Here is a 45,350-nt window from a genome sequence, read left to right on the forward strand (position 1 = left end):
CGCTCCGGACCGCTCACAGTCCCGCCTCCGCCCTGACCTCGGCGACCAGGCCCGGGAGCACGGCGAGGAAGCGGCGGACGTCGTCGGCGGTGACTCCACTGTGGAGCGAAACGCGCACGTTACCGTGGGTGAGCACGCCCATCGCGGACAGTACGTGCGATGGCTGCAGGGTGTCCGACGTGCACGCCGAGCCGGAGGAGACCGCGAACCCGGCGCGGTCGAGGGCGTGCAGCAGCACCTCGCCGTCGACGTAGAGGCACGAGAACGTCACGATGTGCGGCAGTCGCTCGTCCGGCTCGCCGACGACCTCCACGTCGGGCACGGTCGCGGCCACCGTGCGGCGGATCTCGTCGACGAGGGCTCGCTGGCGTACCGACTCGAAACGGGCCTCCTCGGCGACGGCCCGCAGCGAAGCCGCGGCGGCGACCACCGCGGGCACGTCCGTGGTGCCCTCGTCCCAGGGCGACTCCCACCGGGTGCCCTTGCGGACCGCGAGCAGGCCGACGCCGGCCGGGCCGCCCCACTTGCGGGCGCTGCCGGCCAGCAGTGACCAGCCCGCGGGCAGCGGCGCGCGGCCGATCGACTGGGCGGCGTCGACCAGCAGCGGCACCCCGGCCGCGGCGCACAGCCCGGCCGCCGCGGCGACCGGCTGCACCGTGCCCACCTCATGATTCGCGCTTTGTACCGCGGCCAGGGCCACTTCCGGCGAATCCAGCGCGGATTCCAGCGCGGTCAGGTCCACGACGCCGGTGCGCGACACCGGCACGGACACGGCGTCGTCCCCGGCGGCCTTGATGACCGCGGAGTGCTCGACCGCGGTGTGCACCACGAGCCGGCGCTCGCGGGAGCGGCGCACGCCGGCCACGGCGCGCCGGACCGCGTCGGTCCCACCGGCGGTGAAGTGCAGCTCGTCAGGGCGCACCCCGAGCACCCCGGCGGCCGACTCGCGAGCCGCGTCGAGCAGCTGCCGGGCCCGCCGCGAGGGCGTGTAGAGCCGGCCCGGGTCGGCCCAGCCATCATCGGCGGCGGCCAGAAACGCTTGGCGCGCAACGGAATGCGGGGGAGCGGCAGTAGCCGAATCGAGGTAGACGCCCACCCCCGCAAGGCTATCGCGACCCGGACACGTCGACCCCAAGCCGGGCGGACCACACATGGTCGAGTACGCTCGCCAGCGTTGGTGAGGCTTGCCGTGCGAAGTTACCTCAAGGTGACTCCCCGGCGCTGCTAAGGAGGCAGGAGCAGGTGGTCTCAAGAGGTTTGAGCCCCGCGCGCGCCATCGGGCTCGCCGTCTCGGCCGTCGGGGTGACGACCCTGCTCGCAGGTTGCTCCATCGGGGACACGTTCAACGGCTTCGGCTGGCCGAAGGGCATCACCGAGCAGAGCGACCGGATGTACGACCTGTGGATCGGGTCGGTCGTCGCGGCGTTCGCCGTCGGTATCTTCGTCTGGGGCCTGATCTTCTGGTGCGTGGTGCGCTACCGGAAGCGGGGCGACGAGCTGCCGCCGCAGACGCGCTACAACATGCCGTTCGAAATCCTTTACACGGTGGCGCCGTTCGTCGTCATCGCCGTGTTGTTCTTCTACACCGCGATCATTCAGACCGACGTCGATCGGATCTCGAAGAACCCGGACGTCACCGTCGAGGTGATCGCCTCCAAGTGGAACTGGCAGTTCGTCTACACGGACACCAAGGGCCCTGACGGCACGGCGATCAACACCGTCGGCGCGGACGACTACATCCCGGTCCTGGTGCTCCCCGCGGGCAAGACGGTCCAGTTCAACGAGATCTCGAGGGACGTCATCCACTCGTTCTGGGTGCCGGAAATCCTGTTCAAGCGGGACGTCATCCCGGGCGTGGAGAACAAGTTCCAGATCAAGCTCAAGGACAACGCCGCGGGTGCCTATGTGGGCCGTTGCGCCGAGTTGTGCGGCACGTATCACTCGATGATGAACTTCGAGGTGCGGGTCGTGACGCCGGAGCAGTACTCCCAGTACCTGTCGCTGCGCACGGCGGGCAAGAGCACCCCTGAGGCGCTCGCCTCGCTGGGCTTCCCGAACCAGGGCTACGCGACGACGACCCACCCGTTCGACACTGACCGCACCAAGCGGTCCTCGAGCTGAGAGGCGAACGGCGATGAAGGCAGAGAACCGTCTCTTCTTCGTGCTGGCGTTGTTCCTGTTCGGCATGGCCGGGCTGTATGCCTGGTGGACCAACGTGGCGCCGCTGGAGCAGTCCGGGCACCAGGGCATCGAGTGGATCGGCGTCGTGGCACTGGTCCTGGCCGGCCTGCTGCTGACGATGATCGGTGCCGCGCTGTGGATCATCGCGCAGCGCATCGAGCCGCGCCCGGAGGACCGCCCCGATGCGGAGATCGCCGAGGGCGCGGGTGACCTGGGCTTCTTCAGCCCTGGCAGCTACTGGCCGGTCGGCCTGGCGTTCGCGGCGCTGATCGCGAGCCTGGGCCTCGCATTCGGCCAGTGGTGGCTGGTCGCGATCGGCCTGATCTCGGTGGTGTTCTCGACGTGCGGGCTGATGTTCGAGTACTACACCGGCACCCGGCGCGGCGCCGAACACTGAGCTCGTCCTGCTGAAAAGGGGCCCCGCGAGGGGCCCCTTTTTCATGCCCGGGCGTCGGTGGCGACGCCGCTCGCGATGACGGAGCTTCAGGCGGCCCGGCGCGCGGTCCGGCGCAGCAGCACCCGCGGGCGCCGGTCCATGAGCAGGATCACCGCAGCGATCGCGATCTCCGCGCCGCAGGCCGGGCAGGCCCGGTCGGGGCGGCTCGCCCGGGGTTGATCGGCGCGGACCGGCGGATCGAGGGTCCGCACCCGGGCGCAGGTGTCACAGAGCAGCTCCATGCCGCCACCGTGTCATCGCCGCGCCACGCCGCCGCGGACTCGGGCCCGCGTGTCTGATCACGTTCTGGCGGTCACTTCTTGGCGGCGACCGTCGGCGACGGTGAGCCGGGCGTGGTCCGTGGCGGCAGGAAGGCCTCGTCGCTCACGCTCGGGGTGGTGTGCTGCAGGATCAGCTCCGTCGTCAGGCCCGCGTCCGAGGTGCCCTGGAAGTAGGCGAGCAGCCCGGCAGGGTTGACGCACGCGATCTCGGTGCGGATCCCGGTCGCGGTGACCGACACGCACTGCGCCTCGCCGCGCTTGGAGACCCCGGCGCGCACCCCCTGCCCCCGCGCGATGGTCGCGAGCCGGCCCAGGGCGGCCTCGGGGGCCATGAATTCGCCCCCGAACGCCACGCTGATGGCCTTGGCCGCGGTGGGGGACATGGTGTCCGCCCCCGGGCTCTCCTGGCACGTCACGGGCGGCTGAGCGGGTGCACCCGGCTTGCGCCCCTTGGTGGGTGACGGGGCCGGGCCGGTGACGCACAGGAAGGTGCCGTCCGGCGTCAAGATGTACGTCACGCCCGCGCCGTGGTACGCCCGGCGCGGCGCCGACTGCGAAACGGTCACGACCGCCCCGGACGGGGTGGCGTAATGCAGCGTCGCGTCCGAGCCGAGGCCGAGCACGAGCCGGGACGCGAGCGATTCGACCATCTCCAGCGCCTGGTTGACGGGTTCCGTCCGCTGCTGGACCGGCGCGCCGCACGACGTCGCCACCATGCCGACGAAGCCGAGCGCCAGCGCGCCGGCCACGACGGCGGAGATCAGCGCCTTCTTGAGGTTGTTGCGCGGCAGTTCGGCCATGCCTGGACCAACGCCGCTCGCCGCCGTCGGTTATGCGGCGGTTTGCCGAACAACAGTCGTTTCGTAGGCGTCACGCGGGCTTGAACGCCGCCCAGCGCTCGACCAGGGCCGTCGCCGCACCCGAGTCCACGGCCGCGGCGGCGCGCTCGATGCCGGCCTTGAGCTGCCCGTGCAGGTCCTGCAGGACCAGCCCTTCCCGCGCGGCGATCGCGGCGGCCGCGTTGAGCAGCACCGCGTCGCGCACCGGTCCGCCCTCGCCGGCGAACATCCGCCGCGCGACGTCGGCGTTGTGCGCTGGGTCGCCGCCGCGCAGGTCGCCCGGCGCCGAGCGGGCCAGGCCCAGGTCGGCGCTGTCGACGACGAGCTCGGTGACCGTGTTGCCGGTCGCCGCCCACACCCGGGTCGGCGCTGCGGTGGTGAACTCGTCGAGGCCGTCCTCGCCGCGCACCACCAGCACCGAGTAGCCCCGGCCGGCCATCACGGCGGCCACGACGGGCGCCATGCGCGGGTCGAAGCAGCCGATGGTGGCCGCGGTGGGCTGGGCCGGGTTGGTCAGCGGGCCGAGGAAGTTGAACACCGTGGGCACGCCCATCTCGCGGCGCGGGCCGCCGGCGTGGCGCATGCCGGCGTGGAACCGCGCGGCGAAACAGAAGGCGATGCCCACCTCGGCCACGCTGCGGGCGACGTCCTCGGGGCCCAGGTCGATGGTGACCCCGAACCGCTCGAGCAGGTCGGCGGCGCCGGTGGAGGAGGACGCGGCCCGGTTGCCGTGCTTGACCACGGGGACGCCCGCGGCCGCCGTGACGACCGCGGCCATGGTGGAGATGTTCACGGTGTTGGCGCGGTCACCGCCGGTGCCGACGATGTCGACCGCGGCGTCGCGCAGCTCGTCGGAGATCGGGACGCGGGTCGCGAGGGCCAGCATCGTCTCGGCGCACCCGGCGACCTCGGCCGGAGTCTCGCCCTTGGCGCGCAGCGCGATGACGAACGCGGCCGTCTGCGCGGGCGTGGCCGATCCGGAGAAGATCTCGCGCATCGCCCAGCTCGTGTCCTCGGTGGACAGGTTCTCCCCGCGCAGCAGGGCGGTGAGCAGCGTCGGCCAGGTGCGGTCGCCCATGGCGGCCTCCAGAGGTGTCCTAACGTACCGGCGGATGGACTTACTGGCGGATGGCGGGGTATGCGCGGAGCAGGGCGGAGACGGTCTCGCCGGTGGTGACGGGGTCGAGCGGATACATGATCGTGCCCTCGACACGGGCGTAGGAAGCCAGCCAGCGGTCCGCGGCGCGGGCGATGGCGAGCACGACCGGCGGCGCGTCGGAGATCTCGTCCTTGAGCTGCCGGGCGATGCCCAGGCCGCCGCCGGGGGTGGCCTCGCCGTCGAGCACCAGCAGGTCGATGTCTGTGTCGTCGACGAGCTTGACGACCTCGGCGTAGGTCGAGGCGTCGACGAACCTCACCGTCAGGTCGGCCGCCGGGCGGGTGCCGATGGCCAGCCGCATGCGGTCGCGGACCTCGGCGTCGTCGCTGTACAGCAGGACAATGTGCTCGCTCATGTGCGTGCTGCTCCTCGTGTGACGTCTGCCTCCGGGATCGTACCGTCCTTGGGAATCGGCGTTTCGCCGCCGTCAGGCGATATGAGGATTCCGGTACGGGCAGTCCACTCCGCCTCCTCGCGCCGCGTCCGCTCCTCGCGGTCCAGCCGGCGGTCCAGCCGCCGGGCCTCCCGGTCCGACTGGCGCATCCACTGCACCACCAGTACCGCCAGCATCGTCACCGAGACGAACTCGCCGCCGGCCCACAGGATCCCGCCCGCGACGACCTGGTCGGCGGCGGGGTCGGCCCAGCTCAGGTGCAGCGACGGATACCAGTCCCCGCCGAGCAGCGTCTTGCTCTGCATGATGGTCAGCCCGAGCACCGTGTGGAACGGCGTGGACAGGAACATCAGCAGCGCGCGGGCCGGATAGGGCCACCGCCCGGGCAGCGGGTCGAGGCCGACCAGCGGCCAGAAGAACAGGCAGCCGACCGCGATGAAGTGCGCGTGCGTGAGCTCGTGGATCCACGCGTGGCGCATGGTCAGGCCGTAGATGCCAGTGAAATAGAGCACGAACGGCGTCACCACGAAGAAGCCGAACGCCACCAGGGGAAACGCCAGGATTCGCGCCGGGCGCGAGTGCACGACGGCCAGCAGCGCCTTGCGGCCGCCGACGGGCAGCGTGCGCAGCGCGAGCGTCACCGGCGCGCCCAGGGCCAGGAAGATCGGCGCGATCATGGACAGGATCATGTGCTGGATCATGTGCACCGACAGCAGCGTCGTGTCGTACTGCTCGATCCCGGTCATGGTGACCGCGGCGATCGCGCCCAGGCCGGGGACCAGGAACAACACCGTGCGCGCGACGGGCCAGTCGTCGCCGCGCCGGCGCAGCTTCACCACGCCGGCCAGATAGAGCCCAGCGGCGGCGAGCAACACGAGCGTCAGCCACGACGCGTGGAACGAGCCGAGCAGCGTCGCGGCCGACACGGGACCGGGTTCACCTGCGGATTCGAGTGCGCGGAACACGGAACCAGACTATGCCGTCGTACGAATCGTCCGTGTCTAGGTGGACCCCGCGCAAACCTGGCGATGATCGGAGGCAATAATGGCGTCGTGACTGCGGCCCCAACGATTGCCAAGAGCCAGATCCACTCACTGACCAGGCCCAACATGGTCAGTGTCGGGACGATCGTGTGGCTCTCCAGCGAACTGATGTTCTTCGCGGCGCTGTTCGCGATGTACTTCTCCATCCGCGCTGCCGCGCCGGAGCTCTGGGAGAAGCACACCGAGGTGCTGAACATCCCCTATGCCCTGACGTTCACGATCATCCTCGTGCTCTCGTCCATCACCTGCCAGATCGGCGTGTTCCGCGCCGAGCGCGGTGACGTGCACGGGCTGCGGCGCTGGTTCGCCCTGACGTTCGTCATGGGCCTGATCTTCGTGCTCGGGCAGGCGAACGAGTACCGCACGCTGGTCAGCGAGGGCATCAAGATCAACGGTGATGGTTACGGCTCGATGTTCTACCTGACCACCGGGTTCCACGGCCTGCACGTCGCCGGCGGCCTCATCGCCTTCATCATCTATCTGATCCGCACGACCATGGGCCGCTTCACCCCCGCCCAGGCGACCGCGGCGATCGTCGTGTCCTACTACTGGCACTTCGTCGACGTCGTCTGGATCGCGCTGTTCGCGATGATCTACTTCCTGCAGTAGCAGGCTCGGGCCGCGCGTCACGCTCCGGACCACTCCTCCAGGACCACTACCGAGACGGCACATAGGTGATGACGACAAAGGTGAGGCCATGACTTCTGAGCAGAGCAAGCGGCCGCTTGCCCGGCTGGTGCCGGGTGGTGCGCGCGCGGCCCGGGGCAAGCTTCGCCGGCGGCTTTCGGCGGCCGTGCGTCTGATCGCCGCGCTCACGCTGGTCGGCGGCCTCTACAGCGCATACGCCCCCGGCGTCGGCCGCGCCGAGGAGGCCACACCGGCCCTGTCGGAGCAGGCGAAGCGCGGCAAGGAGCTGTATCAGACCAGCTGCATCACCTGCCACGGCACCAATGCGCAGGGCGTGCAGGACCGCGGTCCCAGCCTGATCGGCGTTGGCTCCGCCGCGGTCGAGTTCCAGGTCAACACGGGTCGTATGCCGCTGGCCCGCCAGGAGGCGCAGGCGGAGCGCAAGGCGCCGGCGCTCAGCCCGGCCCAGGCCGCCGACCTCGGCGCGTACATCCAGGAGCTGGGCGGTGGCCCGCAGCTTCCGAGCGCGTCGAGCCTCGACGCGGACGTGAAGAAGGCCCAGACCGACCCGAAGACCCTCGCGCACGGCGGCGAGCTGTACCGGGTCAACTGCTCGTCGTGCCACGCGTTCTCCACCGGCGGCGGCGCGCTGTCCTCCGGCAAGTTCGCCCCGACGCTGGAGCACTCGACCAACCGCGACATCTACGCCGCGATGCTGACCGGTCCGCAGAACATGCCGGTGTTCGGCAACAACCAGTTGAGCCCGGATGACAAGGCCGCGATCATCGCCTACGTCCAGACCCTCAACAAGAACTCGTCGACAAGCCCCGGTGGCTGGAGCCTCGGCCGGTACGGCCCGGTCCCCGAGGGGCTCGTCATCTTCCTCGTCGGGATCGCGGCGCTCGTGTTCGCCACGCTGTGGATTGCAGGGAAGTCATGACCACCCACACCGCTGCTGAGGGTCACTCCTCTGCTGAGGAGCCGTTCGACGCGAGCGACCCCAGCCTCACCCGGTTCGACCTCGTCAAGGAGGGCGCCCGCCGGGACGGCGTCGAGATCGTGCACTACGCGCCGCGGTTCCCGGTCCCGGGCACCAAGGCCGAGAAGCGCATCGAGCGTTTGCTCGCGCTGCTGTTCCTGCTCACCGGCCTCCTGGGGACCGCGTTCGTGGTCGCCTACATCGCGTGGCCGTGGCACTACGGCCACGGCGACGAGACGTACCAGAACCTGTACCCCTATTACACCCCGGTGCTCGGCGCGACGCTCGGCCTCGCGCTGCTGACCCTGGGCCTGGGCATCGTCGTCTGGTCGAAGAAGCTTCTGCCCGAGGAGGTCTCGGTCCAGTCGCGCCACGACGGCCCGTCGGACCGCACCGAGCAGCGGCTCACCGCGGCCACCATCGTCAACATGGGCGACGAGCTGGGCCTCAAGCGCCGCCGCTTCGTCGGCCTGGCATTCCTGGCCGGCGCCGCCCCGCTGGGCGCGGCCGCCGGCGCGGTGCTGGTCGGCGGGCTGCTCAAGGCGCCGACGCAGAACGGCGAGAACGTGTTCTTCACCACCGGGTGGGACCCGAAGAAGAACGACGGCAAGCCGGTTCGCCTCACCCACGAGGACGGCACCCCGATCCGCCCGGCCGATGTCAGTGTCGGCGGTCAGATCACCGTCTTCCCCGGTATCCCGCACGGCGCGAGCAACAAGTACGCCGACTCGCCCACCCTGCTGATCCACCTGCGTGAGCCGGACGCGTTGCTCACGAAGAAGAACGCCGATCCGGTCAACGTCGGCTCGCAGTGGCAGAACTACGTCGCGTACTCGAAGATCTGCACCCACGCGGGCTGCCCGGCCAGCCTGTACGAGCAGCAGACCAACCGCCTGCTGTGCCCCTGTCACCAGTCGCAGTTCCAGATCACCGACAACGCGCGGCCGGTCTTCGGCCCCGCGAGCCGGTCGCTTCCACAGCTGCCGATCACGGTCGACGATGAGGGATACTTCGTAGCGGTCTCCGACTACAAGGTTGCGGTCGGACCGGCCTTCTGGGAGCGGCCATGAAACGGCGCAAGATCGACGTCCGGGCACTCCCGGCCAAGTCCGCCCAGGCGCTCGACGAGCGCTTCCAGGCGGCGACGCCGCTGCGGCGGCTGATGAACAAGGTCTTCCCGGACCACTGGTCGTTCCTGCTGGGTGAGATCGCGCTCTACTCGTTCATCGTGCTGCTGCTCAGCGGCATCTTCCTCACGCTGTTCTTCGACCCGTCGATGCGCGAGGTGGTGTACGAGGGCAGCTACACCCCGCTGCGCGGCGTGGAGATGTCGCAGGCGTACAACACCGCGCTGCACATCTCGTTCGACGTGCGCGGCGGTCTCTTCGTGCGGCAGATGCACCACTGGTCGGCGCTGCTGTTCATGGCCGCGATCGTGGTGCACATGTTCCGGGTGTTCTTCACCGGCGCGTTCCGCAAGCCGCGTGAGGCCAACTGGATCATCGGCGTGCTGCTGTTCTGGATGGGCTTCCTGGGTGGCTTCGGCGGCTACTCGCTGCCCGACGACGGGCTGTCCGGCACCGGCCTGCGCATCGCGAGCGCCATCATGCTGTCGATCCCGATCGTCGGTACCTGGGTGACCACCTCGCTGTTCGGCGGCGAGTTCCCGGGTGAGGTCATCCTCGACCGGCTGTACATCCTGCACGTCCTGCTGGTCCCGGGTGCGCTGCTCGCGCTCATCAGCGTCCACATGGGCCTGCTGGTGAAGCAGAAGCACACCCAGTGGCCCGGCCCCGGCCGCACCAACGAGAACGTGGTCGGCGTGCGGATGTTCCCGGGCTTCGCGGCCAAGGCCGGCGGCTTCTTCATGGTCGTGTTCGCCATGCTCGCCTTGCTGGCCGGCCTCTTCCAGATCAACCCGATCTGGCTGTTCGGCCCGTACAAGGCCGCGGTCGTTTCGGCGGCGAGCCAGCCGGACTGGTATGTCATGTTCCTCGACGGCTCGACCCGTCTCTTCCCGGCCTGGGAGATCCGGTTCGGCCTGTTCGGCTGGGGCGATGGTTACACCATCCCGGCGATCTTCTGGCCGACGGTGGTGCTACCCGGCATCCTCACGATGCTGCCGATCTTCTATCCGTTCATCGAGGCGCGGTTCAGCAAGGACAAGGCCGTGCACAACCTGCTGCAGCGCCCGCGGGACAACCCGACGCGTACCGGGCTGGGTGCCATGGCGATCGCGTTCTACGTGGTGCTGCTGGTCTCCGGCGGCAACGACGTGCTGGCGGACAAGTTCCACATCAGCCTCAACGCGATGACCTGGGCGGGCCGCATCGGCATGCTGATCCTGCCGCCGCTGGCGTACTACTGCGCCTACCGCCTGGCGCTGGGCCTGCAGCAGCACGACCGCGAGGTGCTGGCGCACGGCATCGAGACCGGCATCATCCGGCGCATGCCGGACGGCCGCTTCGTCGAGGTCCACCAGCCGCTGCCGTCGCCGGACGGCCACGCGGTGGAGGGCGACGGGCACCACGGCCTGGAGTACGCGGGCTGGGTCGTACCGAAGAAGATGAACCGCATCGGCGCCCTGGCCCCGACGGTGAAGGGCTTCTTCTACCCGATCGAGAAGGCGGCCCCGGCCGAGAAGCCGGTGCCGCGCCAGGTCGCAGAGGCCGACCGCGAGGAGATCACCTCGGGCCGCTGAGCCCACCGCGCGACGCCCACGCACGACGTCGAACGGCCCCCGGCACCACGCCGGGGGCCGTTCGGTGTTTCACGGCAGGGACGCGGCCCAGTCGGCCACGCGGCGGGCCAGGGCGGTGCCCTGCTTGGCCCAGCGGAAGTGGTCGATCGGCGGACCCGGTGCATAGTGCTCGCGGGTCACCGGGGCGGCGGAGAGCTTCTCCAGCAGCTGGGAGACCGTGTCGGGCGGCGTGTACGCGTCGCCGGCCATGTCGACGGCCAGCACCGGGGTCGTCACCCTCGCCAGGGCGGACTCCAGGTCCGTGCCGTGCAGCGCCGGGTAGCGGCCCGTGCGCGCGGTGTGCGCCCAGTCCCGGATCACCCCGCGCGCCTGGCGGCCGCCGAAGCCCCAACCCGGCCACACGCGCAACAGTGCGGCGGTCGCGGCGAGCGTCTGGGTCTGCAGCAGCACCGGCAGGCGACGGCCGGCCGGATACCGGCGCCAGTACGGCACGCCGACCGCCAGCAGCGCGAGCCCGGCCACGTCCGAGGCGGGCTCCGCGGCGAGGTGCAGCGCGCACGCCTGGCCACCGAGGGAGTGCCCGACGAGGATCGTGCGGCGCCCGGCGCGGCGCGGCTTGAGGTGGGTCAGCACGGCGTCCACGTCGTCGGTCAGGTCGGCCAGGCCGTATGCCGAGGCCCGCGACGGCGGCGGCGCGCTCGCCCCGGTGCCGCGCAGGTCGGCGACGACCACGGCCATGCCCGCGGCGACCAGGTCGGCGGCGAACGCGCGGTAGTAGCGAGCCGGCACCCCCATCGCCGGCCACAGCACCGCGAGCGTCGGCGCGTCCTCGGCCGGCGCATACACGTGCAGGGCGATCCGGTCCGTCCCGCGTCGCACCGTCTCCAGCGTCGCATCCATGCTCGTAGGGTAGGGCCAGGAGGTTACCCACGGGTACGACTGGTTCGGCCGCCGCATGTGAGAAAGGTGGGGCGGTGCCGCCCCACCTTTCGGCGGTGGACTCAGGCGGCCAGCAACTCGGCGATCTGCACGGCGTTGAGCGCCGCGCCCTTGCGCAGGTTGTCGTTGGAGACGAACAGCGCCAGGCCGTTGTCGACCGTCTCGTCGACACGGATGCGCCCGACGTACGACGGGTCGGCGCCCGCCGCCTGCAGCGGCGTCGGGATGTCGCTGAGCACCACGCCGGGCGCGGCGGCCAGCAGCTCGGTGGCGCGCTCGACGCCGACCGGGCGGGCGAAGCGCAGGTTGAGCTGCAGCGAGTGGCCGGTGAAGACGGGCACGCGCACGCAGGTGCCGGACACCTTGAGCCCGGGGATCTCGAGGATCTTCCGGCTCTCGTTGCGTAGCTTCTGCTCCTCGTCGGTCTCGAAGGAACCGTCGTCGACGATCGAGCCGGCCAGCGGCAGCACGTTGAACGCGATCGGGCGGGCGAAGTTCTTCGGCTCCGGGAACTCGACCGCCGAGCCGTCGAGGGCCAGTGCGGCGCCGCCGTCGGCGACCTTGCGCACCTGCTCGTCGAGCTCGGCGACGCCGGCCAGCCCGGCGCCGGAGACGGCCTGGTAGGTGGCGGCCACCATGGCGACCAGCTCGGCCTCGTCGTGCAGCGGGCGCACGACCGGCATCGCGGCCATCGTGGTGCAGTTGGGGTTCGCGATGATCCCCTTCGGCCGGTGCGCCGCGGCGTGCGGGTTGACCTCGGCGACGACCAGCGGCACCTCCGGGTCCATCCGCCACGCGGAGGAGTTGTCGATCACGACCGCGCCGGCGGCGGCCACCTTCGGGGCGAGCTCCTTCGACGTGCCCTTGCCGGCCGAGAACAGCACGATGTCGAGCCCGGCGTAGTCCGCGGTCGCCGCGTCCTCCACCGTGACCTGTGTGTCCTGCCAGTCGATGGGCCGCCCGGCTGAGCGGGCGGACGCGAACAGTCGCAACTCGTCTACCGGGAACCGCCGTTCGGCCAGGATGTGGCGCATGACGCTGCCGACCTGCCCGGTGGCCCCTACGATGCCGATCCTCATGGCCGCGAGGGTACCGGGTGCGGACCGCGCATTCGATGCGATTTGCCGCACTCCCGGCGTCGCAACCAGGGCAAACGGTCCCTTCTTACGGCCCCGCCGAACCCTCGCTGCACGCCTTCTCGCCACGCGAGGGAAAAACCGCGGGATTTAATCAGCGTCCGGCAGGCCGATCGCGAACGCTTCCTCCAGATCGTGGCGGGAGTACGCCTGGAACGCGATGTGCGTGTCGGTCTCCACAACGCCGGGCACCTTCGAGATCCGGTTGGCGATCACCTCGGCGATGTCCTCGAACTGCCGCACCCGCACGATCGCGATCAGGTCGGTGTCGCCGGCGACGGAATACACCTCGCTGACACCGTCGAGGTTGGCGATGTTCTCGGCCACCTCCGGGATCGAGTCGGTGGCGCAGTCGATGAGGACGATCGCGGTGATCACCGGCGGTGCTCCTTCCAGCGGGTGGCACCCGCCATGCTAATGCGCGGCGACGGTCAGCCCCCGGCCGACCCGGATCCCGTCGGTGAGCGCCTCGCCCGCCGCCACGACGCCGCCCGGCCACACCACCCCGCGGGTGACCGACCCGGCCACGACGGCGCCCGAGCCGATCACGGCCCGCTCCAGCGCCCCGCTGACCTCGGCGTCCGGTGCCACGAGGCTGCCACCGCCGGCCGCGTGCAGGTTGGCCCGCAGGTAGTCCGCCGGGGTGCCGGTGTCCAGGTAGATGCCCTGGTACCGCATCACGCGCAGCCGGCCCTGGCGCTCGGCGGGGCGCCAGGCCAGGCGTACCAGATCGGATGGCTCCGGCTCCAGAGGGGCGACCAGGTCCCACGGCAGCAGCGAGAACCCGGCGAAGCGGTGGGTGCCGAACTCGTCCGGCGGCCCGGGCACGCCGAGCAGCCGCACCTCGTGCCCGTCCCAGCCGTCGAGCAGGGCGGCGATGTCCGCCCCCGGCTCCTCGTCCGAGGCCAGGTAGGCGTCGGCGTTGCCCACGAGCACGCCCCGGCCGCCGATCCAGTCCCGCAGCAGGCCCAGCCCGCCCGCCGTACCGAGCGGGTCGCCCGGCTCCACGGAGAGGTGCGCGCGCTCACCGACGTGCTCGACGACCAGGTGGCCGAGGTAGCAGGCGTTCACGGCGACGCTGTGCGGCCGGTCGAAGCCGAGCGCCCGCACGCGGGCCAGGGCCCGGTCCAGCAGCGCCACGTTGCCGACCGGGCACAGCGCCTTCGGCAGGTGCTCGGTGAGCGGCCGCAGGCGGCGCCCCTCGCCGGCCGCGAGCACGACGGCGCAGACGTCCGCGTTCACGCCTCCAGGACTTCCGGGTAGTCGCGGTATGGGCCGATGCCGTAGTGGGCGAGCAGCTTCGACGTGGACACCGTCAGCGGCGGCAGGTTGTCCAGCTGGTGCCAGGCGGCCTCGAGGACCTCGGCGGCGTCGACGGCGAGCTCGACGCCCGGCTCGACCTCGGTCTCGAACACCACGTCGACCCACTGGCCGTGGGTGTGCACGATCGCGTTGGGCATGGCGGGGCGCATCCGCTCGGGCGGCACCCGGACGCCGGTCTCCTCGCCGAGCTCGCGGGCCGCGCACTGCACGGGGGTCTCGCCGCGGTCCATCAGCCCGGCCGGGAGCGACCAGCCCGCGCCGGGCGGCTGGCGCAGCAGGAGGATCCGGGTCAGCTGCGGGTCGCGGACGATCGCGACGGCGCCGATCGTGTACGTCGGCTGGAAGGTCCGCACGATCCGCCGCCGCCAGCGGCCCGGCAGCCGATAGAACGAGCTGTAGGCCAGCCCGCGCACGCGACCACGGAAGTCGGTCATCCAGCTAGGCTAATGAGCTATCGCGGGGAGTGGTCGACCAGGGCGATCAATTCAGCCACAACCTCGTCCGCGGTGCGGGCGTGGTCGGCGACGGCGACGAGCAGCGTCTCCAGGTCGGGGTAGCTCAGCCGCGTCGCGAGGCGCACCAGCGGCAGGTCGCTGGCCAGGCCGCGGCCCTGCTGGCGCAGCGCGAGGCCGATCGCGAGGCGGCCCAGCCGGACCTTGTTGGCGACCGTGATGGCGGGCACCTCGTGCGCCTCGAACCAGCGGCTGATGTGCAGCCGGGCGTGGGGGGTGCGGACGAAGTCGAGCCACTCCGGGGACGGCCCGCGCGCCGGTGCGTCGGCGTCGAAGTCGAACTCGTCGCGCTGCCCGGCGCGGGTGATGATCTCGACGGTGTCGCCGTCGGCGAGCGGTGACGACACGGCGGTCAGGCGGCCGTTGACCCGGGCGCCGATACATCGGTTGCCGACGTCGGCGCCGAGGATGTACGCCAGGTCGACCGGCGTCGCGTCGCAGGGCAGCAGCACCGGCCGCCCGCCGCCGGCCGTCAGCACCAGGATCTGGTCCTCGGCGAGGTCGCAGCGCAGCGACGCGATGAACTGCGCCGGGTCGGACGCCGCGGCCTCCCAGTCCAGCAGCCGGCGCAGCCAGTCCAGCTGCTCGGCCTTGGTCGCCGGGCCGAAGCGGGCGGCTGCGGAAGGGTAACGGAAGTTCGCCACGATGCCGTACTCCGCCGACTGGTGCATCTCGACGGTGCGGATGAGCACCTCGAGCGAGCGCCCCTCCGGCCCGAGGACCGTAGTGTGCAGCGACCTGTAGTTGTTGTTCTTCGGCGTGGCGATGAAGTCCTTGAACCGTCCGGGCACCGGGCGCCACTTGCCGTGCACGGCGCCGAGCGCCGCGTAGCAGTCGGTGTCGGGCCCGTCGACGACGATCACCACGCGTGGCAGGTCGTGCGGCTCGGCGTAGTCGCCGTCGACGGTGTCCTTCCAGATCGAGTACAGGTGCCGGGGCCTGGGCGACACCGTGGCGTCGAGGCCGTACCTCTTCAGGTCGGTGCCCACGGTCGAGATGATCTTGTCGAGGTAGCCGTCCCAGCCGACCCGCTGCCGCACGTAGTCGGCGACGACCGCGTAGCCGCTGGGGGAGACCGCGCGCAGCACCCAGTCCTCGAGCTCCCGCTTGAGCGCCTGGATGCCGAGCCGCTCGCACAGCGGGATCAAAACCTCGCGGGTGGCGGTGGCGATGCGCACCCGGCTCTTCACCGACCGCGCATCGATCGTGCGCATGTTGTGCAGCCGGTCCGCGAGCTTGATGACCAGCACCCGCACGTCACGCCCGGCGGCGACGATCATCTTGCGGATCGTCTCGGCCTCGGCGTCGGCGCCGTAGAACATCTTGTCGAACTTCGTCACGCCGTCGACCAGCAGCGCGACCTCGCCGCCGAAGTCCCGCTCCAGCGCGCCGAGGGTGTAGTCGGTGTCCTCGACGGTGTCGTGCAGCAGCGACGCGACCAGGGTCGTGGTGTCCATGCCGAGGTCGGCCAGGATCTCGGTGACCTCGATCGGGTGCGTGATGAACGGCTCGCCGCTCTTGCGCATCTGCCCGCGGTGCATCCGCTCGGCGGTCGCATACGCCCGGCGCAGCAGCGCGATGTCCGCCGCGGGGTGGATCTGCCGGTGTGTGCGCAGGATCGGCGCCATCGGGTCGTCGCTGGACTGCCACGGGAACATGGCCCGCAGCCGCGAGCCGATGATGGCCGTGTACGTCGACGTCGGGTCCCCTGGTACGGCCCCGCCCACGAGCGCCGAGTAGCTCGGCGGCGGCGGTACCTCGGGCGAGTCGTCGGTGGGGGGCGCGATGAGCTTCTGCCGGGGAGCCGCGTATCGGTCGTCGAGCTGCGGCTCACGCGTCTTGGGCCGCGGCAGCGCGTTCCGCTTCTTGGCGGCCGGCTCGGGCTGCGTGGTCTGCTCGCGCTGTTTGCTGTGCTCAGCCTGCTTGCTCTGGCGGGGTTGTCCGCCCGGGCCGGTCGCTTCACGGCCGGGCTCGTCGCGGCGGGTGGTGCTTCGCGCGCCGCGGTCGTGCCGTTCCTGCTGGTTGCCCCGCTGCTCGCTCTGGTGCGTGTCGCGGGGCTTGTCGTGCGGCCCGGCCTGGGGCTTGGTCTGGGGCTCGGCCTGGGGCTCGCCGGCGGCCGGGTGTTCGTCGATGACGGCGTGTCCGTCGGCGGCCGCGTGATCGCGGGTGATCGGGTGCTCGTGGGTGGCCGTGTCCATCTGTCCCGGCGGCACGTCTCCCGGGTCACCCACACCCGGCGCGCTGTCGTCGCCGCTCGGGCGCGGCCGCGTCTCGATCGCGCGGCCGTTGGCGGGCCAGTCGGACCCCCGGCGCGCCGCGGACCGCTCCTGGGCGGTCCGGTCCGCGTCCGCCTTCTCGCCTCGCACCGCCTCGGTCCGGGACGCCTCCGTCCGCCTTACACGGTCGGGGCGCGATCCGTGCTCGTTCGCCGCGTGCTCGCTCGGCGTCCGGTCGCTCGGGACCCGGTCGTTCACGGCCCGGTCGGTCGCGGCGCGGTCCGCGGGTGCCCGGTCGTTCGGGGCTCGGTCGCTCGCGGCCCGGTCGTTCACGGGGCGGTCGGGTGCGGCGCGGTCTGCGCCTGCCCGGTCGTTCGGGGTGTGGTCTACGGGTGCCCGCTCGGGTTGCGGGGCGGGGTCGTTGAGCGCCCTGTCGTGCTGGTGGCCGCGGTCGTCCGCGGCCGGCTCGGTCCGGAGGCCCTGGTCCGCCGGTGCGCGGTCCGCGGTGCCCGGCGGGGCGGGGCGCCGGCGCGCCGGAGCCTCAGGGGCGTTGATGGCCGCGGTCGGCAGGCCCTTGGGCCCGAGGAACATCTCGCCGGCCCGGAGCGCGCCCCCGGTCCCGCCGGCCCCTGCGGTGGCGCTCGGACCGCCCGCGGCGCCGATCGCCCCGAAACCACCGGCGCCGCCCGCGCCGAACGCGGTCGTGCTCCCTGGGGGAGTCGTGCTTCCCGGGGGACTGATCGCGAATCCGCCGGTCCCCAGAGGGTCGACCCGGATCGTCAGCGGGCCGAGGGCCGCGACCGTCCCGTCGTCGGCTTGCAGGGCATCGTGGCTGGTCGCGGGCGAGGCGAACGCCTGGGCCGGGCCGACACGAAAATTCGGCAACTGCGTGGGGTTGCCGTCTGACGCCGCTGGGTCCACCATGTACTCGCTGTGCGTCGCGTTCTGGCCCGAACACGGTCCGTATGGGGCGCCGTGAACGCTGGGATTGTGAATTTCGGGATCGGGTTCGTCGCCCGATCCTCGCTGTGGATCCGCACCAGTGGAAGGGTCGGAAGCGTCAGAGACATCCGGGCCGCCGAGCAGATCGGGGCCGTTCAGCACGCCGGGCCCAACGGGGCCGTGCTGAGGGCTTTGGTCATGCTGCTGGCCGGGACCGTGCTGGGCGAACGATCCGTGCTGCGGGCCATGCCCCTCGCGCACCGGGCCTGACGCGGGAGTGGGGCCCGCGCCGAAGGGCGCGCCGGACTGCAGACCGGGCTCCATGCGGCACCTCCTCACCGACGGGCCGGGCGGGCCGGGGTTTGGGTAGGTTCCAGCCTAGTTTCCTCTCGCGCATCCGATCGGTCATTTGAGTATGTGCGATCGTCCGATGTGCTACCCGTCCAAGTCATTTTGAACCGCGGCCGCGGCCTCCGCGCGGGCCAGGAACGGCCGCCACCGGGCGGCGCCGGCGGCCGGGTATGACCAGCCCACGTCGGTTTTGACCAAGCGGGTCTCGGGCCGCTCGAGCCACGCGAGGATGCGCTCGGTCTCCTCCGGTGTGGCGCGCGGCGTCGGGCCCGGGCCGGGTGCCACGGTCTCCGCTGTGGCTAAGACCACATCCACTGTCGGCTGTGGATGCGCCCTCGGGGGTGAAACGCCCGCCGCGGCGAGCCGCCCGTGTCGCACCACCGCGATCTCCCAGCCCCCGGCCGCGGCCGGGCGGGCGGCGATCAGCTCGGGCAGCGCGGACAGCGACGCGAGGCGCTGCATCCGGATCGCGGTGCGCAGGAACGCGATGAGCCGCCCCCGGATCGCCGCGGCGTCCTCGTAGCGCTCCGCGGCGGCGAGCGTCTCGATCCGGGCCATCAGCCCGCGCACCACCGGGCTCGGGTCCCCGGTGGTCGCCGTCCGGAACGGGGCCGCGGCCGCCGCCTCGTAGTCCTCGACGGAGATGCGGTGCTCGCACGGTGCCGGGCAACGGCCGAGCTCGGCCAGCGCGCACGCCGGCGTGGGCGTGCGCGGCGACAGCTTGTGGGTGCACTGCCGGATCGGCAGCGCGTCGTAGACGCCGGCCGCGGCGAGCTCGGCGCCGCGCCGCGAGCCGAACGGCCCGAGGTAGGCGGCGCCGTCGGCTTGCAGCTCGCGCACCAGGGACAGGCGCGGATAGGCCTCGGCGGTGAGCTTGAGCCACAGCACGCGCTCGGGGAACTTCGAGCGGCGGTTGTACGGCGGCTTGTGCGCCGCGATCAGCCGCAGCTCACGAACCTCGGCCTCCAGCGAGTGCGAGCACGGGATCGCCTCGACCCGCTCGGCGGCGTTGAGCATCTCGTCGATGCGGGCGCGCTTCTCCGCGGCGGTGAAGTAGCTGCGCACCCTGGTCGCGATCGAGGAACTCGTCCCGATATACAGCGGCCGGTCCTGGTGCCCACGGAACACGTAGACCCCCGGGGCGTCGGGCAGCCCCTCGGCGAGGTGCCGCTTGCGCCGCTGGGCCGGGCTGACCGCTTTGACGAACTCGATCGTGTCGCCGACGGTGTGCACCTTGAGGCTGCCGAGCCGGGCGAACAGGCCGTGCAGCACGTCCACGGTGGCGCGCGCGTCGTCGAGCGCGCGGTGGACCGGCTGGGTCGTCGCCCGGAAGTGCCGGGCCAGGGTCGACAGCTTGTGGTTGGGCACCTCGCCGGCGATGAGCGCGCGCCGGGCGATGGCGGCGGTGTCGAGCACGATCGGCTTGGGCCACGGGTAGCCGTGCCGGGCGCAGGCCGCCTTCAGAAAGCCGGTGTCATAGGGCGCGTTGTGCGCGACCCAGACGGCGCCCCGGGCGAACTCGAGGAAGCTGGGCAGGACCGTGTCGAGCTTCGGCGCCTCGACCAGCATCATCTCGGTGATGCCGGTGAGCACCGTGATGAACGCCGGGAGCCGCTCCTCGGGGTTGACGAGCGTGCCGAACTCGCCCAGGACCTCGCCACCGCGGACCTTGACCGCGCCGATCTCGGTGATGCCGCCGCCGTCGGGCGCGCCGCCGGTCGTCTCCAGGTCGACCACGACGAACGTGGTCGAGAAGAGCGTCGCGGCGCGCGGGTCGTCAAACAGCGCGTCCAGCGTTTCCTGGTGAAAGTCGGGCACGGCCGCACACTACGGCCCGGGTGTGACAAGAAATCGTCAGCGCGGCGGGAAGCGCAGCTCGAAGCGCACGTCGGGCGAGCTAACGATCACGGACGTGTCCATGACGGTGGCGCCGTGCGCGCGCAGGATGCCGGCGACCGCCCGCGGTACCGGCTCGTCGGCCTCCCGGAGCCCGGCGAGGTCGGTGTGCCACTCGGGCCGGATGGTGCCACCGGCGTGACCGATCTCGATCGTGGGCACCGGTGTGCCCAGCACCCGCGCCGCGATCCGCCCGCCGGCCGGGGCGACCTTCAGCGCGCTGAAGATCACGTAGTCGAGGGCGCGGGCGAGCTTGACCGGGTCCGCGTGCACGTAGGCCGGGTCGGTGAGGCCCAGCGTGATCGCGATGTCGCGCATGTCGGCGATCCCGCGCAGCTCGTGGATGCGGGCCTCGGTCAGGTACGACAGGTCCACCGAGCGCGGCTCCAGCTCTGCGCCCGGTCCGGCTCGATGAGGCTTCGCGCTGACCGACCCGGACCAGGCGTCGGTGACCACCAGCAGGCGCAGCTCCAGCAGCTGCGTCACCTGCCGCGCCAGGGCCCGCAGCGCGCGCATCTGGTCGAGGTCGAGCCGGTGCGGGGCGTGGTCGACCACGCACAGCGTGCCGAGCGCGGCGCCGCCGGTGGTCAGCAGCGGCGCGCCGGCGTAGAAGCGGATGCCGTCGTCGGCGCGCACATACGGGTTGTCGGCGAAGCGCGCGTCGGCGGTGGCGTCGGGCACGACCATCAGGTCACGGCCCATGATCGCGTGAGCGCAGAACGCCACCTCGCGCGGCGTCTCGTCGGCGTCGATGTCGCCGATCTTGGCCTTGAACCACTGCCGCTCGGCGTCGACGAGCGTGACGAGCGAGATCGGCGCGCCGCAGATCTCGCTGGCGATCCGGACGATGTCGTCGAAATCGGCCTCCGGCGGCGTGTCCAGGACGGCCATCGCGCGCAGGGCGGAGAGTCGATCCGCCTCGTTCTGGGGTACCGGTGTCGCCATCCCAGCCTCCCAAGCCGTACACCCAATCAGGTGAAATAAGGATATGTCAGCTTTTAGTCTTTGGAGGTAGGGCGGCGTTCCGGGCGTTCCGGGGCACCATCCCGGGCGAATGTGGTCGACAATGCGACACTGGAGTGATGTCTGCGCACGACGCTCCCGACGACCTCGAGGCCGAGGTCTCGGTCGAGGCTGCGCAGACGCCCGACGACCAGGAGCCGATCCTGCCCGAGGTGGTCCGGCAGCGGGTGATCTCGCTGGCCGCGGGTGCCATGACCGGCCTGCCGCTGGAGGAGCTACCCATGCCACTGCGGCGGGTGGCGAAGTTCGCCCCGAACCGCCGTGCGCGCCTGGGCGGGCCCGTGATCGCGATGCAGCTCTCCGGCGACCCGCTCCTGCGCCAGCGGCTCGCCACCCGGGTCGTCAACGAGGCCGGTGACCTGGGAGCCGCCATCTTGGAGGGCGCCGCGCCGGCCGCCGCCGACCCGGTCGAGGTGGCGGCGCTGGCCTACCTCGCCCGCCCCGATGGCTGGCGGGTGCTGGTCACCGACGCCACGCAGACCCTGCGCGCCGAGGCCGAGGGCGCCATCGCCTCCGAGCGCTTCCGCGACGTGGAGCAGCGCCTCGTCCGGGCCGAGCACGACCGGGCCGTGGCCCGTGTCGAGGCCGACAAGCTGCGCGACGAGCTGGCGCGGCTGCGCGACGAGACCGCCGGCCTGCGCGAGGAGGTGCGCTCGCTGAGCAAGGTGCTGCGCGAGTCGCAGGCGAAGGAGCGCAAGGCCGTCGACATGCTCGCGGCCGAGAAGGGCCGGGCGGCGCGGTCCAACGCCGACCACGACGCGGAGCTGCGCCGGCTGCGGGCCAAGCTGGCCGAGGCCGAGACCGCCGCGGGCGCGCAGCGGCAGAGCGCCAAGGACGCCCGGGCCGTCGACGACGCGCGGCTGTGGCTGCTGCTGGAGACCATCGGCCAGGCGGCGGTCGGGCTGCGCCGCGAGCTGGCCCTCGACCCGACCGACAAGCTCCCCGCCGACTTCGTCGCCGACACCGCCGCCGACCGGCCCGAGAACGCCTCCGGCGCCGGCTCGGCCCGCGCGCTGGACGCCGACGACCCGGCCCGCCTCGACCAGCTGCTGAGCCTGCCCAAGGCGCACATGATCGTGGACGGCTACAACGTGACCAAGAAGGGATACGCGGAGATCTCGCTCGAGCAGCAGCGTAACCGGCTGATCGCCGGCGTGGGCGGGCTGGTGGCGCAGACGCGGGCCGAGGTCACGGTCGTCTTCGACGGCGCCGAGCGGGTGCACGGGCTGCCGCCGGCGCCGCGTGGGGTGCGCGTGCTGTTCTCCAAGAAGGGTGAGACCGCCGACGAGCTCATCCGCCGCCTGGTGCGTGCCGAGCCGCCGGGCCGCCCGATCGTGGTGATCTCCTCCGACAAGGAGGTCATCGACGGGGTGCGCCGCCACGGGGCGTACCCGCTGTCCTCAGACACGCTGCTGCGCCGCCTGTCACGGTCCTGACCTGGGCTTTCCCATTTTTGTCGTACCCCGCCGTTACCGTTAGTGCTATCGGGTTCACCGATGGATCGGTATTGGAGGAGTGATGCTCGTCGACTGCGAAAGCTGCTCGGTGCGCGGCACCGCCTGCAGCGGTTGCATGGTGACCCTGCTGCTCGGCACCCCACCGTATGCCCAGTCCGGCCCGACGGGGCTCCGCGCCGCCCGACCCGGACCAGGCGCGTTTCACCAGCTCGGCGCCGAGGAGGCGCGCGCCGTCGAGGTCCTCGAGCTGGCCGGGTTCGAGGTCACCGTGCTGGAGCCCACCCACTTCGAGGCCGTGCCCGTCGCCCCTGTCCCCGCACCTCGGCGCCGTCGCGGGCGCGCCGCATAGGCTGACGCCATGACCCCTCGTTTCTGGGCCATGATCACACTCATCGCGCTGATCGTCGCGGCGGCCGTCGTCGCGCTGCTGCGGGTCCCGTGGGCGGCGCCGCCAGCGCCGCGGGCCGACCAGATCGCCGCGCTCGACTCGCTGCCGCGCGACGCCGTCGCCCAGGGGCGCGCCTTCCGCGCCGCGCTGCGGCCCGGCACCTACCTGTCGCTGGGGCTGGGCCTGGTCGTCGCGCTGCTGCTCGGCCTGACCCCCGCCGGCTCCTGGATCGTCGAGCAGGCCGGCCGCCCGTTCGGCGGCCACTGGCTGGCCAGGGCCCTGCTCGGCGGATTCGCCGTCACCCTCGTCGGCGAGATCGTCTCCCTGCCGCTGGCGGCGTGGCGGCAGTCCATCCTGCGCAGCTACGGGCTGTCCACCCAGGGCTGGGGCGGCTGGAGCGTCGACCTGCTGAAGGGCTACGCCATCGGGGCCGTCATCGGCGCCATCGTGCTCGTCGGCTTCTTCACCATCACCCATTTCGCCCCGCGCTGGTGGTGGGCGTGGGCGGCGGCCGGCGCCGCGGCGCTCGCCATCCTGTTCAGCTTCGTCTTCCCGGTGCTGGTGGAGCCGGTCTTCAACAAGTTCACCCCGATGCCCGCGGGCGAGCAGCGCACCCAGCTGATGGAGATGGCCGCCCGCGACGGCGTGCCGGTCCGCGACGTGCTCATCGCCGACGCGTCCCGGCGCACGAGGTCCGTCAACGCCTACGTGTCGGGCCTGGGCCCGACCCGCCGCATCGTCGTCTACGACACCCTGCTCGAGAAGGCCCCGCCGGCCGAGGTGGAGGCCGTGGTCGCCCACGAGCTGGGCCACGCCAAGGACGGCGACGTGCTGACCGGCACCCTGCTCGGCGCGCTGGGCGCGGCCGCTGCGGTCTGCGCGCTGTACCTGCTGGGCTCGTGGTCCGCCCTGCTCCGCCTGGCCCGCGTCGACTCGATCGCCGAGCCCCGCGCCATAGCCCTGTTGCTGGCCGTGGCCACGGTCGCGGGCCTCTTCGCGGGCCCGGTGCAGTCGCTGGTCTCGCGGCGCGTCGAGGCCCGCGCCGACGAACACGCGTTACGGCTGACGCGCGACCCGGCCGAGTTCGAGGCCATGCAAGGCCGCCTGGCCCTCGTCAACCTGGGCGATCCAGACCCCAACCCGGTGGAACAGTTCCTGTTCGGCTCCCACCCGACCGCCGTGGAGCGCATGGCCGCCGCCCGGGCCTGGGCCCGCGCTCACCGCTGACCCCGCCGTGCCGTCCGCGCCGCGCCATCCCTGCCATGGCGCTTCCGCGCGGGCGCGACCTGGCTCGGACGCCGCCGTGGGCGGCACGCGATCATCTGCTGGAATGGGGCGGTGCAGGCGGACACGCGGGTGTGTTTTCTCGGGGACTCCTTCGTGGCCGGAGTCGGTGATCCGCGCTGCCTGGGGTGGGTCGGGCGGGTTGCCGCGCGTAGTCATGAGCGCGGGGCGCCGATCACCGCGTACAACCTGGGGATCCGGCGGGACACCTCACGCGACGTGCTGGCGCGGTGGCGTGCCGAGTGCGCGCCGGGGTAGGGGAACAGGACGCGGCGAGGGGGCGAGCACCGCGGACGGTTCGCGCTCCCGGACGGCCCGGCGGTGGTGGTCCGTCCAGTCAGGGGCGCAGAGTTCACCACGCAGCCGTTCGAGCCGGTGATCCGGCCGCCGGAGGCAGGCCGGTGCCGCGCGAAGCGCGGCATGGGGGGTGCGGGGTGGGAACCCCCCGCCGCGCCCGCGCCGAAGGCGCGCGCCAGCCAGTGACTGCGTGCGCCGGCCGGTGACTGTGTAGCGTTCCGTGGATGGGCGCGTCGCTGCTGATCACCAATGATTTTCCGCCGCGGCCGGGGGGCATCCAGCAGTTCGTGCACAACCTGGCCGTCCGCCAGCCGCGCGACGAGGTGGTCGTGTACGCCTCGACGTCGGAGGGCGCGGACAAGTTCGACGCCGAGCAGCCGTTCGAGGTGGTGCGGGAGTCCACCGGCATGCTGCTGCCCACGCCGGCGGTCGCGCGCCGGGCCGCGCAGATCGCGCGCAGCCGCGGGTGCGATCGGGTCTGGTTCGGCGCCGCGGCGCCGCTCGGGCTGCTCGCGGATGGGCTGCGCCGCCGGGCGGGGGTGGAGCGGGTCGTCGCGCTCACGCACGGGCACGAGGTCGGCTGGGCCGCGCTACCCGGCGCCCGGGCGCTGCTGCGGCGCATCGCGCGGGGGGCCGACGTCGTGACGTACCTGGGGGAGTACACCCGGAGCCGGCTGGCCCGGGCGATCGGCGGGCTGACCGTGCTGGAGCGGCTCGCGCCGGGCGTCGATGTGGACGCGTACACGCCGCGCGTGGACGGCTCCGGGGTGCGCGCCCGTTACGGGCTGACGGGGCGGCCGGTGGTGGTGTGCGTGTCCCGGCTGGTGCCGCGCAAGGGGCAGGACGTGCTCATCCGCGCGCTGCCGAAGGTGCGGCGGGCGGTCCCGGACGCGGCCCTGCTGATCGTGAGCGGCGGGCCCTATCAGCCGACGCTGCAACGGCTGGCCCGCGAGCAGGGGGTCGCCGGCGACGTCGTGTTCACCGGGTCGGTGTCCTGGGCCGAGCTGCCCGCGCACTACGCGGCCGGGGACGTGTTCGCCATGCCGTGCCGCACCCGCCGGCGCGGGCTGGACGTCGAGGGGCTGGGCATCGTGTACCTCGAGGCCTCCGCCACCGGCCTGCCCGTCCTCGCCGGCGACTCCGGTGGCGCCCCGGACGCGGTCCGGGAGGGCGAGACCGGGTTCGTGGTGCCGGGGCGCGACGTCGACGCCGTCGCCGACCGGCTGATCGACCTGCTGCGCGACCGTGACCTGGCCGCCCGAATGGGAGCGGCCGGGCGCGCGTGGGTCGAATCCGAGTGGCGCTGGGAGACGCAGGCGGCCCGGCTGCATACGCTGCTCGCCCCGCGATAGCCGACCAGCGGATGACAATGCGACAGAACGGGTGAACCCGATCGGGGACTGGCGCGGCCGGTCTGGCTCGGCGGCTTCACATGGGCCGACCCAGACCGGGCGCCGTCCGTGCGATTCGGGGGATCAGCGGCGCGGCGTCAGAAGCTCGGGGCGTCGGGCGCCTCGAGCAGACCTAGGCGCAGCGCCGTCATGAGGGCCTGGGCGCGGTTGGCGGCGCCGAGCTTCTCGTAGAGCTTCGAGATGTGGGTCTTCGCCGTGGACTCCGAGACGAACAGCTGCTTGGCGATGCCGGCCACGCTCATGCCGTCAGCGAGCAGGCGCAGGACCTGGCCCTCGCGGGGAGACAGCTGCGGGCCGCTCGGGGCCAGGCGGCGCTTCATCGCCTCGGCCAGGTCGGCCGCGGTGAAGGCGCTGGGGGCCGAGGCGGCGTGCCGGGCCGCGGCCACCACCTCGTCGGCGGGCGCGGTCTTCGGCACGAAGGCCGAGGCGCCGGCTTCGAGAGCGCCGAAGAGCTGATCGTCGCCGGCGTACATGGTCAGCACGACGATGCCCATGCTGTTGCTGGTCTTGCGTAGGGCGCGAGTGGCCTCCAGGCCGCTGCCGTCGGGTAGGCGGAGGTCCATGATCACGACGTCGGGCTGCAGTGCGCCGGCCTGGCGGATCGCCTCGGCGGCCGTGGCGGCCTCGCCCACCACCTCGAACTGGCGGTCGCGCTCGAACGCGTGCCGCAGTCCTCGGCGAATGAGATCGTGGTCGTCGACGAGCAGCACTTTCGTGCGAGTCGTCGGCGTCGCGGTAGTCGACATTCCCGGTGCTCTCTCCCTCTGGGTGCCTTCACGCTACCGCGCACGCGGCGCGGTTCCGAGCACAACCGCCACTGTGGTTCCGTTCGGCACACGTGGCGTGATCTCCAACCGGCCCCGGATACGCTCCGCCCTCTCCGCCATGATCGCAAGACCATAGCGTCCATCAGGGCGGTTCTCACCGATGCCGCTGCCATCGTCGGAGATTTCTACCTGCGCGAAAGGTGGATCGACCGCGCACGTTACCCAAAGATTCTCCGCGCCGGCATGTTTGCGGGCGTTCGTGATAGCTTCCTGGGCGATGCGCAGCAATTCCGCCTCGACGGCGGCGGGCAGCCGGGCGGTGGACTCGTCGAGCGACAGGTGGACGCGAAGGCCCGCCGAGGCGCCGACGGTACGCGCGTAGTCGGCGATCGCGGCGGTCAGCCCGCCATACCGGTCGACCTCGCTACGCAGCTCGAACAGCGACAGCCGCAGCTCGGTGATGACCCGGGTGACCTCGGCCCGCAGGACCCGCAGCTCCTCCTCGGCGGCCTCGACGTCGGGCAGCGTGGCGACGGCGTTGTCGATGCCGTAGCCGACCATGACGAGCTCCTGGGCGACGCCGTCGTGGATCTCGCGGGCCAGCCGCTGCCGCTCCTCTGTGGTGGCCAGGGAGCGCACCTCGTCGAAGAGCAGCGCGGCCTCCAGGCGCAGCGCGGCCGCGCCGGTGACCGACTGGACCTTGACGACCAGTGACGGCGGATACGCCCCGGCGCCGTCGCTCTCCAGCACGATCAGCCCGACGGTGCGCACGCCGGCGATCAGCGGCACCACCATCGAGGAGATGCTCTGCCCGCCGGTCACCGAGCGGGCCTGGGAGCGGCCGGAGACGACCGGCTGCTGTGTTGCCCAGGCGTCGGCGACGGCACTCTCGGTGTCCAGCGCGGTCTCCCAGTCCAGCCGCTCGACGCCGGCCTGGGCCAGCACCACGAGCCGGCCGCCGCCGCTGCCGGACAGCACGGCGCCGCGGGTGGCGGGGACCATCGCGCGGACCTCGTCGAGCAGGTGCTCGGCGAGCCCGCCCGGGTCGAGCGTCGCGCCCGGCAGCTGCCGGGCCACGCTGCGCAACTGGGTGAGCAGCCGGGTCGCCTCGGCGTAGGGCTGCGGGGCGTCGTCGGGGCGGCGGGCCAGCAGGATCCGCTGCAGGATCGTGGCCTGGAACGCGGCGACGCCGGCGATCACCAGCCACTGGAAACCCGCGGTCAGGTACTCCCGCTCGTCGAGCCGGCCCGCGACCGCCCCGCCGGCGACCAGCAGCGCCGCCGAAGCGATCAGGTACGCGCCCGCGATCCGGCGCCCCTCGCAGAGCGCGGCGGCGACGATCGGCACCGGGAGGTACACCAGCAGGGCCCCGGCGTCCCCGTTGAGCGTCGAGGCGGCGAAGGCGGTGACCAGCACCTCGGCGGTGCGGCCCAGCCGGGCCACCTGGTGCCCCGGGGGCGCGGCCGTCGCGATGACCGCGGCGGCGACCAGCAGCGCGAGCCAGGCCAGCTCGGCGCCGCGCACGCCGTCGCTGAGCAGCAGCACCGCGGCGAGGGCGAGCATGAGCCCGCGCACGGCGATCACGGCCTGCTGCGGGAGTGTGCCCGGGGTCGGGGCGGTCGGAGCACGGTCGTCGGGGCCCGCGGGGCGCGCGGGCGTGTCCGGCAGGTCCGTCAACAGCGATCCCTTCACTTCGTCAGCGCTTGTAGATCGCGGCGATGTCGCCCGCGTACTCCTTCATCACGACGTTCCGCTTCACCTTCAAGGACGGGGTCAGCTCCCCGGTCGCCTCGGTGAAGTCGCGCGGCAGGATGCGGAAGACCCTGATCGACTCGGCCTTCGAAACCGCCTGGTTGGCCTCGTCGATCGCCTTCTGGATCTCCGCGCGCAACTTCTCGTCGTCGACGAGGTCCTCGATGTCGGCGTCCTCGGGCTTGCCGTTGTCGCGCTTCCAGGTCGGCAGGGCGTCGGGGTCGATGGTGACCAGCGCGGCGATGAACGGCTCCCGGTCGCCGATGACCATGCACTGGCTGATCAGCGCGTGTGCCCGGACCCGGTCCTCCAGCACGGCCGGAGCCACGTTCTTGCCGTTGGCGGTGACGATGATCTCCTTCTTGCGGCCGGTGATGCGCAGGAAGCCGTCGTCGTCGAGCTCGCCGAGGTCGCCGGTGTGGAACCAGCCGTCGGCGTCGATCGCCTCGGCGGTGGCCTCGGGGTTGTTCCAGTACCCCTGGAACACGATGTCGCCCTGGACCAGGATCTCGCCGTCGTCGTCGATGCGGATCGTGACGCCGGGCAGCGGCCGGCCGACGGTGCCGATCCGCACGCCGGTGTCGCGGTTGGCGTTGGTGGCCGGGGACGTCTCGGTCAGCCCGTACCCCTCGTAGATGGTCACGCCGATGCCGCGGTAGAAGTGCGCCAGGCGCTCGCCGAGCGGGGCGCCGCCGGAGATCGCGCGGGTGCACTGCCCGCCGAGCGCGGCGCGGAGCTTGCTGTACACCAGCCGGTCGAACAGCGCGTGCTGCGCCCTGAGGATCAGGCCGGGCGAGGGCGACGCGCTGTAGTCGATCGCCACGCGCTCGGCCCGGTCGAAGATCGCCCCCTTGCCGTCGGCCTGCGCGCGCTGCTTGGCGGTGTTGTAGACCTTCTCGAACACGCGAGGCACGGACAGTACGAACGTCGGCTGGAAGCTTTTCAGCAGGTCGGCCAGGTTTTTCGTGTCGGCCGTGTGCCCGAGTGTGGCCCGCGCCTGGACCACGCCGATCTGGATGAGCCGGGCGAAGGAGTGCGCCAGGGGCAGGAAGAGCAGGGTGCGGGCGCCCTCGTTGAACAGCGAGCGCAGATCGGGGATGGCGTTGACGATGTCCGAGAGCATGTTGCGGTGCGTGATCATGCAGCCTTTGGGACGGCCGGTGGTACCGCTGGTGTAGATGATCGTGGCGAGGTCGTCCGCCTTCGTCGCGGTGCGCCGCCGGTCCACGTCCTCGCGGGGCACCCCGGCGCCGTCGGCGGCGAGCTTCTCGACCGCGCCGGAGGTGCCGTCGATCTGCCACACGTGCGCGAGCGCCGGAGTGTGCTCGCACATCCGCGCCACGGCGTCGCGGTGCGCGTCGCTCTCCACGAAGCAGGCCACCGCGCCGGAGTCCTGCAGGATCCACGCCACCTGCTCGGGGCTGGACGTCTCGTAGATCGGCACGCTCACCGCGCCGCAGGTCCAGATCGCGTAGTCGATGAGGGTCCACTCGTAGCGGGTCTTGCTCATCAACGCCACCCGCTCGCCCGGCTCGATGCCGGCCGCCAGCAGGCCCCGGGCCAGCGCCACGACCTGGTCGAGGAACTGTGCGCAGGTGACGTCCTGCCACGCGCCGTCCACCAGGCGCTGGAACTGCACCGCGTCGGGGGCGACGGCGGCGTTGTCCCAGACTGGGTCGGTCAGTGTGGCTGTCTCGGCGATGATGACCGCGGCGGGGACGGAGAACTCGCGCACGTCCGGCTCCTTATTTCGGCTCTGTTTCCATATCGGGAACCTACCCGTAGGGCTGGCGGGTCCGGCGAGCGCCCGCCGGGCGGCGAGCCGACGCTCCGCGGGCTCGGCGACAGAGGTAGCCTGCCACGCATGGCCGACACTTCGACGCAGTCGATCGTCATTGACGCGCCCCCGGAGCGGGTCGCCGCGGTCATCGCCGACTTCACCCGTTACCCGGAATGGGTCGCGGCCGTGAAGTCGGCCGAGGTGGTCGAGGAATACGAGGACGGATACGCCAGCCAGGTCCGCTTCGTCCTCGATTCAGGCCCGGTGTCCGATCAATACACGTTGCAGTATGACTACGCCGAAGACCTGGGTCGCATCGAGTGGAGCCTCGTGGCACCGTCGAAGATGCAGAAGCAGCAGGCCGGCAGCTATGACATTACCGCCAACCCCGACGGGACTTCCACGGTTACCTATTCGTTGTCCGTGGAGCTGGCGATCGGCATGCTTGGCATGTTCAAACGCAAGGCCGAGAAGATGATCATGGACAATGCGCTCAAGGAGCTCAAGCGCCGGGTCGAGGCCGGGTCATGAAAGACCCCCGCGAGGAGGCGGAGCGCCTGGTCGCCGCGGCGCTCGCCGCCATGTCGACGGCCGCGCGCAGCACCGCCGGCTTCGCCACCGGGTCGGCCGAGTGCTGCGTGTGCCCGCTGTGCAAGGCGATCGCCGCCGCCCGCGAGCCCGACCCGGACCTCGCCGAGCGGCTGGCCACCGGCGCCGGAGACCTCGCCGCCGGCCTCGCGTCGGTGCTGCGGGCGTTCGGGGAGCGCGCGGCCCCGCATTTCAAAGCCCCGGGTGGAGGCCCCGAAGGCCCCGGCTCCGACGAGGAGCCGGACGTGTGGCATTCGGCCACCCAGGAAACGTCAACCACCGACAGCGACGTCGCAACGGATTGACCCCAGCCACGGCGTAAGCCGATACGAGAGGAGCTTGCCGCAGTGGGGCTGACCATCGGCGTCGACATCGGCGGTACCAAGGTGCTCGGCGGTGTCGTCGACTCCGCGGGCGACGTGCTCGTCCAGACGCGGCGGGACACACCGGCGCAGGACCCGGGCGAGACCGCCGGCCGCATCATCGAGGTGATCAAGGAGCTGGCGGCCGCGCACGAGGTGCAGGCCGTCGGTATCGGCGCAGCCGGATGGGTCGACGAGACCCGCGCGATCGTGCAGTTCGCGCCCAACCTGGCCTGGCGCGACGAACCGCTGCGCGACAAGATCCAGCAGGCCGTCGGGCTGCCCGTCGTCGTCGAGAACGACGGCAACGTGGCGGCCTGGGCCGAGTTCGGCTTCGGCGCGGCGCACGACGCCGACGACTCGATGGTGCTGTACACCGTGGGCACCGGCATCGGCGGCGGGATCATCATCGGCGGCCGGCTCATCCGCGGTGCGCACGGCGTCGCCGGGGAGCTCGGCCACACGACGATGGTGCCGGACGGCCACCCGTGCGGCTGCGGCCGGCACGGCTGCCTGGAGCAGTACGCCAGCGGCAACGCGCTGGTCCGCTTCGCCCGCGCGGACGCCCGTGCCCGGCCCGAGGCCGCCGAGCGCCTCCTTCGGATGGCCGGCGGCGACCCGGACGCGATCAAGGGCCCGGCGGTCACCGAGGCGGCCCGGCTCGGCGACCCGGTCGCGATCGGCGCCTTCGAGCAGATCGGGCACTGGCTCGGCGTCGCGTTCGCGGATCTCGTGCAGACGCTCGACCCGCAGGTCATCGTGGTCGGCGGTGGCGTGATCGACGCCGGCGACCTGCTGCTCAAGCCCGCCCGGGCCAGCTACGAGGAGCAGCTCGCCAAGCGTGGCCGGCTGCCCGTGGCGGAGGTACGCCCGGCGCTGATGGGCAACCTGGCGGGCGTCGTCGGAGCGGCGGACCTGGCACGGACATGAGGGCACGCACATGAGGGTTGGCGAATGACGAAGATCAGGGTGCTCTCGTACAACCTGCACGGGCTCAAGGACGACCGGCGCGCGCTCGCGTCGGCCGTCCGGGAGGCCGCGCCCGACCTGGCGATCCTGCAGGAGGCGCCCCGGCGCTTCCGGTGGCGGCAGAAGTCCGCGGATCTCGCCCGCGGCTTCGAGCTCGTCATCGGCGGGGGCGGGCTGCCGGCGCTGGGCAACCTGATCCTCACCAACCTGCGGGTGCGCGCGATCACCGCGTGGAACGTGCGCTACCCGTTGACCCCCGGCCGGCACATGCGCGGCGCCGCCTTCGTGCGGTGCCGCGTCGGGCGGTCCACGTTCGTGGCGGCAGGCTCCCACCTGTCCACCGACGCGGCCGAGCGCCCGGCCCAGGCGGCCCTGCTCAAGCAGTACATGGACGAGGTGGCCGAGCCACTGCTCTTCGCCGGCGACCTGAACGAGAACTCCGGCGGCGCCGCCTGGCGCATGATCGCCGACGGCCTCACCGACGCGGCGGGCACCGACGAGCGCCCGACCTTCCCGGCGACGGCGGCCCGCGATCGCCTGGACGCGATCTTCGTCGACCGGCGCTTCACCGTCCTGCAGTACGACGTGATCGACACCCCGCAGACCCGCGCCGCGAGCGACCACTTCCCGATCGTCGCCGACCTGGAGCTCGACGCCTAGCCAGGCCGGTTCCGGCGCAGGGCCGACTGGACAAATGCGGCCTGCGCGGAGAGGATCTGCGCCGGGTACACCGGGGAGTGGGGAGACGACGCGGTGAGTGCTGAAGGCCAGTTCGGCGACCTTGCCGGGAATGCGACGCACTGGCGGGACGGCGAGCCGGTGTACGACCGAGGCGACACGGTCTGCGTCATCGGCGCCGGCGGGACCGGGCTCACGGCGATCAAGAACCTGCGCGAGGCCGGGTTCGGCGTGGACTGCTACGAGCGGGAGACCGGCGTTGGCGGCGGGTGGAACTGGCGGCACGACCGCAGCCCGGTGTACGCGAGCACGCACCTGATCTCGTCGAAGCCCTTCACCCAGTTCCCGGACTTCCCGATGCCCGACGACTGGCCGGACTATCCGCACCACTCGCAGATGCTGGCGTACTTCGAACGCTACGCGGACCACTTCGCGCTGCGGGAGCACATCTGGTTCGGCACCGAGGTGGCCCGGGTCGAGCCGGCCGAGGGCACCGCCGGCCGGCTGCCACGGTGGGACGTGACGGTCAAGGGGTCGCGGGGCGGGGCGCCGCGCACAATGCGCTATGCGGCCGTGATCGCCGCCAACGGGCACAACTGGTCGCCGAAGATGCCCGAGTACGAGGGCCTGGCGGAGTACCAGGGCAAGGTCATCCACGCCAGCCAGTACAAGGACGCCGCCCAGCTGCGCGGGCGCCGCGTGCTCGTCATCGGGGCGGGCAACTCCGGTTGCGACATCGCCGTCGAGGCGGCCCAGCAGGCGGCCAAGTGCTGGCACTCGACCCGCCGCGGGTACTGGTACGCACCGAAGTTCGCCCTCGGCCGCCCGGCCGACCAGGTCAACGACAAGGTCCTGGCGATGCGGCTGCCGGTGCGGGTGCGCCAGTGGCTGCTGCACCGCACGATCAACATGACGGTGGGGGACCTGACCCGGTTCGGGCTGCCGAAGCCGGAGCACGGCATCCTGGAGACGCACCCGCTGCTGAACAGCCAGCTGCCGTACTACCTCGGGCACGGCGACATCACCGCCGTGCCGGACGTGAAGCACTTCGAGGCACACGAGGTGGTGCTGGCCGACGGCCGGGTGATCGACCCCGACCTCGTGGTGCTGGCCACCGGATATCTGCCGAAGTTCGAGTTCCTCGCCCCGGAGCTGCTGTCCACCGACTCGGCGGGGCGGCCGCGGCTGGCCCTGCAGATGCTGTCCCGCACGCACCCGACGCTCGCGGTGGCGGGGCTGCTGCAGTCCGACTCGGCGCTGTTCACGCTGTCGCACTGGCAGACCGTGCTCATCGCGCAGTGGCTGCGGGTGCTCGACGCCGCGCCGGAGCGGGCACAGGCGATCTGGGCGCGGCTGCGGGCCGAGGGCGACCGCCGCTACTCTGCCAGGAAGGTCACCGACTCGACCCGCCACTGGTTCGAGGTGAGCCACTTCGTGTACCTGCGGGAGCTGGAGAAGACCCTGCACGAGCTGGAGGCGGTCCGTTGACCACGCGGGTGATGCGTTCCGACGAGTGGGCCGATCCGCCGCGGCCGGTGCGCCGTGAGGTGCTCGACGCGCAGCCCTCGGGGGACACCGACGGCACCGCGTCCCCGGTGCTGTTCGTGCCCGGGTACGGCCACGGCGCGTGGGCGTTCGCGCAGCACTGGCTGGAGCACACGGCGCAGCGCGGCTTCCCGGCGTACGCGATGAGCCTGCGCGGCCACGGCGGCAGCGGCCCGGCGCCGCGGGCCCGGCTGCGCGACTACGTCCACGACGTCACCCAGGTGGCGGCGTCCCTGCCGCGGCAGGCGGTGCTCGTCGGGCACGGCGCGGGCGCGCTGGTGGTGGCGATGGCGATGGCCCGCTACCCGGTGCGGGCGGGCGTGCTGCTCGCCCCCGTCTTCGGCGGCGTCGGCACCGCGTTCGGCCTGCTGGGGGGCAACCCGGCGGGCACCCTGCCAGGGCTGATCGGCGGCCGGGTGTCGCTGCGCCGGGAGCAGCTGTTCAGCCGGGCGCTGCCGGGCAACCAGGCCCAGTCGTACGCTCAGCGCCTCCAGCGGGTCCCGGCCGGCGCCCAGCGGCAGCTGATCCGCCGTCGCCGGCCGGAGGCGCCGGTCGGCTCGCCGCCGGTGCTCGTGGTGGGCAGCCCGCATGACCGGGTGGTGTCCGGCTCGGCGCTGGAGTGGGTGGCGCGGCGCTACGGCGGCTCGCCGCTGCTGTTCCCCGGGATGGGGCACGACCTGATGCTCGATGCCCGCTGGCAGGAGCCGATCGACGCCATCGCCGACTGGCTCCAGAAGGTGCCGTAGGGCCTGTATCGAAGTGGCTGGCCGGGCCGCGGCGGACTCAGACGCGGGCGCCGTTGTCGGGGTCGTCGTCCTCCTCGTCGCCGGGGCGCAGCCGCAGCACGAGGGTCACGAAGCCGGCGAGCACGCCCGCGAAGCCCAGGAACAGCGTGGCCTGCGCGCCCAGCGGCAGCACGTCCGGCCAGAACAGCAGGACCAGCCCGGCGGCCAGTGCCAGGATCGCGGCGATCGTGACCGGCGCGACCCGCGGCAGCGGCGGCGGGGGAGGCGGGGTGTACCCCTCCTCGACAGTCTCGTCGTCCGGCAGGTCGTTGCCGAAGGTGTCAAGGCTGTCCAGCAGCGACCGGTCGACCACCTCGGAGGGGCGGCGCAGCGGCGCGCGCGGCGCCGGCTCGGTGTCCATGTCCGCCGCGGCGGTGCTGGAGGAGTCCAGGTCCTCGGCGGCGGGCCACGGCGTCACGGTGGCCGGGTCGACGGTGGTGTGGAAACCGGCCACGATCGCGGCGAAGGCGTCCTCGTCGGACTGAGCGGCCGGGGTCTTGCTCTCCACCGGGGCCGGCTGCGGCGTGTCGACGGCCGGGGTGTGCTGCTCGGGCGCGGACGTGAGCCGTGCGAAGTAGTCCCGCGCGGTGGCCAGGTGCTCCCGGTCGGCGTAGAGCCGGTCGGTCGGCCGGGCGGGCAGCGTCGTGGTGCGGGTCAGCGGATGCAGATCGGAGGCGGGCTGTAGGTATGCCGCGATGCCGCCCGCGGCCAGCATCTCCAGCAGGTGCTCGCCGACCCGCGGGTCGACATCGCCCACCACCGCGTATTCCCGCGCCACCAGCCCGTTGTCCCGCCGGCCGCGCCGCGCCCCACCCCCTGGCACAGCTCGCCCCTCCCTGCGGCCGCCATCGCGGCGTCCGGCGCGCCGCGAAAAAACCGCTGACCGAAATCCTGACATGCCCGGCCGTCGTTCCGGGAGTGCGTTGTGGTGTGCGGTACTGCTTCGTAGGCTCATTGCGACGGTCATTACCGATTGTCGCGCGACTGGCGAAAGGATGGCCGGTGCTCTACTGGTTCCTCAAGTACATCGTCCTCGGACCTTTGCTGAAGCTCGTCTTCCGCCCGAAGGTGGAGGGGGCGCAGTACATCCCGGCCGAGGGCCCGGTGATCATCGCCAGTAACCACCTCTCGTTCGCCGACTCGATTTTCATGCCGCTGAGCGTCAAGCGTCGCGTCACCTTCCCGGCCAAAGCCGAGTATTTCACCGGAAAGGGGATCAAGGGCTGGCTCACCAAGCTGTTCTTCGCCGGCACCGGCCAGGTCCCCATCGACCGCTCCGGGGGCAAGGCGGCCCGTGCGGCGCTCGATGTGGGTCTCAAGATCCTGCGGGAGGGCGGCGTCTTCGGCATCTACCCGGAGGGCACCCGGTCGCCCGACGGCCGGCTGTACCGCGGCAAGACCGGCGTCGCCCGCCTCGCGCTCGAGTCCGGGGCGCCCGTCGTCCCCGTCGCCATGATGAACATGGACAAGATCCAGCCCATCGGTCAGAAGCTGCCGAACCTCAAGCGGGTGCACATCAGGTTTGGCCCCGCGCTCAACTTCTCCCGATATGCCGGAATGACGGGGGACCGCTTCATCGAGCGCGCGGTCACCGACGAGATCATGTATGAGCTCATGACGCTCTCCGGGCGCGAGTACATCGACATGTACGCCCAGAAGGTCAAGAACGCCCAGGAGCCTACGACCCCGTCGCAGCCTGTGGCGGCCTGACCTTCGCCGGCTCGAACGCCAGCTCGAGCAGGCGCGGCGTGCCCGCCTGCTCGGCGAAGGAGACCAGCTCGGCCTGCCACGGCTCGACCCGGTCGACGCCGCTGCGGCCCAGGGCCCGCACGGCCCACGCGACCGACAGGATGCGCGCCGAGTTGTTCGGGATCTCGCCGTAGATCTCGGCCGCGGCCAGGTGCATGTCCGCCGCCCGCGCGAGGTCGCCGTCGACGAACGCGATCGCCCCGGTGATCGTGCGCAGCGCCGCCTCCACCCACGGGGTGCGGTGCGGCACGTCGGCGAGCATGTCCCGGACCGCCATCATCGCCACCCGGCCGGAGAGCACGGCCGCGTGCGCGGTCGCGTCGATCCACTCGCCGCTGGCGATCGCGCGAACCTCCCGCCACGTCTTGGCCAGCTCCACGATGAGCGTCTCGGCGTCGCGGTCGCGCCCCTGCAGGGCCCGGCACAGGGCGCCGTGGCCGAGCGCGACCCACTGCAGGCGGTAGAAGCCGCTGCGCCGGCCGGCGGCGACGAGGTCCTCCACGTCGTCCCCGCCGCCGTCGAAGGCCTGGCCGCGCAGCGTGCGGATCCAGGCGCGCACCCCGCGGACCTGCAGGTCCCACTCGGCGCCAGGCTCGGCCATGGCCGCCTCGGCCGCGGCGACGTACGCCGGCCAGTCCCCGGTGAAGTAGGCCGACTGCGCGACGTCGGAGTAGCCGGTCGCGAGCGTGTGACTGCCGGGCACCGCGTTGCGGCTGTCGTTCAGCAGGGCCGCCGACGCGGTCCAGTCGCCGTCCTCCAGCAGCGCCCACGAGACGTTGCGCAGCGCCCGATGCTCCGACAGCAGCCGCCGCTCGCGGCTGACCTCCAGCGCGGACTGCAGCTCCACCAGGCCCGAGCGGTCACCGGCCTGGAAAAGCGCGGTGCCGATCGTGATCCGCGCACCGGTGGCCACCTCGATCAGGCCCAGCCGGTCGGCGATCTCCGCGGCCGCGCTGGCCGCCGCGACCGCGGGCTCGACCTCGAAGTTCAGCATGTGCAGGCGGCCGAGCTCGGCGTACGCGTCGGCCTTCTGCGGCCCGTCCGGCAGCTCGTCGAAGAGCTCCACCGCCCGGTCGAGGCAGGACAGCGCGTCGAGCCGGTCGGCGCGCAGCCAGGCGGCCTGGCCCCGGACCGTCCAGGCGCGCGCCGCGCCAGCCTGGTCACCGGCCGCGTAGAGGCGCTCGGCCAGCCCGACCAGCCGGTCGGCGCCCCCGGTGCCAAGGAACGACTCCGGGTTGGCGTAGAAGGCGATCTCCGTGCCGAGCTGCTCGATGCGCAGCCGCTCCAGCGCGTCGGTGTCCTCGTCGCACAGGGCCAGCGCCTTGCCCGCGTGCGCGGCGGCCGCCTCCAGGGCGTGCAGCGCATAGGTGCGGCGGGCCGCGCGGTGCATGGCGTCGCGCGCCGGGACGCTGTAGCGCGCGGCGTCCAGGCCGAGGGAGCGGGCGATCTCATACGCCGTGAACCGGTGGTTGGCGACCACCTCCGCCAGGTCGGTGTCGCGGTCGGCGGCGACGTTGTCCAGCCACTCGGCGGTCAGTTCGTGGCGCGCGACCCGCTCGGTGCGCGGCAGGCGCTGGTAGCACACGTCGCGGACCAGGACGTGGCCGAAGCGGTACTCCGTCTGGCCCTCCATCGTGGAGGCGGCCTGCTCGTGGATGAGGTCGCGCTGCTCGAGGCGGCGCAGGGAGCGCTCGATGCCGTCGGCGGGCCGGCTCATGGCGGCACCGACCGCACCCGGCCAGAAGCTCATGCCGACGACCGCGGCGGCCTGCAGCACGGCCCGGTCGGCGGCGTCGAGCAGGTCGACCCGGTTGGCGATGACCGCGTGCACGCTGTCCGGCATCGGCAACTTGCGCCCGAAGGCGTTGGTGGTGGGCAGGTTGCCCTGCTCGGCGAGCATCCGGGTGTATTCGAGCGCGTAGAGCGGGTTGCCGTCGGCGAGCTCGACCAGGGAGCTCAGCGACTGCGACGGGAAGGTCGCCGCGCCCAGCAGGTGGGCGTACATCGTGGCGATCTCCGTGTCGCGCAGCGGCGGCAGCGTGATCGACACCGCGCCCGCCACCGCACCGGCCCAGCTCGGGTTGCGCTCCAGCAGCTCCGGGCGCGCGGTGCACAGCAGCAGCAGCGGCACGTCGCGCACCGAGGCGCCGAGTCGCTCCACGAACCGGACCATCGCCTCGTCGGCCCAGTGCAGGTCCTCGAAGACCAGGACGGTGGGGCGGTGGGCGGCGAGCGCCACCACGAAGCGCCGCCACGCCGACTCGGTCTCGTCCGGGGCGAGCTTCGGCCCGGGCAGGCCGACGAGCGGGCTGAGCGCGTCGGCGAGCCGCTCGGCCTCCGAGGGCCCGACGATCGTGGCGAGCGCCGTGTCGAGCCGCTCCCGCGTGGTCTCGGCGGTGTCGGTGTCCAGGATGCCGGCCTGCGCCTTGACGATGTCGGCCAGCGCGGCATACGTGACGTTCTCCCCGAACGGTGGGCAGCGCCCGGTCCGCCACGCCACTGGCGCGTCGAAGAGCCGCTCGGCGTGCAGGAACAGCTCGTGCACCAGCCGGCTCTTGCCGATGCCGGCGTGGCCGAGCACGGTGACCAGCTGCGGGGTGCGCTCGCGCAGGCCCCGGTGCAGCGCGTTGACGAGCAGACTCAGCTCGTGGGTGCGGTTGACCAGCGGGGTCGAGCCCGCCTCGCGGTCGGGGTGGTTGCGCCGCAGCGGGGCCAGCGCCAGCCACACCTCGGTCGGCGTGGAGCGCCCGCGCAGCGTCGCCGGCGGCTGTGCCTCGTAGCGGATCGAGGACTTGGTCAGCGCGTAGGTGCTGCCGCACACCAGGACCCCGCCGGGTGGGGCCAGTGACTGCAGCCGGGACGCGGTGTTGACGACGTCGCCGGCGACGATGGCCTGACCGCCGTCGCGGGCCGCGGCCACGTCCACGAGGGCCTCACCGGTCGAGACGCCGACGCGGAAGCGCAGCTCGCGCTCGCCCTTGCCGGTGCTGGCGTATCGCGCGAGCACCCGCTGCAGCTCGAGCCCCGCCCGCACGCAGCGCACCGCGTCGGTCTCGGTGGCCACGGGCGCGCCGAACAGCGCCATGACCGCGTCGCCGATGTACTTCTCGACGACCCCGCCATATTGCCCGATGACCTCGCGGGCGGTGGAGAAGAAGCTCTTCTGCAGCTCGCGGACGAGCTCTGGGTCGGCGCGCTCGACATACGGCGTGAAGTCGATCAGGTCCACGAACAGCACGCTGATGCGCCGCCGGTCCTCGCTGCGCGCCGCCGGGATCGCCGGCACCGGGGTCCGGCCGGCGCCCCGCTCGGCGCGGATCAGGTTGCGCGCCGCGGGCGTGCCGGCCCGTGGGGTGCCGCAGCCGGTGCAGAACACGGCATCGGGCGCGAGCGTGCGCCCACAGGTCGGGCACGGCGGGCTCAGCTCGGCGCCGCAACCGCCGCAGAAACGGTCACCCTCGCCCGCCTGGCGGCCGCAGCGTGCGCACTGACTGGAAATCGCCGACACTCCCTTGCCCTGTGAGAATCCATCCTCACACGTCGGCGGCCGGGGCGACCAGGTGTCCGAAATGACACCTGGAACCCCGGCCGTCCAGTCCTGTTTCGCTGCCTGTTTTCCCTGTCTGCCTGCCTGAATGGGCAGCGAGGCTCAGCGTTCGGTCATCAGCGCTCGGTCATCCCGGCCCGGCGGCGCAGCGCGCTCAGGTCGGTCACCACGATCCGCCGGCCCTCGGTGCGCAGCCAGCCGCGGCTGGCGAACGACCCGATCGCCTGGTTGACGCTCTGCCGCGAGCCGCCGGCCATCTCGGCGAGCTGGCTCTGGTTGAGCTCGATGGTGACCATCGGCGCGGTGGTCTCGCCGGCCAGGCGGACCAGCGTCTTGGCGACCCGTCCCGGCAGGTCGAGGAAGACGTGGTCGGCGTTCTGCTCGGTGAGCCGCCGGATGAGCAGCCCCAGCGAACGCATGACCGCGTCGAGGATCCGCGGGTTGGCGTGGACCAGCTCGATGAACGCGTGCCGGGACAGCGCCAACGCCTGGCAGTCCTCGATCGCCTCCGCCGAGGCCGAGCGGGCCGCGCCGTCGAGCAGCGAGACCTCACCGAGCACGTCGGGCGGCCGGACGACGGAGAGGACCGCGCGCTCGCCGGTCGGTGCGGTCCGGAACACCATCACAGCACCGCGCTTGAGCACGATGAGCGACTCGCCCGGATCGTTTTCGACGAACAGCAGCTGGCCTTTGCGGTATGTCCGTGGCACCGCCGCCTGGATGACCCGTTGACGGACATCGGGCTCCAGACCACTGAACATTTCCACACCGGTCAGTGCGTCGCCGGGATCTGGCAGTCGACCCTCCACGGTCAAACTCCTCCCGGTTCAGCGTTGATCGGACTCGTGATCACGTTAGGTGATCACGAAGACAGTACGGAACTTCTACCAGATCATGACGTGCGTGTCGGAGTCTGTACATCCCCCGCATCGGCTCACCGACAGCGCTCTCATGAGTCCGCAGGCAGGCTAATGCCACCACGCGAACCGCTGGGGGGCGGGGGGCATGGCATGGGCGCGGCCGGGCCCTGGGTGGTGCGAGCACCCGGGCCCGGTCGCGAGTTTGTCAACTCGTCCGGTGCCGCGGAGCGTGACGGCGCATAATGCGCAGCGTTGTAGCGCGGCCGCCGGCCGGTCCATACGACGCCGCCGCGAAGCCGGCAGTGCAATCCCGGCGTGTGCATTCCGGTAGGACGCGGCGCATGCGGGCCGAGATCAACGACGGCCAATTCGTCAGGAAATGGTTGCCGGGGCGGCGCACGTCCGGACTCGAGCCGCCGGTCCGGCCGCGCTACGCGGTGCGCCGCGCCTCGCTGTGATCACCGTTTGCCCCATGGTGCAGGATGGGTGCGATGGTGGCGTATCGGTACTTCTACGACTGCGAGTTCATCGAGGACGGCCGGCTGATCGACCTGGTCTCGATCGGCGTGGTCGACGAGCGTGGGCGCGAGTTCTACGCGGTGTCGACCGAGTTCGACGACTCGCGGGCCGTCCCCTGGGTGCGCCGCAACGTTCTGGACAAGCTCCCGTCCCCGGCCGACAAGGCGTGGCGCTCGCGCGAGCGGATCCGTGAGGAGCTGCTGGACTTCCTCACCGAGCCGTTGCGCGACGGGGAGGCGGGCGAGCTGGAGCTGTGGGCGTGGTATGCCGCATATGACCACGTCGCCCTGGCGCAGCTGTGGGGCTCGATGCCGGCGCTGCCGCGCGAGATCCCGCGGTTCACGAAGGATCTGCGCCAGCTGTGGGACGACGCCGGCCGCCCGCCGCTGCCGGTGGCCGAGGGGCGCCACGACGCTTTGGTGGACGCCCGTCACAACCTGGCCCGCTGGCGCGTGATGCACGGCTGAGCGTGCCTTCGGCCCTCGCGTAGTGCTTCGCCGCCCGGTGCGGCTCTTGCCGCGGTGCGGCGCGGCCTTTGCGACGCCCCGGCCGGCCGGGCCGTGGCGGGGGGAGTGTGCCCACGACGGTGAGCGTCGGCATGTCCGGGTGGATCAGCGGCCGGACGCGCGGCGCCTGCCGGGTGACGAGGACGGTCGGGCCGGCGTAGCAGAAGCCGGCGACGGCGCACCCGGTCGGCGCGCAGGTCGCCGCCGATGGTGCTCCAGCAGGCTCAGTATTCACGCGTTCGTCGTGCCGTGGACAGCCGGATCGGCACGCCGATGAGCCGGTGCTCCCAAGGGGTTAATAGATAGCAGTGCTGTCTACTATCGGCAAGGTACGCTATCCATGCCAGGGTCGGAAGGAGCCTCATGCGCATCGCGGAACTGAGCCGGCTGACCGGCGTTCCGGTGCCGACGATCAAGTACTACCTGCGTGAGGGGCTGCTCCCGGCGGGCGAGCTGACCAGTCCGAACCAGGCCAGATATGACGACAGTCACGTCCGGCGGCTGCGGCTGGTGCGGGTCCTGCTGGACATCGGCCGATTGCCGATCGCCACCATCCGCCAGCTGCTGGCCGCTCTCGACCGGCCCGACCCGGACGTGCATCAGGTGCTCGGCCGAGCGCTGCCCTCGGCGGTCGGCGGCAAGGACTCCGTTGATCCCGAGGCCGTGCGGACCGCCCGGGTGCGCATCGACAAGCTCGTCGGCGAGCGCGGCTGGCTGGTCGGCCGGGAGGCGCCCGCCCGGCAGGCCACGGCCGAGGTGCTCGCCGCGTTCGCGCAGGTCGGGGCCGATGCCGGGGTGCTCCTGGAGCAATACGCCGACGTCGCGGAGACCGTCGCCGGCCACGATCTCGACTTCGTCGGGCGGGCCCGGGACGCCGAGGGGATGCTGTATGCGGCGGTGGTCGCTTCGATCCTGGGCGACTCGCTGCTGGCCTCGCTGCGGCGCCTCACGCAGGAGCACGAGTCGGCGAAGAAGTTCGGCATTCGCGGGGACGACTGCTGAGCCTTAGGTCGCAGCGACTACAGTGCGCTGTGAATCGGCAGCGTCGCCAGCGGGTATCTCCGGCTCGACCATGCCCATCGTCCGGGTCGAGCACGCAACCAGGAAGGCAAGATCAAGCATGCGTATCGGCGTACTGACCGGGGGCGGCGACTGCCCCGGCCTCAACGCGGTCATCCGTGCCGTGGTCCGCAAGGGGATCTCCACCTACGGCCACGAGTTCGTGGGCTTCCGTGACGGTTGGCGCGGTCCCCTCGAGGGCATCACGCGTGAGCTGGGCATCGCCCAGGTCCGCGGCATTCTTCCGCGCGGCGGCACGATCCTCGGGTCGTCCCGCACCAACCCATTCAAGATCGACGGCGGCGTCGAGAAGATCAAGTCGAACCTGGCCGACCTGGGCATCGACGCGCTCGTCGCGATCGGCGGTGAGGACACCCTCGGCGTCGCCAGCAAGCTGACCGACCTGGGTGTCAACGTCGTCGGCGTGCCGAAGACGATCGACAACGACCTCGGGGCGACCGACTACACGTTCGGCTTCGACACCGCCGTCAACATCGCCATGGAGGCGATCGACCGGCTGCACACGACCGCCGAGTCGCACCACCGCACCCTCGTGGTCGAGGTCATGGGCCGCCACGCGGGCTGGATCGCCCTGCACGCCGGCCTCGCCGGTGGCGCCAACGTGATCCTCCTGCCCGAGCGGCAGTTCGACGTCGAGCAGGTCGCCGGTTACGTCGAGAAGCGGTTCCAGACGCAGTACAGCCCGATCGTCGTCGTCGCCGAGGGCGCCCAGCCGCTCGACGGCCAGATGGTGCTGCACAACCAGGAGCTCGACGCCTTCGGCCACGTCCGCCTCGGCGGCATCGGCCAGTGGCTCGCCGAGCAGCTGGAGGCCAAGACCGGCAAGGAGGCCCGCACCGTCGTGCTCGGCCACATCCAGCGCGGCGGCACGCCGACCGCGTTCGACCGGGTCCTCGCCACCCGCTTCGGCCTGCACGCGATCGACGCCGTGAACGAGGGCGACTTCGGCAAGATGGTCGCGCTGCGCGGCACCGACATCGCGCGCGTCCCGCTCGCCGACGCCACCCGCGAGCTCAAGACCGTCCCGGTCGAGCGTTACACCGAGGCCGAGGTCTTCTTCGGTTCCTGATCCATCCATATGTCGTACCCCTGGGGCCGCCTCCGGCGGCCCCAGGCCGCTCCTGGGGAGTCCCGTTGCACACCATCGCGGTCCTCGGCGCCGGCAAGCTCGGCGAGGTCCTGCTGTCCGGCCTGCTGCGGGCAGGCTGGTCCCCCGACCGGCTCATCGCCACCGCCCGGCGGCCGGAGCGGGCCGAGGAGCTGACCCAGCGGTACGGCATCCGGGTCGTCGACAACGAGACCGCGCTGCTTCAGGCCGACGTCGTCACGGTCGCGGTGAAGCCGCAGGACGCCGGCACCCTGCTCGCCGACATCGGCCCCAAGATGCCCGAGGGCAAGCTCATCGTGTCGCTGTGCGCCGGCCTGCCGACCTCCTTCTTCGCCAAGCACCTGCCCGAGGGCACCCCGGTCGTGCGGGTGATGACCAACACGCCGGCGCTGGTCGACGAGGCGATGACGGCCATCTCGGCCGGCTCGCACGCCACCGCCGAGCACCTCTCGCTCGCCGAGGAGATGTTCCGGCCACTGGGCCGCACGATCCGCGTGCCCGAGTCGCAGCAGGACGCGGTGACCGCGCTGTCGGGCTCCGGCCCGGCGTACTTCTACTTCCTGGTCGAGGCGATGACCGACGCCGGCATCCTGCTCGGCCTGCCCCGCCAGGTGGCGCACGACCTCATCGTGCAGACCGCCATCGGCTCGGCGGTGATGCTGCGCGAGTCCGGCGAGCACCCGGTCAAGCTGCGCGAGGCGGTGACGTCGCCGGCCGGCACCACCATCAACGCCATCCGCGAGCTGGAGAACCACGGCGTGCGCGCCGCGCTGCTGGCCGCCCTTGAGGCCGCCCGTGACCGCGCGCGCGAGCTGGCGGCGCAGAGCTGAGGGGCTGTTCCTAGCTCATAGCAGTTCACCTTGATCACGGAGCGGGGCGGTACACCCGCGGAGCCGAGCCCTGGCGGGTCTATGGGTTGGCCCGCGGGGTGGGGGTGTC

40 protein-coding genes and 2 pseudogenes are annotated in these 45,350 nt (G+C 72.1%); 22 read left to right on the top strand and 20 right to left on the bottom strand.

Features of this window, described 5'->3' with window-relative positions:
* Nucleotides 1–13: 13 nt before the first annotated feature.
* A complete protein-coding gene (locus tag AB0367_RS25175; protein WP_366228863.1) occupies nucleotides 14–1,153 on the bottom strand; it encodes an aminotransferase class V-fold PLP-dependent enzyme in 1,140 nt (379 codons plus the stop codon).
* Nucleotides 1,154–1,257: 104 nt separating this feature from the next.
* Between AB0367_RS25175 and coxB the strand changes: the two genes are divergently transcribed.
* Both coxB and AB0367_RS25185 read left to right on the top strand, forming a co-directional pair.
* On the top strand, nucleotides 1,258–2,121 hold the full coding sequence (gene coxB, locus AB0367_RS25180) for a cytochrome c oxidase subunit II (protein ID WP_366228904.1): 864 nt from the start codon (nucleotides 1,258–1,260) through the stop codon (nucleotides 2,119–2,121).
* A 13-nt stretch (nucleotides 2,122–2,134) separates the two neighbouring features.
* Entirely contained in the window at nucleotides 2,135–2,578 is a 444-nt protein-coding gene (locus AB0367_RS25185; RefSeq protein WP_366228864.1) for a cytochrome c oxidase subunit 4, read from the top strand.
* 86 nt (nucleotides 2,579–2,664) lie between these two features.
* On the opposite strand, the gene AB0367_RS25190 is transcribed toward AB0367_RS25185, so the two are convergent.
* From AB0367_RS25190 to AB0367_RS25210, 5 genes are all read right to left on the bottom strand, one after another.
* Nucleotides 2,665–2,859, bottom strand: coding sequence for a hypothetical protein (locus AB0367_RS25190; RefSeq protein ID WP_366228865.1), 195 nt, complete (start codon nucleotides 2,857–2,859; stop codon nucleotides 2,665–2,667).
* Nucleotides 2,860–2,930: 71 nt separating this feature from the next.
* The gene (locus tag AB0367_RS25195) at nucleotides 2,931–3,698 is read right to left on the bottom strand and encodes a hypothetical protein (RefSeq protein ID WP_366228866.1); all 768 of its coding nucleotides are present in this window, start codon (nucleotides 3,696–3,698) and stop codon (nucleotides 2,931–2,933) included.
* A gap of 70 nt (nucleotides 3,699–3,768) precedes the next feature.
* The gene (trpD, locus tag AB0367_RS25200) at nucleotides 3,769–4,815 is read right to left on the bottom strand and encodes an anthranilate phosphoribosyltransferase (RefSeq protein WP_366228867.1); all 1,047 of its coding nucleotides are present in this window, start codon (nucleotides 4,813–4,815) and stop codon (nucleotides 3,769–3,771) included.
* Between the two features lie 40 nt (nucleotides 4,816–4,855).
* Nucleotides 4,856–5,251 carry a hypothetical protein gene (locus AB0367_RS25205; protein WP_366228868.1) on the bottom strand — a complete coding sequence of 132 codons (396 nt, stop codon included), beginning with the start codon at nucleotides 5,249–5,251 and terminating at the stop codon, nucleotides 4,856–4,858.
* Nucleotides 5,248–6,216: a cytochrome c oxidase assembly protein gene (locus tag AB0367_RS25210; protein ID WP_366228869.1), complete on the bottom strand. Its 969-nt coding sequence runs from the start codon at nucleotides 6,214–6,216 to the stop codon at nucleotides 5,248–5,250. The genes AB0367_RS25205 and AB0367_RS25210 overlap by 4 nt, the downstream gene beginning before the upstream one ends.
* A 126-nt stretch (nucleotides 6,217–6,342) precedes the next feature.
* Between AB0367_RS25210 and AB0367_RS25215 the strand changes: the two genes are divergently transcribed.
* From AB0367_RS25215 to AB0367_RS25230, 4 genes are all read left to right on the top strand, one after another.
* On the top strand, nucleotides 6,343–6,942 hold the full coding sequence (locus tag AB0367_RS25215) for a heme-copper oxidase subunit III (RefSeq protein ID WP_366228870.1): 600 nt from the start codon (nucleotides 6,343–6,345) through the stop codon (nucleotides 6,940–6,942).
* Between the two features lie 88 nt (nucleotides 6,943–7,030).
* A complete protein-coding gene (locus tag AB0367_RS25220) occupies nucleotides 7,031–7,900 on the top strand; it encodes a c-type cytochrome (RefSeq protein ID WP_366228871.1) in 870 nt (289 codons plus the stop codon).
* Nucleotides 7,897–9,009 (top strand): Rieske 2Fe-2S domain-containing protein, encoded by a 1,113-nt coding sequence (locus AB0367_RS25225; RefSeq protein WP_366228872.1) that lies wholly within the window; start codon nucleotides 7,897–7,899, stop codon nucleotides 9,007–9,009. Before AB0367_RS25220 ends, AB0367_RS25225 begins: the two co-directional genes overlap by 4 nt.
* Nucleotides 9,006–10,640: a ubiquinol-cytochrome c reductase cytochrome b subunit gene (locus AB0367_RS25230; RefSeq protein WP_366228873.1), complete on the top strand. Its 1,635-nt coding sequence runs from the start codon at nucleotides 9,006–9,008 to the stop codon at nucleotides 10,638–10,640. Before AB0367_RS25225 ends, AB0367_RS25230 begins: the two co-directional genes overlap by 4 nt.
* A 69-nt stretch (nucleotides 10,641–10,709) precedes the next feature.
* Here the strand turns inward: AB0367_RS25230 and AB0367_RS25235 are convergent, their stop codons facing one another.
* The 6 genes and pseudogenes from AB0367_RS25235 to AB0367_RS25260 all read right to left on the bottom strand — a co-directional run.
* A complete protein-coding gene (locus AB0367_RS25235; protein ID WP_366228874.1) occupies nucleotides 10,710–11,540 on the bottom strand; it encodes an alpha/beta fold hydrolase in 831 nt (276 codons plus the stop codon).
* A 101-nt stretch (nucleotides 11,541–11,641) separates the two neighbouring features.
* Nucleotides 11,642–12,658, bottom strand: a complete 1,017-nt coding sequence (locus AB0367_RS25240) for an aspartate-semialdehyde dehydrogenase (protein ID WP_366228875.1) — start codon at nucleotides 12,656–12,658, stop codon at nucleotides 11,642–11,644.
* Between the two features lie 147 nt (nucleotides 12,659–12,805).
* A complete protein-coding gene (locus AB0367_RS25245; protein ID WP_366228876.1) occupies nucleotides 12,806–13,093 on the bottom strand; it encodes an Lrp/AsnC ligand binding domain-containing protein in 288 nt (95 codons plus the stop codon).
* A 36-nt stretch (nucleotides 13,094–13,129) separates the two neighbouring features.
* Nucleotides 13,130–13,957, bottom strand: a complete 828-nt coding sequence (locus AB0367_RS25250; protein WP_366228877.1) for a sugar phosphate nucleotidyltransferase — start codon at nucleotides 13,955–13,957, stop codon at nucleotides 13,130–13,132.
* The gene (locus AB0367_RS25255) at nucleotides 13,954–14,472 is read right to left on the bottom strand and encodes an NUDIX hydrolase (protein ID WP_366228879.1); all 519 of its coding nucleotides are present in this window, start codon (nucleotides 14,470–14,472) and stop codon (nucleotides 13,954–13,956) included. The genes AB0367_RS25250 and AB0367_RS25255 overlap by 4 nt, the downstream gene beginning before the upstream one ends.
* 17 nt (nucleotides 14,473–14,489) lie before the next feature.
* Nucleotides 14,490–16,220, bottom strand: a pseudogene (locus AB0367_RS25260) (HD domain-containing protein); the annotation flags it as partial.
* Nucleotides 16,221–17,756: 1,536 nt separating this feature from the next.
* Here AB0367_RS25260 and AB0367_RS25265 point away from each other — a divergent pair.
* On the top strand, nucleotides 17,757–17,978 hold the full coding sequence (locus tag AB0367_RS25265) for a hypothetical protein (protein WP_366228880.1): 222 nt from the start codon (nucleotides 17,757–17,759) through the stop codon (nucleotides 17,976–17,978).
* A 165-nt stretch (nucleotides 17,979–18,143) separates the two neighbouring features.
* On the opposite strand, the gene AB0367_RS25270 is transcribed toward AB0367_RS25265, so the two are convergent.
* Nucleotides 18,144–19,877: a DEDD exonuclease domain-containing protein gene (locus AB0367_RS25270; protein WP_366228881.1), complete on the bottom strand. Its 1,734-nt coding sequence runs from the start codon at nucleotides 19,875–19,877 to the stop codon at nucleotides 18,144–18,146.
* Between the two features lie 36 nt (nucleotides 19,878–19,913).
* On the bottom strand, nucleotides 19,914–20,900 hold the full coding sequence (locus AB0367_RS25275; RefSeq protein WP_366228882.1) for a GAF domain-containing protein: 987 nt from the start codon (nucleotides 20,898–20,900) through the stop codon (nucleotides 19,914–19,916).
* A gap of 137 nt (nucleotides 20,901–21,037) precedes the next feature.
* Between AB0367_RS25275 and AB0367_RS25280 the strand changes: the two genes are divergently transcribed.
* The 4 genes from AB0367_RS25280 to AB0367_RS25295 all read left to right on the top strand — a co-directional run bounded on the left by AB0367_RS25280 (nucleotide 21,038) and on the right by AB0367_RS25295 (nucleotide 25,756).
* The gene (locus AB0367_RS25280) at nucleotides 21,038–22,414 is read left to right on the top strand and encodes an NYN domain-containing protein (protein WP_366228883.1); all 1,377 of its coding nucleotides are present in this window, start codon (nucleotides 21,038–21,040) and stop codon (nucleotides 22,412–22,414) included.
* Nucleotides 22,415–22,496: 82 nt separating this feature from the next.
* Nucleotides 22,497–22,784 (top strand): hypothetical protein, encoded by a 288-nt coding sequence (locus AB0367_RS25285; RefSeq protein WP_366228884.1) that lies wholly within the window; start codon nucleotides 22,497–22,499, stop codon nucleotides 22,782–22,784.
* A 9-nt stretch (nucleotides 22,785–22,793) separates the two neighbouring features.
* A complete protein-coding gene (locus tag AB0367_RS25290) occupies nucleotides 22,794–24,050 on the top strand; it encodes a M48 family metallopeptidase (protein ID WP_366228885.1) in 1,257 nt (418 codons plus the stop codon).
* A gap of 578 nt (nucleotides 24,051–24,628) precedes the next feature.
* The gene (locus tag AB0367_RS25295) at nucleotides 24,629–25,756 is read left to right on the top strand and encodes a glycosyltransferase family 4 protein (protein ID WP_366228886.1); all 1,128 of its coding nucleotides are present in this window, start codon (nucleotides 24,629–24,631) and stop codon (nucleotides 25,754–25,756) included.
* A 137-nt stretch (nucleotides 25,757–25,893) separates the two neighbouring features.
* Here AB0367_RS25295 and AB0367_RS25300 read toward each other — a convergent pair whose 3' ends face one another.
* From AB0367_RS25300 to AB0367_RS25310, 3 genes are all read right to left on the bottom strand, one after another.
* A complete protein-coding gene (locus AB0367_RS25300) occupies nucleotides 25,894–26,562 on the bottom strand; it encodes a response regulator transcription factor (protein ID WP_344610478.1) in 669 nt (222 codons plus the stop codon).
* Between the two features lie 33 nt (nucleotides 26,563–26,595).
* Nucleotides 26,596–28,146 carry a GAF domain-containing sensor histidine kinase gene (locus AB0367_RS25305; RefSeq protein ID WP_366228905.1) on the bottom strand — a complete coding sequence of 517 codons (1,551 nt, stop codon included), beginning with the start codon at nucleotides 28,144–28,146 and terminating at the stop codon, nucleotides 26,596–26,598.
* A gap of 133 nt (nucleotides 28,147–28,279) precedes the next feature.
* A complete protein-coding gene (locus AB0367_RS25310; protein WP_366228887.1) occupies nucleotides 28,280–30,070 on the bottom strand; it encodes a long-chain fatty acid--CoA ligase in 1,791 nt (596 codons plus the stop codon).
* A gap of 129 nt (nucleotides 30,071–30,199) precedes the next feature.
* On the opposite strand from AB0367_RS25310, the gene AB0367_RS25315 reads away from it, so the two are divergent.
* The 6 genes and pseudogenes from AB0367_RS25315 (at nucleotide 30,200) to AB0367_RS25340 (ending at nucleotide 35,003) form a co-directional block, all read left to right on the top strand.
* Entirely contained in the window at nucleotides 30,200–30,646 is a 447-nt protein-coding gene (locus tag AB0367_RS25315) for an SRPBCC family protein (protein ID WP_366228888.1), read from the top strand.
* Nucleotides 30,643–30,873, top strand: a pseudogene (locus tag AB0367_RS25320) (hypothetical protein); the annotation flags it as partial. The gene AB0367_RS25315 and the pseudogene AB0367_RS25320, both read left to right, overlap by 4 nt.
* Before the next feature lie 177 nt (nucleotides 30,874–31,050).
* Nucleotides 31,051–31,995: an ROK family glucokinase gene (locus tag AB0367_RS25325; RefSeq protein WP_366228889.1), complete on the top strand. Its 945-nt coding sequence runs from the start codon at nucleotides 31,051–31,053 to the stop codon at nucleotides 31,993–31,995.
* 24 nt (nucleotides 31,996–32,019) lie between these two features.
* Nucleotides 32,020–32,694: an endonuclease/exonuclease/phosphatase family protein gene (locus AB0367_RS25330; RefSeq protein WP_366228890.1), complete on the top strand. Its 675-nt coding sequence runs from the start codon at nucleotides 32,020–32,022 to the stop codon at nucleotides 32,692–32,694.
* Between the two features lie 93 nt (nucleotides 32,695–32,787).
* On the top strand, nucleotides 32,788–34,200 hold the full coding sequence (locus AB0367_RS25335; protein WP_366228891.1) for an NAD(P)-binding domain-containing protein: 1,413 nt from the start codon (nucleotides 32,788–32,790) through the stop codon (nucleotides 34,198–34,200).
* Nucleotides 34,201–34,211: 11 nt separating this feature from the next.
* Nucleotides 34,212–35,003, top strand: coding sequence for an alpha/beta fold hydrolase (locus tag AB0367_RS25340; RefSeq protein WP_366228907.1), 792 nt, complete (start codon nucleotides 34,212–34,214; stop codon nucleotides 35,001–35,003).
* Between the two features lie 37 nt (nucleotides 35,004–35,040).
* Here the strand turns inward: AB0367_RS25340 and AB0367_RS25345 are convergent, their stop codons facing one another.
* Nucleotides 35,041–35,865: a DUF308 domain-containing protein gene (locus tag AB0367_RS25345; protein ID WP_366228892.1), complete on the bottom strand. Its 825-nt coding sequence runs from the start codon at nucleotides 35,863–35,865 to the stop codon at nucleotides 35,041–35,043.
* A gap of 179 nt (nucleotides 35,866–36,044) precedes the next feature.
* Between AB0367_RS25345 and AB0367_RS25350 the strand changes: the two genes are divergently transcribed.
* Nucleotides 36,045–36,752: a lysophospholipid acyltransferase family protein gene (locus AB0367_RS25350; RefSeq protein WP_366228893.1), complete on the top strand. Its 708-nt coding sequence runs from the start codon at nucleotides 36,045–36,047 to the stop codon at nucleotides 36,750–36,752.
* On the opposite strand, the gene AB0367_RS25355 is transcribed toward AB0367_RS25350, so the two are convergent.
* The gene (locus AB0367_RS25355) at nucleotides 36,721–40,299 is read right to left on the bottom strand and encodes an adenylate/guanylate cyclase domain-containing protein (RefSeq protein WP_366228894.1); all 3,579 of its coding nucleotides are present in this window, start codon (nucleotides 40,297–40,299) and stop codon (nucleotides 36,721–36,723) included. The genes AB0367_RS25350 and AB0367_RS25355 overlap by 32 nt on opposite strands.
* 155 nt (nucleotides 40,300–40,454) lie before the next feature.
* Nucleotides 40,455–41,147 (bottom strand): Crp/Fnr family transcriptional regulator, encoded by a 693-nt coding sequence (locus AB0367_RS25360; RefSeq protein ID WP_350552577.1) that lies wholly within the window; start codon nucleotides 41,145–41,147, stop codon nucleotides 40,455–40,457.
* Between the two features lie 545 nt (nucleotides 41,148–41,692).
* Here AB0367_RS25360 and AB0367_RS25365 point away from each other — a divergent pair.
* From AB0367_RS25365 to proC, 4 genes are all read left to right on the top strand, one after another.
* On the top strand, nucleotides 41,693–42,184 hold the full coding sequence (locus AB0367_RS25365) for a polyadenylate-specific 3'-exoribonuclease AS (protein WP_366228908.1): 492 nt from the start codon (nucleotides 41,693–41,695) through the stop codon (nucleotides 42,182–42,184).
* Between the two features lie 402 nt (nucleotides 42,185–42,586).
* A complete protein-coding gene (locus AB0367_RS25370; protein WP_366228895.1) occupies nucleotides 42,587–43,225 on the top strand; it encodes a MerR family transcriptional regulator in 639 nt (212 codons plus the stop codon).
* Between the two features lie 118 nt (nucleotides 43,226–43,343).
* Nucleotides 43,344–44,372, top strand: coding sequence for a 6-phosphofructokinase (locus AB0367_RS25375; protein WP_366228897.1), 1,029 nt, complete (start codon nucleotides 43,344–43,346; stop codon nucleotides 44,370–44,372).
* A 65-nt stretch (nucleotides 44,373–44,437) separates the two neighbouring features.
* Nucleotides 44,438–45,241 (top strand): pyrroline-5-carboxylate reductase, encoded by an 804-nt coding sequence (proC, locus tag AB0367_RS25380; protein ID WP_366228898.1) that lies wholly within the window; start codon nucleotides 44,438–44,440, stop codon nucleotides 45,239–45,241.
* Nucleotides 45,242–45,350: the final 109 nt, after the last annotated feature.

This window comes from Dactylosporangium sp. NPDC051484, from assembly GCF_040689395.1.
In the GTDB taxonomy this organism is placed as follows: Bacteria; Actinomycetota; Actinomycetes; order Mycobacteriales; family Micromonosporaceae; genus Dactylosporangium.

Excerpts from the sequence above, each read along its gene's own strand:
- trpD (WP_366228867.1), bottom strand. The coding sequence starts at position 4,815 with ATGGGCGACCGCACCTGGCCGACGCTGCTCACCGCCCTGCTGCGCGGG.
- AB0367_RS25175 (WP_366228863.1), bottom strand. The coding sequence starts at position 1,153 with ATGTGTGGTCCGCCCGGCTTGGGGTCGACGTGTCCGGGTCGCGATAGC.
- AB0367_RS25315 (WP_366228888.1), top strand. The coding sequence starts at position 30,200 with ATGGCCGACACTTCGACGCAGTCGATCGTCATTGACGCGCCCCCGGAG.
- AB0367_RS25220 (WP_366228871.1), top strand. The coding sequence starts at position 7,031 with ATGACTTCTGAGCAGAGCAAGCGGCCGCTTGCCCGGCTGGTGCCGGGT.
- AB0367_RS25300 (WP_344610478.1), bottom strand. The coding sequence starts at position 26,562 with ATGTCGACTACCGCGACGCCGACGACTCGCACGAAAGTGCTGCTCGTC.
- AB0367_RS25370 (WP_366228895.1), top strand. The coding sequence starts at position 42,587 with ATGCGCATCGCGGAACTGAGCCGGCTGACCGGCGTTCCGGTGCCGACG.
- AB0367_RS25230 (WP_366228873.1), top strand. The coding sequence starts at position 9,006 with ATGAAACGGCGCAAGATCGACGTCCGGGCACTCCCGGCCAAGTCCGCC.
- AB0367_RS25285 (WP_366228884.1), top strand. The coding sequence starts at position 22,497 with ATGCTCGTCGACTGCGAAAGCTGCTCGGTGCGCGGCACCGCCTGCAGC.
- AB0367_RS25225 (WP_366228872.1), top strand. The coding sequence starts at position 7,897 with ATGACCACCCACACCGCTGCTGAGGGTCACTCCTCTGCTGAGGAGCCG.
- AB0367_RS25340 (WP_366228907.1), top strand. The coding sequence starts at position 34,212 with ATGCGTTCCGACGAGTGGGCCGATCCGCCGCGGCCGGTGCGCCGTGAG.
- AB0367_RS25235 (WP_366228874.1), bottom strand. The coding sequence starts at position 11,540 with ATGGATGCGACGCTGGAGACGGTGCGACGCGGGACGGACCGGATCGCC.
- AB0367_RS25195 (WP_366228866.1), bottom strand. The coding sequence starts at position 3,698 with ATGGCCGAACTGCCGCGCAACAACCTCAAGAAGGCGCTGATCTCCGCC.
- AB0367_RS25290 (WP_366228885.1), top strand. The coding sequence starts at position 22,794 with ATGACCCCTCGTTTCTGGGCCATGATCACACTCATCGCGCTGATCGTC.
- AB0367_RS25275 (WP_366228882.1), bottom strand. The coding sequence starts at position 20,900 with ATGGCGACACCGGTACCCCAGAACGAGGCGGATCGACTCTCCGCCCTG.
- AB0367_RS25255 (WP_366228879.1), bottom strand. The coding sequence starts at position 14,472 with ATGACCGACTTCCGTGGTCGCGTGCGCGGGCTGGCCTACAGCTCGTTC.
- AB0367_RS25295 (WP_366228886.1), top strand. The coding sequence starts at position 24,629 with ATGGGCGCGTCGCTGCTGATCACCAATGATTTTCCGCCGCGGCCGGGG.
- AB0367_RS25330 (WP_366228890.1), top strand. The coding sequence starts at position 32,020 with ATGACGAAGATCAGGGTGCTCTCGTACAACCTGCACGGGCTCAAGGAC.
- AB0367_RS25205 (WP_366228868.1), bottom strand. The coding sequence starts at position 5,251 with ATGAGCGAGCACATTGTCCTGCTGTACAGCGACGACGCCGAGGTCCGC.
- AB0367_RS25280 (WP_366228883.1), top strand. The coding sequence starts at position 21,038 with ATGTCTGCGCACGACGCTCCCGACGACCTCGAGGCCGAGGTCTCGGTC.
- AB0367_RS25240 (WP_366228875.1), bottom strand. The coding sequence starts at position 12,658 with ATGAGGATCGGCATCGTAGGGGCCACCGGGCAGGTCGGCAGCGTCATG.
- AB0367_RS25190 (WP_366228865.1), bottom strand. The coding sequence starts at position 2,859 with ATGGAGCTGCTCTGTGACACCTGCGCCCGGGTGCGGACCCTCGATCCG.
- AB0367_RS25305 (WP_366228905.1), bottom strand. The coding sequence starts at position 28,146 with ATGCTCGCCCTCGCCGCGGTGCTGCTGCTCAGCGACGGCGTGCGCGGC.
- AB0367_RS25375 (WP_366228897.1), top strand. The coding sequence starts at position 43,344 with ATGCGTATCGGCGTACTGACCGGGGGCGGCGACTGCCCCGGCCTCAAC.
- AB0367_RS25185 (WP_366228864.1), top strand. The coding sequence starts at position 2,135 with ATGAAGGCAGAGAACCGTCTCTTCTTCGTGCTGGCGTTGTTCCTGTTC.